Source organism: Ruegeria sp. YTSA064 (assembly GCF_059610325.1).
Map to the genome: position 1 here is coordinate 1 of NZ_JBXWNK010000017.1, position 54,266 is coordinate 54,266.

62 protein-coding genes, 1 tRNA gene and 3 pseudogenes (1 of these 66 running past the window's edge) are annotated in these 54,266 nt (G+C 52.5%); 24 read left to right on the forward strand and 42 right to left on the reverse strand.

The genetic code is table 11. From position 1 onward, the window contains the following. Positions 1–219 (reverse strand): annotated as a pseudogene (locus AC2FI7_RS20935) (permease); the annotation flags it as partial. An 85-nt stretch (positions 220–304) separates the two neighbouring features. Between AC2FI7_RS20935 and AC2FI7_RS20940 the strand changes: the two are divergent. Continuing rightward, entirely contained in the window at positions 305–1,162 is an 858-nt protein-coding gene (locus AC2FI7_RS20940; protein WP_496816894.1) for a LysR substrate-binding domain-containing protein, read from the forward strand. 89 nt (positions 1,163–1,251) lie between these two features. On the opposite strand, the gene AC2FI7_RS20945 is transcribed toward AC2FI7_RS20940, so the two are convergent. The 5 genes from AC2FI7_RS20945 to AC2FI7_RS20965 all read right to left on the reverse strand — a co-directional run bounded on the left by AC2FI7_RS20945 (position 1,252) and on the right by AC2FI7_RS20965 (position 6,915). Then, positions 1,252–2,085: a CE1 family esterase gene (locus tag AC2FI7_RS20945; RefSeq protein ID WP_496816895.1), complete on the reverse strand. Its 834-nt coding sequence runs from the start codon at positions 2,083–2,085 to the stop codon at positions 1,252–1,254. A 58-nt stretch (positions 2,086–2,143) separates the two neighbouring features. Next, positions 2,144–3,838, reverse strand: coding sequence for an adenylate/guanylate cyclase domain-containing protein (locus AC2FI7_RS20950; protein ID WP_496816896.1), 1,695 nt, complete (start codon positions 3,836–3,838; stop codon positions 2,144–2,146). Continuing rightward, on the reverse strand, positions 3,835–4,314 hold the full coding sequence (locus AC2FI7_RS20955) for a GFA family protein (protein ID WP_010443228.1): 480 nt from the start codon (positions 4,312–4,314) through the stop codon (positions 3,835–3,837). The genes AC2FI7_RS20950 and AC2FI7_RS20955 overlap by 4 nt, the downstream gene beginning before the upstream one ends. A gap of 308 nt (positions 4,315–4,622) precedes the next feature. After that, positions 4,623–5,768, reverse strand: coding sequence for a M24 family metallopeptidase (locus AC2FI7_RS20960; RefSeq protein ID WP_029622212.1), 1,146 nt, complete (start codon positions 5,766–5,768; stop codon positions 4,623–4,625). Between the two features lie 229 nt (positions 5,769–5,997). Continuing rightward, on the reverse strand, positions 5,998–6,915 hold the full coding sequence (locus AC2FI7_RS20965) for a homocysteine S-methyltransferase family protein (RefSeq protein WP_496816897.1): 918 nt from the start codon (positions 6,913–6,915) through the stop codon (positions 5,998–6,000). A gap of 267 nt (positions 6,916–7,182) precedes the next feature. Here AC2FI7_RS20965 and AC2FI7_RS20970 point away from each other — a divergent pair, with 267 nt between their 5' ends. Further along, positions 7,183–7,587: a GFA family protein gene (locus tag AC2FI7_RS20970; protein ID WP_010443225.1), complete on the forward strand. Its 405-nt coding sequence runs from the start codon at positions 7,183–7,185 to the stop codon at positions 7,585–7,587. On the opposite strand, the gene AC2FI7_RS20975 is transcribed toward AC2FI7_RS20970, so the two are convergent. Further along, positions 7,536–8,366, reverse strand: coding sequence for a methyltransferase domain-containing protein (locus AC2FI7_RS20975; protein ID WP_496816898.1), 831 nt, complete (start codon positions 8,364–8,366; stop codon positions 7,536–7,538). The genes AC2FI7_RS20970 and AC2FI7_RS20975 overlap by 52 nt on opposite strands. A gap of 250 nt (positions 8,367–8,616) precedes the next feature. On the opposite strand from AC2FI7_RS20975, the pseudogene AC2FI7_RS20980 reads away from it, so the two are divergent. Next, a pseudogene (locus AC2FI7_RS20980) lies at positions 8,617–9,093 on the forward strand (DUF6653 family protein). 245 nt (positions 9,094–9,338) lie between these two features. Here the strand turns inward: AC2FI7_RS20980 and AC2FI7_RS20985 are convergent. The 3 genes from AC2FI7_RS20985 to AC2FI7_RS20995 are packed head-to-tail and all read right to left on the reverse strand — an operon-like array spanning position 9,339 to position 14,155. Continuing rightward, positions 9,339–10,463: an ABC transporter permease gene (locus tag AC2FI7_RS20985; protein ID WP_010443222.1), complete on the reverse strand. Its 1,125-nt coding sequence runs from the start codon at positions 10,461–10,463 to the stop codon at positions 9,339–9,341. Continuing rightward, complete coding sequence (gene rbbA / locus AC2FI7_RS20990; protein ID WP_496816899.1) at positions 10,464–13,163, reverse strand: ribosome-associated ATPase/putative transporter RbbA; 2,700 nt, start codon at positions 13,161–13,163, stop codon at positions 10,464–10,466. Continuing rightward, positions 13,160–14,155, reverse strand: a complete 996-nt coding sequence (locus AC2FI7_RS20995) for an HlyD family secretion protein (RefSeq protein ID WP_010443220.1) — start codon at positions 14,153–14,155, stop codon at positions 13,160–13,162. The genes rbbA and AC2FI7_RS20995 overlap by 4 nt, the downstream gene beginning before the upstream one ends. 270 nt (positions 14,156–14,425) lie before the next feature. Between AC2FI7_RS20995 and AC2FI7_RS21000 the strand changes: the two genes are divergently transcribed. Further along, positions 14,426–14,923, forward strand: a complete 498-nt coding sequence (locus AC2FI7_RS21000; RefSeq protein ID WP_183085417.1) for an alkaline phosphatase family protein — start codon at positions 14,426–14,428, stop codon at positions 14,921–14,923. A 997-nt stretch (positions 14,924–15,920) separates the two neighbouring features. Here AC2FI7_RS21000 and AC2FI7_RS21005 read toward each other — a convergent pair. Both AC2FI7_RS21005 and AC2FI7_RS21010 read right to left on the reverse strand, forming a co-directional pair. Beyond that, a complete protein-coding gene (locus tag AC2FI7_RS21005; RefSeq protein WP_496816900.1) occupies positions 15,921–16,490 on the reverse strand; it encodes a chloramphenicol phosphotransferase CPT family protein in 570 nt (189 codons plus the stop codon). 36 nt (positions 16,491–16,526) lie between these two features. After that, complete coding sequence (locus AC2FI7_RS21010; RefSeq protein WP_496816901.1) at positions 16,527–17,252, reverse strand: TetR/AcrR family transcriptional regulator; 726 nt, start codon at positions 17,250–17,252, stop codon at positions 16,527–16,529. A gap of 453 nt (positions 17,253–17,705) precedes the next feature. On the opposite strand from AC2FI7_RS21010, the gene AC2FI7_RS21015 reads away from it, so the two are divergent. The 6 genes from AC2FI7_RS21015 to AC2FI7_RS21040 all read left to right on the forward strand — a co-directional run bounded on the left by AC2FI7_RS21015 (position 17,706) and on the right by AC2FI7_RS21040 (position 22,036). Beyond that, the gene (locus tag AC2FI7_RS21015; protein ID WP_496833602.1) at positions 17,706–18,848 is read left to right on the forward strand and encodes a quinone oxidoreductase family protein; all 1,143 of its coding nucleotides are present in this window, start codon (positions 17,706–17,708) and stop codon (positions 18,846–18,848) included. A gap of 110 nt (positions 18,849–18,958) precedes the next feature. Beyond that, positions 18,959–19,342: a hypothetical protein gene (locus tag AC2FI7_RS21020; protein WP_496833604.1), complete on the forward strand. Its 384-nt coding sequence runs from the start codon at positions 18,959–18,961 to the stop codon at positions 19,340–19,342. 143 nt (positions 19,343–19,485) lie between these two features. Further along, positions 19,486–19,989: an outer membrane protein gene (locus tag AC2FI7_RS21025; RefSeq protein ID WP_496816904.1), complete on the forward strand. Its 504-nt coding sequence runs from the start codon at positions 19,486–19,488 to the stop codon at positions 19,987–19,989. A gap of 187 nt (positions 19,990–20,176) precedes the next feature. Next, positions 20,177–20,689: a DUF6653 family protein gene (locus AC2FI7_RS21030; RefSeq protein ID WP_496816905.1), complete on the forward strand. Its 513-nt coding sequence runs from the start codon at positions 20,177–20,179 to the stop codon at positions 20,687–20,689. Positions 20,690–20,872: 183 nt separating this feature from the next. Next, positions 20,873–21,751, forward strand: a complete 879-nt coding sequence (locus AC2FI7_RS21035) for an adenylate/guanylate cyclase domain-containing protein (RefSeq protein ID WP_496816906.1) — start codon at positions 20,873–20,875, stop codon at positions 21,749–21,751. A 27-nt stretch (positions 21,752–21,778) separates the two neighbouring features. Further along, positions 21,779–22,036, forward strand: a complete 258-nt coding sequence (locus tag AC2FI7_RS21040; protein ID WP_496833606.1) for an adenylate/guanylate cyclase domain-containing protein — start codon at positions 21,779–21,781, stop codon at positions 22,034–22,036. Here AC2FI7_RS21040 and AC2FI7_RS21045 read toward each other — a convergent pair. From AC2FI7_RS21045 to AC2FI7_RS21080, 8 genes are all read right to left on the reverse strand, one after another. Continuing rightward, the gene (locus AC2FI7_RS21045; RefSeq protein WP_496816908.1) at positions 22,026–23,444 is read right to left on the reverse strand and encodes an adenylate/guanylate cyclase domain-containing protein; all 1,419 of its coding nucleotides are present in this window, start codon (positions 23,442–23,444) and stop codon (positions 22,026–22,028) included. The genes AC2FI7_RS21040 and AC2FI7_RS21045 overlap by 11 nt on opposite strands. A 142-nt stretch (positions 23,445–23,586) precedes the next feature. Next, entirely contained in the window at positions 23,587–23,970 is a 384-nt protein-coding gene (locus tag AC2FI7_RS21050; RefSeq protein WP_010443217.1) for a hypothetical protein, read from the reverse strand. Between the two features lie 244 nt (positions 23,971–24,214). After that, entirely contained in the window at positions 24,215–25,021 is an 807-nt protein-coding gene (locus AC2FI7_RS21055) for a class I SAM-dependent methyltransferase (protein ID WP_010443216.1), read from the reverse strand. Positions 25,022–25,026: 5 nt separating this feature from the next. After that, positions 25,027–25,320, reverse strand: coding sequence for a putative quinol monooxygenase (locus tag AC2FI7_RS21060; protein ID WP_010443215.1), 294 nt, complete (start codon positions 25,318–25,320; stop codon positions 25,027–25,029). Between the two features lie 232 nt (positions 25,321–25,552). Further along, a complete protein-coding gene (locus AC2FI7_RS21065; RefSeq protein ID WP_496816909.1) occupies positions 25,553–27,388 on the reverse strand; it encodes an adenylate/guanylate cyclase domain-containing protein in 1,836 nt (611 codons plus the stop codon). 40 nt (positions 27,389–27,428) lie between these two features. Then, on the reverse strand, positions 27,429–27,554 hold the full coding sequence (locus AC2FI7_RS21070) for a hypothetical protein (RefSeq protein ID WP_010443213.1): 126 nt from the start codon (positions 27,552–27,554) through the stop codon (positions 27,429–27,431). 12 nt (positions 27,555–27,566) lie between these two features. Next, positions 27,567–28,058, reverse strand: a complete 492-nt coding sequence (locus tag AC2FI7_RS21075) for an SRPBCC family protein (protein WP_010443212.1) — start codon at positions 28,056–28,058, stop codon at positions 27,567–27,569. Next, entirely contained in the window at positions 28,051–28,389 is a 339-nt protein-coding gene (locus AC2FI7_RS21080; RefSeq protein WP_010443211.1) for an ArsR/SmtB family transcription factor, read from the reverse strand. Before AC2FI7_RS21080 ends, AC2FI7_RS21075 begins: the two co-directional genes overlap by 8 nt. 339 nt (positions 28,390–28,728) lie before the next feature. Here AC2FI7_RS21080 and AC2FI7_RS21085 point away from each other — a divergent pair. Together AC2FI7_RS21085 and AC2FI7_RS21090 are read left to right on the forward strand one after the other, a co-directional pair. Then, positions 28,729–29,049, forward strand: a pseudogene (locus AC2FI7_RS21085) (prephenate dehydrogenase/arogenate dehydrogenase family protein); the annotation flags it as partial. 171 nt (positions 29,050–29,220) lie between these two features. Beyond that, the gene (locus AC2FI7_RS21090; protein ID WP_310793664.1) at positions 29,221–29,484 is read left to right on the forward strand and encodes a Rossmann-fold NAD(P)-binding domain-containing protein; all 264 of its coding nucleotides are present in this window, start codon (positions 29,221–29,223) and stop codon (positions 29,482–29,484) included. Positions 29,485–29,504: 20 nt separating this feature from the next. Here AC2FI7_RS21090 and AC2FI7_RS21095 read toward each other — a convergent pair whose 3' ends face one another. The 3 genes from AC2FI7_RS21095 to AC2FI7_RS21105 all read right to left on the reverse strand — a co-directional run bounded on the left by AC2FI7_RS21095 (position 29,505) and on the right by AC2FI7_RS21105 (position 30,847). Then, complete coding sequence (locus AC2FI7_RS21095) at positions 29,505–30,104, reverse strand: class I SAM-dependent methyltransferase (protein WP_238528838.1); 600 nt, start codon at positions 30,102–30,104, stop codon at positions 29,505–29,507. A 71-nt stretch (positions 30,105–30,175) separates the two neighbouring features. Continuing rightward, the gene (locus AC2FI7_RS21100; protein WP_010443208.1) at positions 30,176–30,394 is read right to left on the reverse strand and encodes a helix-turn-helix transcriptional regulator; all 219 of its coding nucleotides are present in this window, start codon (positions 30,392–30,394) and stop codon (positions 30,176–30,178) included. 3 nt (positions 30,395–30,397) lie between these two features. After that, positions 30,398–30,847, reverse strand: a complete 450-nt coding sequence (locus AC2FI7_RS21105) for a hypothetical protein (RefSeq protein WP_010443207.1) — start codon at positions 30,845–30,847, stop codon at positions 30,398–30,400. A 277-nt stretch (positions 30,848–31,124) separates the two neighbouring features. Between AC2FI7_RS21105 and AC2FI7_RS21110 the strand changes: the two genes are divergently transcribed. From AC2FI7_RS21110 to AC2FI7_RS21130, 5 genes are all read left to right on the forward strand, one after another. Then, positions 31,125–31,355, forward strand: a complete 231-nt coding sequence (locus AC2FI7_RS21110) for a DUF1192 family protein (RefSeq protein WP_010443206.1) — start codon at positions 31,125–31,127, stop codon at positions 31,353–31,355. Between the two features lie 212 nt (positions 31,356–31,567). After that, on the forward strand, positions 31,568–32,083 hold the full coding sequence (locus tag AC2FI7_RS21115) for a hypothetical protein (RefSeq protein WP_010443205.1): 516 nt from the start codon (positions 31,568–31,570) through the stop codon (positions 32,081–32,083). 1,660 nt (positions 32,084–33,743) lie between these two features. Next, entirely contained in the window at positions 33,744–33,881 is a 138-nt protein-coding gene (locus AC2FI7_RS21120; RefSeq protein ID WP_010443203.1) for a hypothetical protein, read from the forward strand. Next, a complete protein-coding gene (locus tag AC2FI7_RS21125) occupies positions 33,881–34,570 on the forward strand; it encodes a hypothetical protein (protein WP_139056631.1) in 690 nt (229 codons plus the stop codon). The genes AC2FI7_RS21120 and AC2FI7_RS21125 overlap by 1 nt, the downstream gene beginning before the upstream one ends. Before the next feature lie 74 nt (positions 34,571–34,644). Next, positions 34,645–34,893, forward strand: a complete 249-nt coding sequence (locus AC2FI7_RS21130; protein WP_010443201.1) for a ParB N-terminal domain-containing protein — start codon at positions 34,645–34,647, stop codon at positions 34,891–34,893. Here the strand turns inward: AC2FI7_RS21130 and AC2FI7_RS21135 are convergent. From AC2FI7_RS21135 to AC2FI7_RS21145, 3 genes are all read right to left on the reverse strand, one after another. Beyond that, complete coding sequence (locus AC2FI7_RS21135; protein ID WP_010443200.1) at positions 34,825–35,541, reverse strand: fatty acid desaturase; 717 nt, start codon at positions 35,539–35,541, stop codon at positions 34,825–34,827. The genes AC2FI7_RS21130 and AC2FI7_RS21135 overlap by 69 nt on opposite strands. Beyond that, on the reverse strand, positions 35,520–35,792 hold the full coding sequence (locus AC2FI7_RS21140; RefSeq protein ID WP_310793665.1) for a fatty acid desaturase: 273 nt from the start codon (positions 35,790–35,792) through the stop codon (positions 35,520–35,522). Before AC2FI7_RS21140 ends, AC2FI7_RS21135 begins: the two co-directional genes overlap by 22 nt. 177 nt (positions 35,793–35,969) lie before the next feature. Then, on the reverse strand, positions 35,970–36,176 hold the full coding sequence (locus AC2FI7_RS21145; protein ID WP_010443199.1) for a cold-shock protein: 207 nt from the start codon (positions 36,174–36,176) through the stop codon (positions 35,970–35,972). Positions 36,177–37,268: 1,092 nt separating this feature from the next. Here AC2FI7_RS21145 and AC2FI7_RS21150 point away from each other — a divergent pair. After that, the gene (locus AC2FI7_RS21150; RefSeq protein ID WP_010443198.1) at positions 37,269–37,496 is read left to right on the forward strand and encodes a hypothetical protein; all 228 of its coding nucleotides are present in this window, start codon (positions 37,269–37,271) and stop codon (positions 37,494–37,496) included. Here AC2FI7_RS21150 and AC2FI7_RS21155 read toward each other — a convergent pair. The 3 genes from AC2FI7_RS21155 to AC2FI7_RS21165 are packed head-to-tail and all read right to left on the reverse strand — an operon-like array spanning position 37,486 to position 40,119. After that, positions 37,486–38,397 (reverse strand): PhzF family phenazine biosynthesis protein, encoded by a 912-nt coding sequence (locus AC2FI7_RS21155; protein ID WP_010443197.1) that lies wholly within the window; start codon positions 38,395–38,397, stop codon positions 37,486–37,488. The genes AC2FI7_RS21150 and AC2FI7_RS21155 overlap by 11 nt on opposite strands. Positions 38,398–38,451: 54 nt before the next feature. Further along, positions 38,452–39,432 (reverse strand): alpha/beta fold hydrolase, encoded by a 981-nt coding sequence (locus AC2FI7_RS21160; protein ID WP_496816910.1) that lies wholly within the window; start codon positions 39,430–39,432, stop codon positions 38,452–38,454. Positions 39,433–39,492: 60 nt separating this feature from the next. Continuing rightward, positions 39,493–40,119, reverse strand: a complete 627-nt coding sequence (locus AC2FI7_RS21165) for a pyridoxamine 5'-phosphate oxidase family protein (protein WP_010443195.1) — start codon at positions 40,117–40,119, stop codon at positions 39,493–39,495. Positions 40,120–40,237: 118 nt separating this feature from the next. Between AC2FI7_RS21165 and AC2FI7_RS21170 the strand changes: the two genes are divergently transcribed. After that, positions 40,238–41,167 carry a LysR family transcriptional regulator gene (locus AC2FI7_RS21170; RefSeq protein WP_496816911.1) on the forward strand — a complete coding sequence of 310 codons (930 nt, stop codon included), beginning with the start codon at positions 40,238–40,240 and terminating at the stop codon, positions 41,165–41,167. Positions 41,168–41,186: 19 nt separating this feature from the next. Here AC2FI7_RS21170 and AC2FI7_RS21175 read toward each other — a convergent pair whose 3' ends face one another. From AC2FI7_RS21175 to AC2FI7_RS21190, 4 genes are all read right to left on the reverse strand, one after another. Then, complete coding sequence (locus AC2FI7_RS21175) at positions 41,187–41,756, reverse strand: carboxymuconolactone decarboxylase family protein (protein ID WP_010443193.1); 570 nt, start codon at positions 41,754–41,756, stop codon at positions 41,187–41,189. A gap of 137 nt (positions 41,757–41,893) precedes the next feature. Then, positions 41,894–42,379 carry a YHS domain-containing (seleno)protein gene (locus AC2FI7_RS21180; RefSeq protein WP_010443192.1) on the reverse strand — a complete coding sequence of 162 codons (486 nt, stop codon included), beginning with the start codon at positions 42,377–42,379 and terminating at the stop codon, positions 41,894–41,896. 48 nt (positions 42,380–42,427) lie between these two features. Next, entirely contained in the window at positions 42,428–43,294 is an 867-nt protein-coding gene (locus tag AC2FI7_RS21185) for a cysteine hydrolase family protein (protein ID WP_010443191.1), read from the reverse strand. 161 nt (positions 43,295–43,455) lie between these two features. Then, positions 43,456–44,466, reverse strand: a complete 1,011-nt coding sequence (locus AC2FI7_RS21190; protein WP_010443189.1) for an AraC family transcriptional regulator — start codon at positions 44,464–44,466, stop codon at positions 43,456–43,458. 194 nt (positions 44,467–44,660) lie between these two features. On the opposite strand from AC2FI7_RS21190, the gene AC2FI7_RS21195 reads away from it, so the two are divergent. Next, a complete protein-coding gene (locus AC2FI7_RS21195; protein WP_010443188.1) occupies positions 44,661–45,533 on the forward strand; it encodes a bile acid:sodium symporter family protein in 873 nt (290 codons plus the stop codon). Positions 45,534–46,053: 520 nt separating this feature from the next. Here the strand turns inward: AC2FI7_RS21195 and AC2FI7_RS21200 are convergent. Further along, positions 46,054–46,635, reverse strand: coding sequence for a TetR/AcrR family transcriptional regulator (locus tag AC2FI7_RS21200; protein ID WP_010443187.1), 582 nt, complete (start codon positions 46,633–46,635; stop codon positions 46,054–46,056). 124 nt (positions 46,636–46,759) lie between these two features. Between AC2FI7_RS21200 and AC2FI7_RS21205 the strand changes: the two genes are divergently transcribed. The 3 genes from AC2FI7_RS21205 to AC2FI7_RS21215 all read left to right on the forward strand — a co-directional run bounded on the left by AC2FI7_RS21205 (position 46,760) and on the right by AC2FI7_RS21215 (position 49,798). Next, entirely contained in the window at positions 46,760–47,350 is a 591-nt protein-coding gene (locus AC2FI7_RS21205) for a YceI family protein (protein WP_010443186.1), read from the forward strand. 65 nt (positions 47,351–47,415) lie between these two features. Next, a complete protein-coding gene (locus tag AC2FI7_RS21210; RefSeq protein WP_029622210.1) occupies positions 47,416–47,955 on the forward strand; it encodes a luciferase domain-containing protein in 540 nt (179 codons plus the stop codon). Positions 47,956–48,433: 478 nt separating this feature from the next. After that, a complete protein-coding gene (locus tag AC2FI7_RS21215) occupies positions 48,434–49,798 on the forward strand; it encodes an alpha/beta fold hydrolase (RefSeq protein ID WP_139056630.1) in 1,365 nt (454 codons plus the stop codon). A 361-nt stretch (positions 49,799–50,159) separates the two neighbouring features. On the opposite strand, the gene AC2FI7_RS21220 is transcribed toward AC2FI7_RS21215, so the two are convergent. The 8 genes from AC2FI7_RS21220 to AC2FI7_RS21255 all read right to left on the reverse strand — a co-directional run bounded on the left by AC2FI7_RS21220 (position 50,160) and on the right by AC2FI7_RS21255 (position 53,424). Further along, the gene (locus AC2FI7_RS21220; protein WP_496816912.1) at positions 50,160–50,756 is read right to left on the reverse strand and encodes a hypothetical protein; all 597 of its coding nucleotides are present in this window, start codon (positions 50,754–50,756) and stop codon (positions 50,160–50,162) included. Between the two features lie 4 nt (positions 50,757–50,760). After that, entirely contained in the window at positions 50,761–50,949 is a 189-nt protein-coding gene (locus tag AC2FI7_RS21225) for a hypothetical protein (RefSeq protein WP_037321980.1), read from the reverse strand. 2 nt (positions 50,950–50,951) lie between these two features. Then, positions 50,952–51,263, reverse strand: a complete 312-nt coding sequence (locus AC2FI7_RS21230) for a hypothetical protein (RefSeq protein ID WP_010443181.1) — start codon at positions 51,261–51,263, stop codon at positions 50,952–50,954. 144 nt (positions 51,264–51,407) lie between these two features. Continuing rightward, positions 51,408–51,572, reverse strand: coding sequence for a hypothetical protein (locus AC2FI7_RS21235; RefSeq protein WP_010443179.1), 165 nt, complete (start codon positions 51,570–51,572; stop codon positions 51,408–51,410). Further along, entirely contained in the window at positions 51,565–52,623 is a 1,059-nt protein-coding gene (locus AC2FI7_RS21240; protein ID WP_496816913.1) for a hypothetical protein, read from the reverse strand. Before AC2FI7_RS21240 ends, AC2FI7_RS21235 begins: the two co-directional genes overlap by 8 nt. 3 nt (positions 52,624–52,626) lie before the next feature. Then, positions 52,627–52,827 carry a hypothetical protein gene (locus AC2FI7_RS21245; RefSeq protein WP_496833609.1) on the reverse strand — a complete coding sequence of 67 codons (201 nt, stop codon included), beginning with the start codon at positions 52,825–52,827 and terminating at the stop codon, positions 52,627–52,629. Then, positions 52,820–53,311, reverse strand: coding sequence for a hypothetical protein (locus AC2FI7_RS21250; RefSeq protein ID WP_010443176.1), 492 nt, complete (start codon positions 53,309–53,311; stop codon positions 52,820–52,822). The genes AC2FI7_RS21245 and AC2FI7_RS21250 overlap by 8 nt, the downstream gene beginning before the upstream one ends. A gap of 19 nt (positions 53,312–53,330) precedes the next feature. Beyond that, a tRNA-OTHER gene (locus tag AC2FI7_RS21255) sits at positions 53,331–53,424 on the reverse strand. A 464-nt stretch (positions 53,425–53,888) separates the two neighbouring features. Between AC2FI7_RS21255 and AC2FI7_RS21260 the strand changes: the two genes are divergently transcribed. Beyond that, positions 53,889–54,266: the beginning of an adenylate/guanylate cyclase domain-containing protein gene (locus AC2FI7_RS21260; protein ID WP_010443175.1), read on the forward strand. 597 nt of this gene lie beyond the right edge of the window; only the first 378 of its 975 coding nucleotides appear in the window; the start codon lies at positions 53,889–53,891; the stop codon falls past the right edge of the window.

The following is a 54,266-nucleotide window of genomic DNA, read 5'->3' on the forward strand; positions in this document are numbered from 1 at the left end:
AATGTGGGTGTCTGCTCCGCTGGCGATGATCCAGGCCGCCAGAAGGATGCCCGGAATAACTATCGGGGCAACGACAACGAGGCCCCAGAGGACAAACCTAGTGGCATCCGCAATGTGTTCCGGCCAGGCGAAACCGATGCTGACCAACAGCAATAGGCACACGCCCCAGACCACATAAGTCTTACCTGATTGCCGGCGGACAATTGTCTGATCGGTCATAGGATACTCCTTTGATCTTGAAAAATAGGAATTGAACAAACATGTGTGAAACGAATAGTTTCAATCACTGATATTGGTAATTCAAATGGTAAATCTGGATAGCGATTTGTTGCGCACCTTTGTTGCTGTCGCCGAAGCAGGCAGCGTCACGGATGGCGCCGCACGTATCCATAGGTCCCAATCCGCCACAAGCCTTCAAATCAAACGCCTCGAATCCATCCTCGGCCAACCCGTATTTAAGCGGCACGGGCGCGGGGTCGTCCTAAGCGATGCAGGTCGTCTGCTGTTGCCCGTTGCACATGAAGTGACAACACGTCTGGACGTGGCATTGCAGGACATTTCCCAAACGGCCGTGATGGGCAAACTGCGCATTGGCGTTCCAGATGATCACGGTCGAGCCAAACTGGCTCAGATTATCGCAGCATTCACCCGCCACCACCCACAGGTCGAGTTGGAGGTGACCTGCGCTTTGAGCACCGGTTTCCCTGACGCCATCGACAAGGGATCGTTGGACCTTGCAGTTTATGAAGTTGAAAGCCCAGAGCCTCATGAAGAGCTGTTGTTTGAGGATCCAACATGTTGGGTCTCATCCGCACATCGGGAGTTTTCAGTCGATGAAACTTTGCCGGTGGCTGTATTCGATCACGCCTGTTGGTGGCGCGACGCGGCAATCGCTTCGCTAGAGCACCGCGCAAAACCATACCGCATTGTCTATTCCAGCCAGAGTGTCGCTGGTGTAATCGCGGCGGTCGAAGCAGGGATAGCGGTCGGCCTACTGGGGCGTTCCTCACTTCATGCCGATCTATCGATAGTGGGCGAGACCCTTGGTTTCAGCAGAACGTCCACCTCGAAGTTGGTGATGGCGGCAGCCGGTTCACAGGAAACCGGGCCATTGGGTGCCATGAAAACAGCTATCCGCTCTGCGTTTCTAACTAAAATCTAGAAGACGTGCCTTTTGGCCAGCCGACCGATCCACAAGCTCTTCTAAGTCTCACCGTAGCAAAACCAAATTTTTTTGAAATTGATGATGCGTCAGTTTCCCAGACTTTCAAACCAGTCAAGCGCTGTGGAGCTCCATCCTGTCGGGTAACCGTGCCCTCCGTTATGCAGAATGATTTCGAGACTACCGTATTCGCAGTTCCAGCGTTTGCGCCACAGACCCTCGGTCATTTCGTGATGTGCAGCATTGGGTGGGCATTTGTTTTCTTGCCGCCACACCGACAGGCCTTGCCAGATATCTGCCTGCGTGATGGTAACGTCAAACTCCTCGCTGTGTATTGCGCGACCTTCAAGCGGAACAACTTTGTCGGCAAACCCGTGGGTATGGAGCAAGTGTACCGGCTTTAGACAATCTTCGGTTGCCGGGAGCCAGAAACCACCGGAAGCCGGCGCGTAACCAAGCGCTATTTCCGGTGCAAGACAAGCAACTTCCCAGACCATTGATCCGCCTCTGGAAAATCCTGTCAGCAACACCCGGCCCGCATTCACGTTTGCACGAAGGGCAGCGTCAGCCAAAACCTCACGGAGAAATCTTACGTCTGAGCGAGGGTAGGTGTTCCAACCGTCTCGAACAGACCAGTCGGTGGGTTTACCATCCAACCATGGGAGCGCGGTTGGCGCGATAAATGCGTATCCCCGCTTGGTGAATTCTTCAACGAACGCCGAGTTCTCTACAATCTTCTCACCTGTATCGCCATAACCGTGCAGGTGCATCACAGCAGGTCCACCCTGCCAATCGTTCGGAAGAACGATATGATATTCTCCGGTTTCAATCTTGCACGAGTTTGTTTTGTCACCACAATCGAGGGCGATTGCCTGCCCTGAACTCACGAGTAAAACTAAAACGGCCAATACTTCGTTGTGCATAATGTCCCCCTCGGGGATTGATGTTAGCACACTTCAACACAGAATTTCCCGAGAGAGCTTACTCGGGCAGCCCCACCAAACGAAGTCCATCCAGGATTGCGTCCCAACGTGTTGGGTCCTGAAAATGGAACCTGCGCACGCCGCTAACTCGGAAGTCCGGATCTGACGCAATTAGGGCATCCCGCGCCCGTTCTCCTTCATCAGGTAGACCAGCCTGACCGGTTGCGCTGGCAAGGTACATTTGTGCGACCGGCAGCCCCGGCGAATTTTGTAGCGCTCGGTTGGCGTTGGCGATGGCATTCTCGAAGTCGCCCATAACCAGATAAGTCTGGGCCAACGCTTGTGGGACACGGTGATATATCCGGTTCTTGGCAAGAGAAAACGAGCCCTTTTTGATGGACTTCAGCGCTAACTCTGGTTGGCCCATCAGGTTCTGAATCCAGCCCAGTACCATATGCCCCTGGGCGAACTGCGGACTGATTTCGAACCCGCGTTCAACACACCGCACCGCCGCTTCCAAATCGCCGGTAATACCGTAGTGAAAAATTCCCCGGATCAGGTGCACGTAATCGCTTTGGTCATTCAACGAAACCGCCTTGCTCAGCCCTGCGTCAGCGGCTTCGATATCCTCCGGGCGTATCGGACGGTAACCCCATACCAATTCGCCAATCAACGTGTTCGCCTTCATCCCAACGGCCATGAAATTGCGTGGCTGGAGTGTCAGGATCCTGTCCAACAGACGGCCCGCAGCCTCCCATTCTTCAGGCTGCGATCCCATCATGTAATGCCCCGCGAGATTCAGCATTGCCTCGGGGTCGTTTGTCTCCGTTTCCGCTGCGCGCTCAGCAATTCGCTGCAGAATTCCGTATCGGATCGTTGTCGCGATTTCCCCTGACAACAGATCTTCTGCCACGAAAGGATCGGAAAGATCACCGTTCATCCGCTGGGTCAGGTAGGTTGCCGATGTACTCGTCTCACGCAGCTTGAGTGTCGCGCGGACCTGGTTTCCAGAGGCCTGAAACACCGCCGTAGCGATATGGTCCGGGCCCGCCTCGAGTGCGATCAGATCCAACCCTGTAAGATTGGCAAGCGCCGCCTCTACCGTGTGATTGCAAGCTTCGGCCAGCATCTTAGCATCGTCATTGTTGCCGAGGGCTTCGAATGCACTAAGGGCTACCGTGGGCTTCTTGGATGTCACCTCGATGGGCGGTGTGGTGGCAGTGTAAAGTGCTCCACCTTGGTCGGGAGGCCAGACAAAGGCGCGGATCGGGCGCGAAATGTTTTTCAGCGTCAATTCACCGACATCAGCGAACAGCTCGTCCATTACGCCAACGATCTGGTCACGGACGGCAGCGGAGATGCAAATCCCGCCCGTTGGGGCAGCAGCTTCTAAGCGAGCGGCAAGATTCACACCGTCGCCATAGATATCACCATCATCAACAACCACATCACCTATGTGAAGGCCCATGCGGTAACTGATCTGCCGATCTTGAGGCACGGACTCTTCCTCTGCGCGAACCGCTTCTTGCGCCGCTATCGCGAACCGCACCGCTTCCACAACGCTTGAAAATTCGGCCAGAAATCCATCGCCTGTCGACTTGATGATCTTACCCCCAGCCTGCTTGATCCCGGGGTCGAACACGGACAGGCGCAGTTCTTTCTGACGCGCCAGCGTGGCTTCCTCGGCAGCTTCCACAAGCCGCGAGAAGCCGACAATGTCGGCAGCCAAGATCGAGGTAAGTTTGCGCTTCACCCTTGGGCTCGCGTGTTCAAGGAAATCCAACCGGTTTTGTCTGGTTCGGGCATAGCGACACCATCCCCTCCGAACGATGTCGGAACCGTCTTCCACTTTGGCAGGCCATCGGCCATGTCAAAAACACGCTCGCCGTAGAAGATGTGAAAAGTCGGCTCGAAGCTCAACCCAGATTCATCCAGCGACATTGCGTAGACCGCGACGATGTCCTTTCCGGGTTTGATATTTACCAACGCCCCCCCGCATTTGCCGCAGGAAACACGATGGCTTTCATCATTCTTGTCCGATTGAACCGTCGGTCCTGACAACGAGACATTGTCTGCCGACCAGAGGCACCAAGCATTGACAGGCGCCGAATGCCATTTTCTGCAAGAGTGGCAATGACAATATGCCATGACCATCGGCTTACCGGCAGCAGAAACACTACATGCGCCACAATAGCAGATTCCTTGGTAGGTTTCAGAATCGCCGCTCATTTTCCCTCTACCCCCCAATCGAGCAATGGCTGTTAACGTTAGTTTTCCGCTACGCCTTCTTCTCCAATGCCCTGTCAGTTATACATTCCAATCGCCGGGTCCCAAAGTAACTTAATTCCCTCTGAAACTGCACTTTCAAAGGTGCCGATTGTCTTTCCAACTTCGCACACCCATTCGCGTTGCGGATGTCTAAAGATGCAACGTAATCGCGAGATCGTGGAGTGAAATTTTCAAAATGTTGAGGCCCGGCTCGCCATATCGACCATTCGCTGTGTAAGTGCATTCAAAAGACGGCGCTAGTTGGAAAGTCAAAGGATAACTGCATCCAAGGACTTTGGATGTTCTGTTATTGCTTCCCAGCCATCTTCGGTGATTATGAAACTGTCGCCGACCTGCGCACGAAATGTATCGACTGATACTGAACCATCAACAGCGAAAACCATCCCTGGCTGCAATACTGTCGTGTCGCCGGTGACCAACTGTGGCTTTTCCAAAAAGCTATAGCCAGTCGCGCGGCCACACCGGAACGGGTATTCAAACCCCGCCCGCTGGATAACCTCGGCATAGGCGGTATGCACACTTTCGGCGGTCACACCTGGGCGCAGCTCTGCCAGTGCGGCGGCCTGACTTGCTACGGCAACCTCATAGATATGCTCTTGTTGTTTGTCCGCCACCTCACCAATCCAAAAGGTGCGGTCAAAACCCAGTTTGAAGCGGTGAAAATTGGTCATGCCGCAAAAGCACAAAAACACCGGTTCGCTTCGTTTCATGATCCGGGTTGAGGCGCGATGATGGGTTTTGGTGATGGTGTCGCCCGACGCCATTATTTGCAGAAAATGAGTGTTGGGCGACATGTCCGAGTCATCGTAATGCGCCGTTAAAAGCTCCGCGGCCTTTCGTGTTCCGGCCTGGGACGTGGCAATCGCAACTTCGAACTCCGGTACTCCGTCTGCAATTGCGTCGCGTCCGGCGTCCATCATAGCGCTTGCAACTTGCCCGGCATGCCGGGCCATTTGAAGTTCCTGGGCGGATTTTATCATTCGCATTTCAGCCAATATCGGTGTGGCACTGAGCAGATTTTCCACCGGGACCAACATATCCAGGTATGCCCGCACAACTGGTGGCATGTGATCAAGCTCGATACCAACACGCTTTGCAGTCTTGACCGCTTTGGGTAACTCCGACCGCCACTCTTCGCCCATACCGTCATTCCAGGCCGAAATACGGTCAACATGAGCGGCCGAACGTGCGGCATTCAGGTCTATTGTCGGCGTGATCAACAGGCTTTCACCTGACTTGTGCACAACCAGGATGGTTGGACGCCCAAACTCCATATGCAGGTAGTCATAATAGCCCGTCAGATAATAAACGTTGTCGTCATCGGTGATGAGAGCAACGTCGATTCCGGCTTCTTTCATGTGAGTGCGAAAGCTTGTCATCCTCCCAGCAAACATCGTCAGTCTCCATCCTGAAGGTATCAGTTGAGCTTCTCAAATTGAGTTGCGTGATCGAGACCGTAGAACACGCTTGGTCCACGGTCTATAAAAGCAAAGTCAAGCACCTGTCTTGACGCTTCGCCTGCATTTCATCGGAATTGCTTCTCTGATCACTGCTTTTAACGTCAAAGCCCATCATCAAGCTTCACGCATTCGGTGATAAGCCTTCGTAAATAAAATAGCAGCGCTATCTGCCAACCACCTCCAGCGCCATTTGCCTTAGGTGCCGCATATCCGTACCGCAGCAACCGCCAAACACTCTGATAGACGGGTTTTCCCGCAGGACATCCGCAATTTCTTGGCCGAGCCGCGCGGGATCTCCTTCATCCAAGGTATCGGCCTCATCCAATTCTGCGTGCGAACAACTTGATGCATTGGCAACAACACCTTTGAGCCTTGGATGCGCGTTGAGCGCGTCGGCAAAGTGCGTCGGGTGTGCGCAGTTGACCATGTAGAACAGAGCCGCGCCGTCTGTTTCTGCTTCGATCTGGTCTATGGCATCAACAAGCTTTGTGCCGTCAGCCAAACAGCCATCGGTTTCGACGACCAATGACAAAATGATGGGTAAACCAATATCTCTTGCAGCCAGAACACAGCCAGCAGCCTCGCTTAGGCGGTTGAACGTGTACGCGGTCACCAGATCAACACTGGTTTCTTTCAGAACAGCGAGTTGCACACTGTGGTAACTGCGCGCCTGTTCAACTGTCATGGGTGGGATGTCAGCGTAAGGATCGTATCTTGGGCCAACGCAGGCGGAAACCAAAACGTCATCCCGGCCAGAAGCATTGCGCACCTCCTCCATCAGTGCGACACCATCCTTGTTTACCTCACGAAGACGTTCAGCATCGTAGCCCAAAGGTGCAGCACGGTCGGCATTGGCCATCCATGTCGGTGCGTCGAGAATGCACCCAACACCCATATCCCCGGCCAATTGCACGAGCGCTTGCATTTGTCCGGCCAGAACAGCCCGGGTGTCAGGCTTCTCCAGCAAGGGAAACGAAGCAAAACCCGGAAGCTCGATACCGTGGTTAAAGATCAGGTCCGTACCTGTACCTGCATAAACCAAAAATTTCTTGTCACCCTCGCCTGGAAATCTCCACGCCATTTTGCACCCCTCGAACACCGGCATTACTCCGCATCCACAATAGCAATGATCAGATCTTCTGCAAAACCGAGGTGTTTACTTGTCCGTTCGGACGCTTTCTGCATTTGCGGTATCGGCTAGGCATATTTAGGCGCGAACCGCCGGAGATTCTGAACAAGCGTGGCTGTACCGTTCTAACCTATAGCCGGTCCTTGTTACCTCGGAGCGGCAGGTTCAAGCTGACACAAAGGACCGGCCGTTCTATCCTTTCTAGGTGGAGGAGAAGACATGAGTGATAAGATCGAAGGCGGCTGCAAATGTGGGCTGGTGCGATATTCCGGAATTCGCTCTGACCTTCCGATGTTTCGATGTCACTGCCGAGATTGCCAGCAGCTCACCGGCTCGGGACATTCAGAGATGGTGCCACTTGTGGCCAAATCTGTTTCGATTGGTGATGCGCTCAAAACATTTGAAATGGCAGGAGGATCAGGGCTGTCGACCTTTAGCGGGTTTTGCCCGAACTGCGGCTCACCGCTGATCCGTAGAAGTGAACGGGTAAGTGACTGCATCTACGTCCATGCGGCATCAATGGACGATCCCTCCAAGTATCATCCGGCGAAATCGATCTACAGCGAAGCAGCTCAGGCTTGGGACGAAGCAGTGATAACAACTGAAGGGGCAGGCACAAAGTAACCTCGAATGTCTTTGTTTGCTTCCGCCTGAACGCGCGTTGCCAAATCCGCACGTATTGCATCACGCCGTTCTTTCGGCTGGCGCTTGAGGAGCGATGCCGCACGCACTGCGCCCCCATCAAAAACATCAAAAAGCACTTTAGGATCTGAAACGCACAATTCGCTTGCAACATTGATAAGCCGCACATTGTCGAAACCTGCATTTTCGACCATTGGTTTGGCAATTCCGCTGTCTACGAGCATGTGCGCATCCGGGCCCGCAGGCAGAGAGATGGATGGGTCGGCCAGGCGTTCAACAGCATCGAACAGCCAGCCAAACGCGCCATCTGATCCTTTGCCACGCCAAATCGAGAAGGCAACTCTACCGCCGGGTTTCAGCACTCTGTTTACTTCTCTCAGACCGCGTTCGGGGTCTGGAAAATGTGGGACGCCAAACCCGATTGTGACCGCATCAAAGGTGTGATCTGGAAACTCCATTGCCATTGCATCACCCTGAACGAACCGCGCCGTTGGAACAGCTGATTGGGCAAGCTCAATCATCGGTTCAGAGAAATCCAAGCCCGTTACATCCGAGCCGCGGGCCACAAGCTCTGCTGCCACGACACCGTGTCCGGTGCACAGATCAAGAGCTTTACAATTCGGCCCAGCAGCGACTTCGTCTGCAAGCTTTCTGGCAGCCAGGCGCGTCGCCATTTCAAAGCCGTCGGCATACCCTTTAGCAATAGACGGATCCGCCCATCCTTGGCGTTCCATTATCTCAAAGTCTGCTGTATCAGTCACTTCAACCCCCCAAAGCTCCAAAATGTGACAAGAATACACTCAAGCAAGGTTCGGGCCAGATATGTTTTTCAAGCCTTGTCAGGATCGATCCGGATATTCGCCATGCTATTGTGAGCGCCTGATCTTCACCATAGGACGAAACTTGAAAGCGGTTGTGATCAGTAGCGGATGGCTTCATTCTCAATAGTGGGTTTGCAGTTTCTGGAGTGACCCGATGGACATAGTTCGATTTTCCGAACGCCTCATGGGTATGAAAGACGAGGTATGGTTGCGGCATACAAACCCTTGGTCGGTCTGGACCCGCGTGCTGACACCGCTGCCCCTTTTGGCGCTGGCGATCTGGAGCCGGGCGTGGATTGGTGGTTGGGCATGGGTTACCGTCGGCGTGGTTTTGGTCTGGGTCTGGATCAATCCGCGTGCGTTCTCCCGACCCAAGACCTTCGAGAGCTAGTCAGCCCAAGGTGTATTGGGCGAGCGTGTCTGGCTACGACACCGAGACAAGGTTGCGGCTCATCATATTAGAATGGCCAAAGCACTTGCCTATGTCAGCGGATTGGGTTTGCTGCCGTTTGCATACGGTCTTTGGGCGTACGACTTAGGATTCACATTCCTTGGCATTGTTGTGATCTCGGGCGGCAAGATGTGGTTTGTGGATCGCATGGCGTGGATCTGGAGCGACTTTCTGCGTGATGGTGGGTCGTTGGAAGACCTGGCGGCTGGGACGTAGGCCCAGTCACTTATCTTTCTTCGCCAGCCGCCAAAGTCTTGCTGCCCGGGCAGGCTCCTACCTTACAGCAAAAGATTAACTGGAATCGTAGGTCAATTGGATCGCCTGAATCAAGGAAGCGTTTGGAACCATCGTGCAAGCAAGCTTTGGCGCATGCCGATTTCAGTTTGCTGTGTCATTAACATAATGGTGGACCAGTTTGGTTGGGGAGGCTCACAATCTATCACAGCCAAAAGATTAAAGCGCTAGCTGATCTGCGCAAGAGAACGCCGAAAAAGCCGTAGGCTCATTAGTAACAAAGCAATTCCTAACAACGTCATCCAAACGAATTCCGGCCAGACAGTCTCAATACCAGCGCCTTTGAAAACAATAGCCTGACTTGCTGACATGTAATGGCGTGACGGTAAAACCAAAGTACCTGCCTGCAACCACGCCGGCTGACCTTCAATTGGGGTCTCTCCACCTGACAGCATTAGCATTGGCAGCACAATCAACATGACCAGAAGCGCAAACTGCGCCATAGAGCGTGCAATGGTTGCCAGAAACACCCCAAGCGCCGTTGCAGTAAAAAGAAACAACGCCGTGCCAACCAAAAACAACATCTTGGATCCAGCGATACTAATGCCCAGAGAACCCTGCATCACAAAGGTTAGTGAAAGACCAGCCGCAACCAAAACCACTGCTGCATTCGCCCAAATTTTGGCAATGGCAATGTCAAAAGGAGAAAGCGGCATGGCAAGGAGATGTTCAATAGTCCCGTGCTCTCGTTCTCTGATCATCGCAGCTCCGGTCAAAATAGTTGTGAGCCACATGATCTGACCAATCAAAGCAACGATACCAGCAAAACGTACAGTATCTCTATTTGGGTTGAAGGCGCTTCTTAAAATGACACTGATTGAGGGAGCATCTACTAGATCGATACCAATTGCATAGCGATGTATTTCAGCGCTCAAGATACTGGTGATGTAATTTGCACCAATACCGGCCTGTTCCATAGCGGTTGCGTCAATAAGAACTTGAATCTCCGGACTGCGCCCAGCGCGCAGATCCTTTTCGAATCCGGGGGGCACGGCCACAACGAAAATAAAGCGCCCAGCATCCATGTACGCAGGTCCTTTTCCGGGTTCGATTTGGACAACCGGTTGGAACTCTGGTGGGAAAAACGCTGTGGCAAGTGCTCGAGAAAGTGGCGAGTCGTCTTCATCCGCAAACGCTATTGAGGCGTTGTTTACAGAACTTGCCACTCCCGTTGCTTCCATTATCGGGGCCAGCGTGAAAGACCAAACCAACAATGCCATCATCACCCAATCACGGCGCAGGCTCATCACTTCCTTCAAGCCTAGCCAGAATATGCAGTAGAAACGCTGCATTCACTTCTCCTGCGCCCGAAGACAAAGGGCTGCGATCAGTGTCAGAACTGGTCCGAAGCAGGCGAGGGCCAGAATGTCTGGCGCAAGGGCCTCCCAACCCAAACCTTTAGTGAAGGCACCAACGTTTAGGTGTAGGAAATATGAGGAAGGCCAAAGAGAACCCACCACTTGTGCACCTCCTTCAAGCGTTGAAACAGGTTGCAACAGACCTGAGAACTGGATTGTTGGGACAACTGAGGCGATGGCAGTTGCAAATGTGGCGGCCACCTGACTGGATGTCATTGTAGCGATCAACAGCCCGTAGGATGTCGTTGCCCAAACGTAAAGAAGGGCACCAACAGCCAAAGGGAAAGGATTTCCTTTTAACGGCACCCCGAAAAGAAAAACGGTCATTCCGGCCAAAAGCAGAAAGTTTGCGTAGGCGATCAAAATGTACGGAATTTGTTTGCCGACTAGAAATTCAAGCCGCGTGGTTGGTGTCACGTAGAAATTGACAACTGACCCCAGCTCTCGTTCCCTTGCCACGCTTACAGCAGTCAAAACAGCTGGCAACATAATCAGTAAGATAGCAGGCATTGCCGGAGCCATCGCGGCGATGCTTTCAAAGCTCTGATTGTAGCGAAACCGGGGTTCGATCCTGGCGATATCTATCTGGCTTTTGCCATTGTTAAGGGCATATTCCGAGAGAAATGATTGGTGCAATCCGGAAACATAACCTTCAACCGTCTCACCCTTAAATGGGATAGCACCGTCTACAGTTGCAAGTATCTGGGTCGGTTCACCCGTATTCATCTTTCGGTCAAAGTTAGGTGGTAACTCAACAACCAGAGAGACCTCACCTGCCACTAGACGGTTGCGCCCTTCGCTGGCGCTTTGCAGCGGCGATGTGGCTTTAAAGTAGGACGATCCGGCGAATTCAGCCGAATAGGCACGACTCTCCGGCCCCTGAGAAAGGTCAAGTACAGCGAATTCAAGCTCATCGATATCCAGCGAAATACCAAAGCAAAAAACTACCATTAGAATAGCAGAACCCAGAAACGCGAAAGCCAGACGCACCGGGTCGCGAGCTACTTCAACGGTTTCGCGCCGCGCACATGCCAATATACGAGAAAACGCTCCTCCCCCGGCGTGGGATTTGGTTCTAAAACCCACCTTTGGCGCGACAACAGAGACTGGTTTTTCTGCTGTTTCCAATATCGAAATGAAGGCGTCTTCAAGGTTTTCCGCCCCTTCAACAGCGATTAGTTCAACCGGAGTACCTTCGGCTAGAACTCTACCAGCATGCATAAAAGAGACGCGATCACAGCGTTCCGCCTCACCCATGAAATGAGTGGAAACAAAGATCGTAACCGACTCATTTCGAGAGAGCTCAATCAGCAATTCCCAGAAGGAATCGCGCGCCTCTGGATCCACACCGGATGTTGGTTCGTCGAGTATTAGCACCCGCGGACGGTGGATAACTGCTACAGCTAGCGACAGTCGCTGTTTGATCCCCAGGGGCAGTGCCGTCGCCAACGTATGACGGTGCTCCTCGAGCCCAAAGCGCTCAGTGAGTTCCGAAACACGTTGTTCTCGGTCGGCAATTGCAAATATCCGCGCATGCAATTGTAGGTTCTGATGGACCGACAACTCGCCATACAAGGAAAAGGCCTGGCTCATGTAGCCTATTTCACGCCTCATTTTTCGGTCATATGCATCGACAGGGTTGCCAAACAGCAGTGCTTCACCTGAGCTGGAAGGTAACAAGCCAGTCAGCACCTTCATTGTCGTGGATTTGCCGCAACCGTTTGATCCTAGAAACCCGAATATCTCTCCGCGATTGATTGTGAAGTCGACGTTGTCTACGGCCGTGAAATCACCAAAGCGTCGTGTCAGTCCACGCGCAACTATCACTGGGCTTGTTTCGATCTGCCCATTCGTTTTGTTTTTCCCCGCCGGTTCGACAGGCAACTCCCGTGCTCTCAGACGCCGATATGCAATTTCGAGGTCGACATCACTCCCTTTCAATTCGGTGGGCTTCCCATGAAAGATGACTTGACCCGCGTCCATCGCGACAATCCGGTCAAAACCCTCGGCTTCTTCCATGTACGCCGTTGAAACCAATACCGACAGTTCAGGGCTTTTTGCTCGGATTGCATCAATCAAAGCCCAGAACTGCCGACGAGACAACGGGTCGACCCCGGTCGTTGGCTCATCCAAAACCAAAAGTTTGGGGTCATGGATTAACGCACAGCAAAGACCTAGTTTTTGCTTCATCCCACCCGAGAGCTTGCCCATCAGACGGTCTTCAAACTGCGCAAGCCCTGTCGCAGCCAATAGCGCTGCGATACGTTCGTCCCGCTCTGAATGCCCTTGAGCAAAGAGACCTGAGAAGAACTCGAGGTTCTCGCGCACAGATAGCTCCGGATACAGGTTTCGACCCAGCCCTTGCGGCATGAAAGCGATGGCTGGGCAAATGCTGTGTCGATGGCCAGAATTGCCAATCGGGCCGCCTAAAACGTCGATATTGCCGGATTGCAGTTTCTTTGCGCCGGTGATCAAACCAAGCAGTGTGGACTTTCCCACCCCATCCGGCCCGATAAAGCCAACCAGCTGGCCGCCTGGCAGTTCCAACGAAACAGAATCCAATGCGACATGCTTGCGATAGCGGTGCGTAACACCTGAAATTCGAATATCGTAGGTTCCGTCCTCTACTCTCATTCGAACAGCTCTGCTGGGATGCGTTGTTCAAGCGCCTCAGGCCAAGCAACGGATGGGTTAAGCCGGATCACCGCGACACCGCGCAGACCAGTTTTGACGTGCTCAATCCGACTTTCAACCAAGTCTATTGGGATACGGACGCGAACGCGAAAAACCAGTTGCTCTCGCTCATCCAGGGTCTCGACCTGTTTGGGGGTGAATTGTGCCTCCGGAGAAACAAAGCTGACATATGCTGGTATTGCATATTCTGGCAAAGCGTCGAGCACGATGCGAGCCTCAGCTCCAATGGGCAAAAGTCCGGCTTCACGCGCCGGAAGAAAAACTTCCATGTAAACATTCTCAAGGCCAAGAATAGTCAGGATTGGTTCGCCCGCGCCAACCACCTCTCCGGGTTCTGCAAGCCGGTAAAGCACGCGTCCGGGCAAAGGTGCCACTAGAGCGCTGTCTTCAATCTGTGCCTCAATCCTGCGCACTTCCGCCTCAGCGGCAGCAATACGGCTTTCCGCGGTTGCAACTCGGGCTTTGGCGGCGCCTAATACTGCTGTAGCGACCTTATGAGTGGTATCGCGATCTTCAAAAATAGTTTTGGAGATGTTTTGTCCTGCCAGCAACGCCGTGGCACGATCAAGCTCTTGCTCGGCCCTGCGCTGTTCGCTTTCGCGTTGCACAACGAGCGCTTCTGCTTCAGCCCTTGTCTGATTTGCCAAGGCTACTTCGGCTCTAGCCCGATCCAGGGCCGCAGATAGCTCGTCTATGTCCATTTCGGCCAGGATTTGACCGGCTGCAACCATACTGCCCTCTGTTGCCGTTACCTTCGCAACCCGGCCTGCATTAGTTGGTGCTATTTCGACTTGTTCCGCTTCAACCCGCCCGTTTCCTTGCACAAATCCAACCGGCAATTCATCGCCATCCTCGGCAACAACGACATACAGCAACGCACCAGCAATTACTAAACCAGCCAAAATAAGAAAAACCGATAGGTTTTTTGTCATAACGTTTCACCTGAAACTGGGTTTCTGGCGCAGAGTTTAGTGTCTCAAAAGACTCAAAGCCTTGTTTTGGATCAAAACCGATCTGGACACCTCAGTTCCAAGCAATTGTTTGTATGAACACCGTTTTGGGTGTTGCAGGCTCTTTCGCGATAGGTCGGAAGAAGTAGACTCGAAGCGTTTTTGTTATCAGTTTGGTATTGAAACGGGTTGTTCTAGCGCGCAATTGCGGTCGCCGCCAACCTGCTGCGCAATACAGCGAAAGGAAACACTGTGCCCAAAACACTGAGAGCTTGTTTGTCTTTATGGTTGGTCGCAGTCGCTCCTGCGTACGCACAAGAACCTCCTCGTCTCGTTTTGCAGTTAACCGTCGACGCGTTTCGGGGCGATCTGCCGACACGCTACTTTGAGAATCTTGGGGAGGGTGGCCTTAAGTATTTACTGGAAAACGGTGTACACTATCTGGACGCCCATCATTGCCATGCCAATACAGAGACGGTTGTCGGACACGCCCCATTGGCGACCGGGGCAACTCCGGCAGTACACGGGATGATCGGAAACATCTGGTTCGACAGAACCTTGGACCGCGTTGTCTACAACGTTGAAGACAGCACCGCTCCGCTTCTTGGAGATGGCGCTGGCGTCAATGACGATATTGAAATTGACCCAACACAGGCGGTGTCCGTCGTCAGACATGTCCCGTCGAACGTCGGCGAAACTCTCCCACACGCCTTGATTGAACACAATACGCGAGAATCTGCTTTAGAGTAGCCGCGCAATAGTGCCATTCATTTGAGAGGACCACTGTGGGCTTATTCATTGAACTTTGCAAAGCCTGCTTTTGTTGCGTATGGCCGAAAATTGGGTTGGCTGTGGTATGACAGACCTGGTCCTCCAGTTCGTGAATGAGCACCTTCAATAGCCCGGTTTCTACGGTTTATGCCGGGAACGACTGCCTCCAATCCAACTACCTAATTTAGACAAAAAAAATCAATTCCAGAAAAGTCCGTAGGCTTCCGGGTTCTATTGACCGAATCCGCGAAAACTGCATGACCCATAGTCAGACTACCTTTTGACGGCTGTTCCTAAAATTTGGTTCGACTTATGGTTGGGTTTGAAGCATCGTATCTCAATCAAAAGTGAATTCTGGCGGTTAAATTCAACCTCTAATTGGAAGACGATGCTAATTTGCCTGGCAGTGGCAGGTCCTCTTCCAATATATTGCGGCGCGGCCCACCCCATCATTACCTCCAGTGCCATTTACTTCAAAAGACGCATGTCCGTACCGCAGCACCCGCTAATGGCATACCGAAAAACAACCTCATCAGCCATTAATCCCCCTTTACAAACCGACCGACGGTCTACATATACAGACCATCGGTCTGTTTCTTGCTGGAATCAGACCCTCACAAAGACCTGACTGCGTTCTCACCTTGTGAGTCACCCGAAACAAAATTCCGTCTGCTTCACGAAGTCAGCTTCGTGGACGCAGTACATGTGTCTGAAATGAAAGCTTGAAACATGTACAACGAAACGATCCGCACCCCGCGCAGCCTAATTAAATTTTGCGCTCGACAACTGCTTCGACTCTGGCATCAGTCAGATGATGTTCAAAAGGGCAGGAGCTCAGTAGGAAGCTCAAATAATGCGACACCTGTGTCTGACCACATGCGCCGCGATATTGGGTTGGTTGAACGCGGACCCGATGATCGCGCGCACTGGTGGAAATACTGACGTAGTCGGCGCTACAGTTGCCAACCTACAAATATCACAAGCCCAAGTGGGCCTTTATCAACTCAGCGCATGCGAGTGGGGACTTACTTTCAGTGTTGACCGACAGATCATAAGTCATCCCCTCGTGGACACGCTTGTATTGCCATCTGGATAGCCCGATGTTTCGGTCTCCGCGCCTTCGTTCCCTTTCCTCCAGTACTTCGAGGGATGCAAAGACACCGACCATGTGAAACTTGTACGGCTCCAATAAGGTCTGATACTCAGATACAGCGCTCGCTGACCCAGATTCCGTGTTTCCAAATAGCACCTCGTCGACGATCAGGTTGTTCCCAGCGCCAGCCATCGCGGCGACCGACCGCCGCATTCCGGACAACGCGCGTTTCGCAATGGGTCCGGTTCTCGCAAAGGTGGTCACGTTCCCGTCCTCAATGCGCTCTTCAAAGCTCAGCCCGTCCGGGTGGCCTTCAAGCCGCTCTGGAAACATTGCCAGGAATGCATCCATTTCAATGTGCAAGAACGGTTGCGTGGATATGTCCTGAAGTGCTTTTGCAATGGAGCTTTTTCCAACACTCCCAACACCATTCAGAAGAATAACTGTTGCCATGGTTCTCGTGCCTGTCTGCTCGAATTCCGAACCGCATTAATTGGTCGAAGGAAGCGGCGGAAGTTCAGTTGCCATCGTTACGTCTACGGCTTCCGGCCAACCGAAATCCGTTGTCCCATCCGGCAATCCCAAAATGCGGTCGATTGTTAAGTACTGCATGTCGATTGCGGCTTGCAACTTACCAGCAGCATGGTCCGCCGTCTCGGCTCCTCGCGCTTCAATCGCGCGCAACAGGGCAAGGTCCATAAAAGTGCTCAGGAACAAAATGAGCTCTGCGGCCGTATCAATATCCGCGACTGCAAACGTGCCCTCATCACAGCCTTTCTGGATGATCCTGGTCAGGACGGGCATGGCTCCGGTTCTGACCCTGCGCTTGAACTGCTCAAGCAGGATCAGATTTTTGTCCTGGCTCATGACTCTGAAGAATTCGACCTGACCAGGATAGTCATGTTCGCGCAGGTAGTTTGCCCGCAAGTGGGTAAAGCTGCGCAACAAATCAAGCGCAGAGGACGTCTCGTCAGAGGCGACAACGGCCATCTGTGAGAAGACGCCCTCTGCCATTCCATCCAATACACCGAACAGCAACTCGTCCTTGGATTTGAAATGATGATAAAATCCACCTTTCGAAACACCGGCCAGATCCAGTACATCTTGTACGGTCGTATCTTCGAACCCTTTGGAAAAGAACAATATTTGCGCGCATCCCAATAATTGAGAGCGACGTTCCTCGGGCTGCATGTTCTTCCGCTTCTTAGATTTCATTCATTTTCCCCTTGAAAACCGACCAGCGGTTTGTAAATACAGACCCATGGTCGGTTTATACTCCGACTCACTTTGCAGGACAATGTAAATTACCTGCCAACCCGAATTAAACGATGCGTTTACGCAGCCCAAATCCACAAGCCATGACTCTTCGCGGACCCGGTTGAGTTGCGCGCCCTGCACAGGATTGAATGCCATGAATGCTCTTGTCTGTGGATACATTCCACCATCCGAGTTGCGTAGAACGTCGCGTTTGACGGGTATTCGCGAATTGCTCGGGATTCTGATCACGGATTGTCTGCATCTATGTGACGTTCCGCGAGCTTCAGCTCGAATGCGCTGGAATGAGACGTTCGCAAAACAGCTCTCCACCAATTGATCTAAAATCCTCTAGAGAGAAAAATGTTGGGTTGCACACGCGCTCTTTCCGCGATTTATCGGTCAGCTAATCGCATGACTGCAATCGCCATTACGGGCACGCCGGACATCGGTGGCGTCGCGGATGTATTGCAGCTGGTAACTGTGCCAGTGCCAAGGCCGTCGCGCCACCAAGTTGCCATTCAGCTGGTCGCGTCCTCAATGCACGTGGATGAGATTTATGCAGCTCAGGGCACGGCCCTAGGTCGGTTCTTTGGACCCAAGGATGTATCCGCTTCTTCCCCCTACCTCATGGGGTCCTCGGCATCGGGCGTGGTTGTTGCGATAGGTCAGGAGGTGACTCGATTTAATGTCGGAGACGAAGTCATCATCATTCCCAATGAGCTTGGCGAAGCCGGGTCATGGGCAACCTACAGATGCATGGCGCAACACTACGTGATGCTCAAACCACATGCCTTGTCTCACGTCGAGGCGGCGGCGTCGATGCTTTCCGGATGCGTGGCCTGGGGGGCAATCAAAACCGCACGAATAGAAGCGGGTGATCACTGTCTGGTCGTGGGAGCATCTGGTGCCATTGGATCGCTGATGGTCCAGTTTCTTAAATCCAAGGGCGCATATGTCACCGGCGTTTGCAGTGGTGCCAATGTTGGTCTGGTGAACGCTTTGGGTGCGGATGACACAATCGACTACAAGCAGACAGACTTTGGCGCACAAGGCAGGAGCACCTATGACAAGGTCTTTGATCTGGTAGGTGGCCGAGAGGTTGAAACCGCCGCCTACCGCACGCTGAAACGTAAGGGCCGGTTCGTCACAATCGTTGGCCCGGTTCGTCACATTGGTGAACGCAAGCTGTCCTGGATCGAGTTTCTCCTGGGCGTTGGGTACATTGTCCGGCGAAGCATGGCCACTCGGTTCCGCGGCCCTCGGTATCATTTTGTCGCATCCCTACCTCGGCATAACGCCTATGCAGCCATGCTGAGCATCGCAAAACACAAAATCCGATCACCTATCGAGGCGGAAATCCCATTCGATCTGCCGCAAATCCAGGCCGCGATCAGAACGTTGACGTCGCATCGGACAAGAGGCCGAATTGTCATCAACTTCGAGGCTGACAAGCAAACAAACCAATCAGCAACCCGTTCCAGTCCGGAAGTACATCGGGGTGGGATGTTGGGCCGCAGCAAAACGCAACTCAATCAGAATATGGAAAGACTATGAGAAGACGACATAAATCGCTGGGATCGGAGAACCCGATCTCTTCCAAATCAAGCCGAAATCGAAGTTTACGGGCTCAGTACATCGCCACCATCAAGCAATTTGTGCGGCCAATGTTCGTCGTGCTTATCTGTGGTGTCACACTGAGCGGATGTGCTGCCAACATGGCGGCGACCGGCAGTGATGGCCCTGACCTGAGCGTCGTTAGCCAGGAGGCCACCCGATTCAATGTTGAACGCCAATTGGGCTCACCTGATAAACTACAGCAACAAGCCAATGGGGATTGGGTGGCTGTCTATGATGTTGAGCCTAGGACAAAACCAAATTTGGCCCGTGCGGCAGGCCACGGAACACTGGACCTCTTTACCTTCGGACTCTGGGAGGTTGTAGGCGGCCCATTGGAGGTGGCACATGCGCGTCGGGTGCTGGTCACCGCTCGATATGACCAATCTGGTAAGTTGCTTCAAATGACCAGCAAACCCAAACCCATCCTCTAATCACGCCTTTGGATCACCGCTGAACTGAAACCGGAAAGCGGAGACCTCAATGCCCCACTAACAGACGGTCACTCCCGCTGGTGCATCAAGCATGGCCAGCGACCAGATGACTTATCCAAACGAACAACAGAATGGATCTTAAAATGAAAACGATCACAATGATCACACTGGCTGCCATGATGCCAACTCTGTCCTTGGCAGATGAAAGCTGGACCGGCTTCAATGCAGGTTTGCAGCTCTCAACAATCGATGTCTCCGAGGGCAACAAAGACAATGGGAATGCAACTCTGGGCCTTCATGCTGGTTATCTTCACGATTTTGACGGCTACGTAATCGGCGGTGAACTTACTTATGACGCGGGCGCTGAGGTTGAGGCAGGAGGAAAAGCTGAAAAAGTCGATACTTTGCGCCTAAAGTTTAAAGGTGGGCACGTATTTGGCCGGACATATCTGTACGGTGTGGTTGGCTATGCAAACATCGATGGCGGGTCGAAGAGCGAGGATGGCTATTCTGCCGGTGTTGGTCTGACCTATCGAGCGACGGACAAGATTTTGATTGGTCTTGAATATCTGCGAGACACATATGACACGTCGGGTGATGACATCACGGCGGACTCCGTCGCGCTTCGAGTGTCCTACAAGTTCTAGTTGAAGCCGGTCGAGAATTCCAAAATGGTGGGGGCCGCTGACTGCTACGCACCCCCACCTAAAGAAATCCAGCGTGTAGTGAGTTTTTTGAGACGCATTCGATAAGATAGGTTCGTATCCCGGCCAAAGTCTGCTTTGTACAGCAAAACCTCCCTCAGTCAGAGTGGTGGGTCCTGGAGTTGAACAGATGGACATAGCGCGATTTTCCGAACACCTCATGGGCATGAAGGACGAGGTTTGGCTGCGGCATACAAACCCTTGGTCTGCCTGGACCCGCGTGCTGACACCTTTGCCGCTTATGGCGTTGGCGATCTGGAGTCGGGCGTGGATTGGTGGTTGGGCATGGGTTGCCGTCGGCGTGGTTTTGGTCTGGGTCTGGATCAATCCGCGCGCGTTTTCCCGACCTAAGACCTTCGAGAGCTGGTCAGCCCAAGGTGTATTGGGCGAGCGTGTCTGGCTGCGACACCGAGACAAGATTGCGGCTCATCATATACGAGTGGCCAAAGCACTGGCCTATATCAGCGGATTAGGTCTTCTGCCGTTTGCATACGGCCTTTGGCTATTCGACTTGGGGTTCACATGCCTCGGCATAGTTGTGATCTCAGGTGGAAAGATGTGGTTTGTTGACCGAATGGCGTGGATCTGGAACGATTTTCTGCGTGATGGTGGGTCTATAGATGACTTAACGAGCAGGAACTGAGATCCGATTTCCTGACGAAAACTAGCTTCTCTCACAATAGCGATAAGGCCAGTTAAAGGAATTGGACCATCACAATATCAGATACGATATCATCAGTTTTCGACTGTGGCATACACGGGATTGCTTCAGGCCCTTCAGGTCAAGAGGCTTTGCTCTGAATCCTTTGGAAACTATTCTGCCACGATGGAACATATTGCTCAGCTTGCCGACTGGATGATGGATGAGGGACGCCGCTCGAACGATCCGGTTCGGATCGTATCGCATTTCTGCACTTCACTAATCGAGGCAGGTGTACCGCTATGGCGTGTCAACATTGGCCAGCGGTTCGCCAACCCCTTGCTTTTTGCGTGGGGTGTTGTTTGGACACCTGAAGAAACTGAAAGCTACGATGTAACCCATGCTCGTATGCTCACAGATGGCTATGTTGGCAGCTCATTCGAGTACATTCTGGAGCACAGGCGGCCCTTGCACAAAAGTCTGCGCGGTCTTGAACCGGAAACGGACCACGTATCTTACCTTGAGTTCGCTGAACTTGGCGGCACGGATTATTATGCGACACTGCTTTACTACGGGGACAGTTCCCTGCACGGATGTACATTCGTCACTCGGTCCAAGGATGGGTTTTCGCCCCGACATCTGGAGATGATCGAGGCTGCGTTGCCAGCACTGTCTTCGGCCATGGAACCGATCACCATGCGCAAGTCGTCCAGGAGCCTGTTGCGCACATATCTTGGAAATGGACCGTCCGAAGCCATCTACAACGGGACGATCAAACGCGGTGAGCGCACCTCCCTGGAAGCTGTCGTGATGTTCTCTGACCTTCGTGGTTTTACTGCGCTGACGGATACCGCAGATGAGGAGGACGTCTTCGATGCGCTGGATGGCTATTTCGACCTGGTCGTTCAGGCTGTTGAGGATAACGGAGGGGACGTTCTCAAGTTCATGGGCGATGGAGTTTTGTCAGTTTTTACGATTGCTGCACCCGGAGATCGCAAACACCAATGCCGTCGGTCTGTGCGTGCTGCGCAAGACGCACTCGCCGGTCTTGCCGCGTTAGATTAAAGGCGCATTGAGCAGGGAAAACCGCCGTTGGACATTGGTATTGGCATCAACGTAGGGCAGGTTAGCTACGGCAATATTGGCAGCCCCGGGAGGCTCGATTTCACAGTGTTGGGTAGCGCGGTCAACGTTGCGAGTAGGATTGAAGGCCTAACCAAATCATTGGGACATAGAGTGCTGACGACAACCGCCGTCGCAGAAGCGGCGCCGGAACTGTTTTCTGTGTGCGGTGGCCATAATATTCGCGGCGTTACCGGTGCAATCGAATTGTTCCATCTTATAGAATAAGGTCGGCCACTCGACGTCGTGACTTTGGCGGATAGGCCCAGACACTTATCTTTCCACGCCTACCCCTCAAGGCATGCTCCCCGGCAGGCTCCAACCTTTCAGCCAATGATTTACCAGGATCATCGGTCGGATGTATCGCCTGAATCACGGAAGCGCTGGCCACCAATGAGCATTCAAGCGTTCTCGTAAGTTGCTCAAGCCTGCTTGCGACATTCACTGTGTCACCTATTACACTGTATTCGAGGCGACGTTGATTTCCAATGTCGCCGGAGACAACAGGCCCGAAGTGGATACCAATCCCGATACGCACCTGAGGAAGCCTCGCGGCTTTTCTTTCACGGTTCCAACCATCTAACGAATCTAGCATGTCAAATGCGCACTGAAGCGCGTTTCTGGTATCTTGCCTACCAGGTTCCGGCGTACCGAAAGTCGCCATAAGCCCGTCGCCGAGATACTTATCAAGTGTCCCGCCGTTCTCAAAAACTGCCATACCCAGACGATCATGATAACTCCGAAGGAAAGAAACGACCTCTCCAGGTGTGTCGTTCTCGCACATCGTCGTAAACCCGATGATGTCGACGAACATGACTGCGACTTCTTGTTCGCGTGCCTCTCCCAAATTATCTTCGGAATTCGCGAGACGATCCACGACGTTTGGCGAGAAATAGCGAGCAAGATTGGTGCGCGATCTTTCCGAGCGAATTCGGCTTTCGACGAGCCAACGAGACCGGCGTACCAATGCTGCAAGGCCTGCGGTTACCAGCAAGCATACGAGTATCTCTTGCACCCAAAACCCAAGAAAAATGAAGTTGGGATCAGAACGAGCCAGCAACAAATCTTCAATCGTTCGCTCATTTAAATCAAGGTTTGTGAAGGCGTTCGGCTGGTTCACGAACCAAACCAGCATTCCTGTGCGCGCAGCAACAATACATAGACCACACCAGAGAACCAGACTTGGACGAAAGCTGAATGCAGCCTGCATCAGGAACAAATAGAAATAGGTGAATTGGCTTCCATTCAACAGGATCGCAGGTGGTAAGTCGTGCTCGGTAAAAGGGTTCTGAATACTGGAGATGAGGGCCAGCAAAGCACAGTCAACCGCCACGAAGGCATAATTCAGTACCCTGGCATGCGCGCTATACTTCGCGAAAAAGAATTGCAAGATGCCAAGAAGCGCGAACACAGCAACTTGGGAAACATCATAGAGAAAGCTAATCCCGCGGCTTTGTGTGTCGACCGCCACCCAGACCAATACGATACATAGCGCGAAGGTTCGAACCTTCGCGGCGAGCATGAGGCCGTTTCGCTCAGCTTCGTCAAAACTGTCCTCACCGCGGCGGGCAAGTCTGTCGGCGAGCCGTTCTTCAAATGAATGATCAACCGTTTCGGATTTCAAAAGGCGCGCCAAACCCGTTTCCTCCAATTGCGAATAGCTTAACGGTCTTTGGTGGGGACTAGAAGCTACAGAGCATCATCACATTGGCCCATGTTTTTGACATCACAAGGTAAGCAGACATCACCATAGAAACGTGCGCATTCAGCAGGATGGTTCATGTGTCTCGGGCAAGCGTGAATGCTATCGCTAGCCAAAAGCCCGAGCGTAAGATCATTGCTCCAATAGTTCGCCACTCGAATGGTGTTCCACCAAGCGCCATTGTAATCAAAACTAAGAACACCAGAGCTGTACAAATGCCGATTGCCCAGGCAATTGGCCGCGCCCAAACCGTGTATCTAAAAAGTGCAACCGCGCCAATGATATAAGCAAACCCCGCTAGAAAATTGAACCAAAGTACTATTGGAACGGCATCTCCGGCAGCGGACTTTGCCGCAGAACTGCCGAACAACACCATCCCACCAGAAAAAATTGTCAGCAGACCAAACAGCGCAGCGATTATTGCGACCGGGCGAATCCATAGGGGAGGCTTATCCATCATTCCATACTCAGGAGTTCGGTTGAATATCGTGACGCAACCAGCCTACTTCATCGGACAGGTTACGGCTTGATCAATGTCAACATGGTCACTCAGCCATTTGGTTGTGTCCGGATGAAAATGATCTCTCATGCCCCTTTCAACCACACTCTGAATTCATTTGTGGGTCGATTTTTCGAGACGGAGAAGAACTAAACCTGCGGGATCGTCAGGTATGGACCAAATTCCAACAGATCACATATGTCGCCTATTCCGGTTTTTGGGCGGTCATGATGTAGGCAGTCGTCGGGAAAGCCGCCTTACCGGATGGCGTGGCATATTTCGAAAGACTCACATCGGATAGGGTCAACACGTCTGCGATTTTTTCTTCGCTGAGATGCATATCAAACAGCGGCAGCCACCCCCGCAGCTCAACTTCCACCATCGTCCGGGTACTGGGGAAGGTTGCCTGCTCGCTTTTAGTTTCAAAGGCAATGTCGTCAAAGCCCGCTTGCGACAAGATGGTCGCGACTTCGTCGGGATCGCCTAAACTAAAAGGCAATCTCACTGAATTTGCGGCCTCTGGCGATACATATTCCTCCAACACGGCGACGATATCCCGATATGCAGGGTTCTGGTCGATAGTATGCCAGATCGCTACCGCCAACCTGCCGCCCGGCTTGGTCACCCGGTACATTTCCCGTGCGGCTTGGTGAAGGTCCTGAAAAAACATCATTCCAAACTGCGAGATCACGAACTCAAACGAGCCGTTTGCGAAGGGAAGATCTTCGGCGCTGCCCAGAACCCATTCGACATCGGGTTCAACTTCTTTTGCCGTTGCAATCATACCGGGTGCGGGATCAAGTCCGACCACACGACCACTATGCCCAGAACACGCGTGTGCTGCTCTCGTCAACACCCCCGTTCCACAGGCAATATCCAAAACATGCGCCCCTTCGACTATTCCCGCACCACCAATTATGTGGTCGCACCATGGCGCAAATAGCGCTGGCACAAAAAAAGCCTCATATCCACGACCTGCCTGAAGTTCGTCTTGTGTTGCGTCGACCACCATTTGCGTTACTCCACAAAATCGTAATGTTTGATCGATCTGGATTCGACCAATTCGGCTTCCGAAGGATCCACATGCGCCGATTGGTAATCATCGCCAACAAACGCCTTGAGAGAGGCAAGGTCTTTCCAGATCATAACGAAACTGAATTCTCTTGGACTATCAGCCCGCGCCGCACCCGGAAGAACCTGCACGATCCCTTCGGTTCCTCGCATCAATGGTATCGCCGTGTTGTGGAAGAAGTCACCGAACTCCTCCTCTTTGCCTTCTTTTGCTGTGACTTGAAATATCCGCATGATCATGAAGCGCCCCACCCTTTGGTAAGGTTGCTGCCTGCATGATGACCTCAGGAATACCTCATATCACATCGCAGGCCCATTGTCGCTTTGGCCATTGCAAACTGTCATTTCTGCACTGCATTACTGGCGGACCTTTTCCTGAACCAGACCTAAGGTTCAAGAGGCTTGGACGGAAGCTACGTGATATGACGGAAACTCGCCCCAGGAGGTCAACGGATCAAACCTAAGGCGGGGCTCAAACGTCCAGACCTGAAAGCTTGAGCCCTTTACGTAGTTTATCGATCAGGTCTTCCGGCATGTCGCGAGCGCGGAAGGGGGCGAGTGGGTCTTTGGCTGCATCAGGAAACTCTTTGCTTAGTTTATCGGCCAGCCTTCTTGCTGCCTCCAGCTCACCATTTAGGGCCAAAGCTGCGGCGGTGGATGCCATGTTCATGGGGCGACGCGCACCACCCATGCCGGCTATTACGGCCAAAGCCTCGTCGTAATCCCCCCGCACGATTGCATGCAGGTGAAAAGCATTGCCATAACCAGGATGAAGCTGGGGGTTGAGTTCCCGTGCCCGGGTGATCCAGGCTTCACCAGCTTCCCATTCTCCTGAATATGCCAGAAAGATCCCCAAATCGGCGAGAATCCAGGAGTCGTTTGGATTGAGCTCGATTGCGCGTTGCGCGTAATTTCGAAAGATATCTGTGCTCTCCCCGACCATACGACTGTGGATCGCCAACGCGTAATACGCATCCGGGTTTTCCCGGTCGGCGTCGAGAGCATTGTTGGCGGCGCGGAGCGCCTGCTCAGACCAATCAGGCAGCGTATCCATTTGGCGCTTCTTTGACTCCAGATAATTGTAGGCAATCCGCGACCAGGCCAGAGAATAATCAGGTTCCGCCTCAACTGTACGGAGCAGGCAGTCCCGCGCAATTCGATGATCCTCAATGGTGAATGTTTGATAGAACCAAAACGACAAGAACACGCATTCATATGCATCAAGGCTGTCTGGCGCCTTTTTCCTGATCTCCTGTGCAATGGCTGATTTGAACAGCGGTGCATCGCTGGACCCAATGGCCGACGCAACCTTGCGGGCAATGTCGAGCTGGACTTCAAGCAATCGTTTCGCATTCAAATCGACATCGAAGGGTCCAGGTGATGTTAGCTGACGGCAGCTTTTTGCATCGGTCAATGTGGTCGTGACCCGAAGCTGATCAGTCGAGCGCTGCACCGTGCCTCGCAAGATAAAGTCTACGCCAAGCTTTTCGCGCAGATTTTCGCAACCTGTGTCGTCACGGAAGGCCAACATAGCTTCGGGCGCGATGACAAAAAGGTTGGAAAACCTGGCAAGCAACGCATTGATATCCCGGCTCAGCCCATCGCTGAAATATGTGTCACCGGGCTCAGCGCTGAGATTTTTGAAAGGCACCAGCGCGATCCGAGCAACTGTCGGAAGCTTCGAAGCGCTTGGCAATGTATGGCTATACCAAAACGCCGCAATCGCAAGTGTTGCACCCAAGGCAATTGCAGCTGCCCAGCGGACGTAATTCGGCTGCGTTCGAATGGACCGGGCAGCTCTAGCCGGCCAAACAAAAACCTCTAGTGGTGTAGGAATGTTTTTCAGACCTTTCAGCCCCGCACTGGCGAAACCTTCATCCAGCTTTCCAGCGACTTGCTCGGCCACTTGGCGGGAAATGCAAATACCGCCAGGAGGCGCCAACGCTTCGAGCCGAGAGGCGACGTTCACGCCGTCGCCGAGAAGGTTGTCTCCATCGCTGACCACATCGCCCAGATTAACTCCAATCCGGTAGACCATTCGTGAGTTTTCAGACACTTCCGCGTTCTGAGTGGTCAGGCGGCGCTGAATATCCAACGCGGTGCGGACGGCAGCAACGGAACTTTGAAACTCTGCCAATACGCTGTCGCCAGCGCTGCCAAATATTCGCCCGCCCGCCCTTTCGATACAACCGTCGATGATCGTCCTACAGGTGGCGAGCGTCGCGAGCGTGCCTTCCTCATCATCACACATCATCCCAGAATAGCCGACGACGTCCGCCGCAAGTATGGCTACCAGTTTCCGTTCCATACAGCGCCCCTTTAGGAGCCGACCTTAGCATCGTTTGCAATTATCCGACAAATGGCGCTGCCCATCCACCGTGATCAAATCCTTCCGGCCGATCTTCTGCTGGCATACTGGCGGATTGCATCACGCCATCGAGCGTCACGAATGTCAGAACGGCAAGCTGTCGCATGTTTCCGACCTGTCAGCCAGATTCTCTTGATGCAAGATACTCACCAAGCTTGTCAAAGGTCTGGTTCCAGCCGCCCGCGCCAGCTGTGCCCTCTTCGACGCCGACATGAACCATGGTCATTAGTGTTTTCCCGTTCGCTTCAGAGAGTTCAACAATGATCTCGGTGATGTCGGGAAAGTTATCCGGCATTCCCATCGCCTGAGGCGTGATAAGGGTGCCATCCTCATCACACATACTCTCGGTATAGACGAGACGATGCGGTCGGGAGACTTCTTTGTACACGCCTGTGAACCACATTTTCATGGGTCGCTCAGCCGACTTCATTTCCATGCAAACCTTACGCGTGCCACCAACAACCACGTCCATTTCGGCTACTGGAACCGACATGCCACGGGGTCCGTACCATGCACTAAACAGGTCCTGGTCAGTCCACATGTCCCAGATGGTGCCAATCGGGGCTTCAAATTCTCGCTCGATCTTTACCCATTTCTTCTCGTCATTCATCTGGTGTTTCCTTCATTCCATTCAGAATTCTGTCCATGGCGTCGAACCGAGCTTCCCAGATGAAACGGTATTGGTCGGTCCAGTTTGAAACGGCCTCCAGCGGTTTTGCGTCTAATGCACAGGGGCGGAACTGGGCGTCCTTTCCACGTGTGACCAAACCAGCAGCCTCCAACACCCGGATATGTTTGGAAATCGCGGGTAAGGTCGCGTCGAAGGGTTCTGCAAGCTCGTTCACGGTCGCTGTGCCTTTGGCCAATCGGGCGAGAATTGCGCGCCTGGTAGGGTGGGCCAGTGCTGAAAAAGCTGCATCAAGTTGTTCATCACCTGTCATGATGACATATTATACCATTTAGTTAATTAATCAACATGTATAATATGGTTCTGCAAGTACGTGTTCGCATTCGCCGCTTTTGTGCGGCTTAGGCGAGCGGAAGTTCGATACACAGTCGGCAGACACCATCGGCTTTGGAATGCTCCCGGACAAATGGTTGACTTCAACCTGTATGGTGAACTAATTCGATACACATGATGAAAGCGTTCGACATTTCCAAAGGTTATTACCCTCAGCTTGCATAGCTGCGGACGCTTCACTGTGAATTTTCCGCTGCCCTGACAGCGGTCTTAGCGTGAAATGATCTCCTGTCGGGCGGCAGTTTTTTGAGGTCATGAGATGAAAAACTCTAGAGTTGAAAAAGCCGCGACATCTGTCGGGATCATCGGTTTCGGCGCATTTGGGCAACTGATTGCAAGGCACCTGAACCAGCAATTCAAGCTGATTGCATATGATCCATCACCAAACCTAAGAAAAGACGCGTCGAAGCTCGGCGTGTCATTTGCTTCTCTTGGTCAAGTTGCAAAGTGCGACGTTATTGTAATCGCTTCACCTGTTTCAAGCTTTGAGAGTGTAGCGAAATCCATTGCTGCAATCTGCCGGCCAGGTGCGATCATAGTTGATGTTGGCTCGGTAAAAGTTCAACCCTCTGAAATTATGGACAGGCTACTCCCAGATTACGTCAGTATCGTCGCAACCCATCCACTATTCGGCCCGCAAAGCGCTCGCAATGGTATCAGGGGCCTGAAGATTGCTGTTTGTCCAATACGCGGACATCACCATACCCATGTTGCGGCTTTTCTACGAAAACACCTGGGCCTTCACGTCATAATGACGACACCAGACCAGCACGACAGGGACGCAGCAACTGTTCAAGGCATTACCCACTTGATTGCCAAAGTGTTGCTGCGCATGGGGCCATTACCGTCTCGCATGACGACCAAAAGCTTTGACCTGATCTCAGAAGCAATCTCGATGGTACAGCATGACGCGCCCGAGGTTTTTGAGGCGATTGAAAACGCGAACCCCTACACAAGAGAGGTCACAAAGGTTCTTTGGTTTGGCGTTCGAACTGAGTTCCATTTTGGAAGATAGCGAGAAGCACGATTGAGCAGCTACCTAAGCCTAGCCCCGTTCTTCGCAACGATGAATGCGGCCGAACCATTCTCCGGACGCCATTTGTGTTCGATGCTGAACCCGAACGCCTGCATTCTCTCGACAAGGACTTCTTGGGTAAGAACGCGGATCTTGGGCAATAAACCGATGGCCCCAAGGGCTGGTATAACGTACTTCTCCACTCCCTCCAGGCAGACTGTCGAGCTGAAGAGCAGGCCACCCTCTTTCAGTGAGTTGCTAACACGATCCAAAGTTGCGTCAAGATCCAGAACCAGGTGCAGTATCGACATTGCCAATACCGCATCATACTTCTGATCCTTTACCGGAATGGGCCAGCAATCGAACGCACTTACTTCGAAGTTCACGTTCCCAACACCCTGTTCTTTGACTTTCTCCCGAGCAATTGAGATCATTTCTGAAGAGTAATCGATGGCGTCGATATGAGCGACATTTGGAGCGTGAATGAGTGCCGTCGTTCCCGTGCCGCAACCGATTTCCAGGAGGCGATCCTGAGGAGATAGATGTCTCGCAGTAAAGTCGAGCTTATATTCGTAGGCGGCTTGGTTTCCGACGGGGCGGCGCGCATATGAACGCGCCATCATGTTCCAAAATCGTGGTGGATGGATGAGCATATCTGTTCCTTGGAATAATAAGTTGCAGTCGTGAAGACTTAACTGGCGTCTTGGATGTCGAAGACTTTTTCGAGGGGCTTGTCGAAGACGCGGGAAATCAGGATCGCCAATTCAAGCGTTGGTGAATATTTTGCATTCTCGATGGCAACGATTGTTTGCCGGGTGACACCAACTCTTTCGGCGAGCTCTTTCTGGGTCATTTCGTCGGCGTCAAACCTTAGACGTCTGATGTTGTTGGTGATCTTGAGCTTTCCCATGGCTCAATACCCGCGCCGATAGCTGATGAATTTGACGATATCTGCCGTAAAAGACCCGAATGCCATGCCGAAATAGATAATGTTAAACCCAATCAAAGCTGATGCGTTGAAGGCCAGGGCCAGGACGGCAGAGACAAAGCCTGCTCCTGCGAATACAATGATGGCGAGACTACCGCGGCGTTCGAACATTTTGTCACGTTCATCGACGACGAAACTGGGTTTGGGTTCGCGTGTGACAATTGCAAAACCGATATTGAACAAAATTGTGCCAATTATGGTAGCGACGATGCCCAACGGGATTAGCCAGATGACCATACGGGCCCAATTGTTGACGGCATCAGGGCCATCGAACATCCCAGAGGCATTCATGTCCAGAAGCCGAAAAACGACGAAGGCACTGACAGCAAGATTCACAAAGATCGAGACGACAGTATTGCGATCCTGGTAGGTCATTTCTGAAGTCTCCATAGTGCAATATGCAATTGGTTCATGTCCAATTTTTTTGACACTATGTATGCTTTACTATACTCAATGTCAAGTAACATTGCCACACCACATTAGCGAGTTGCTGGAATTCGCGTTGGTCACTGACATCTATTGGGTTACCAACCTAGGCGATTACGAGCCCATACCTCGCTGCTGAAGTTTTTCGGAGCACCAACGCCTGGCTGAAGCTTTGGCAACAACACTGGCTTCGTTCTGCTATCATCAGACAACAAAGGTGGATTCGATGACAAAAACTGAAACTGAACAGTACGAGCACCTCCAGTTCCGGATTCCGAAGGCGAAACTGGATGAGTTTAATACGATGGTCTACGAGCGCTATGGCATGAAGCATGGCGGCAAGACCAAGATGTTTCTCGATCTGATTACGGAACATCAGACATCTCAGAGGATTGCGCTGTTGAAAGCCGAGATAGAACGGTTGGAACAGCAAAGGCAGATAAAGCACGCGCTCTAGGAAAATGATCCACCGCGGAGCCGATAGTTCCTGTGGTCATGGGTAGCGAGAAGCAGTTGCAAATCCAGCACAAAGAAACGCGACTTTCCTGTAGTAATAGATACTACAACTTGCAGTTGACGCCCCAAGCAAAGACCGTTGTCCCGCCAAAGTGTTGCCGGAACCCAATCGGAGCTGACCCTCCTACCGGCGGGATTCCAGGAGGGCGCGTAATGTCTGAAGCTGAAGCCACCATCAATGTGGTCGACTACGACAACATTCAGAAAAGCGTTGAGCTCGAATTGGGTGAGACCCCACTGGGCTGGTCGGGGATCGTGACCGAGCTCTTTGAGCACATCAAAGTACGCAGTGACGAGCTTGGGATCGAATATCCAAAGGTACTCCAAATCAAGGAGAAATTTGGCGAACTCCGGATCTACTTCAGCAAAGTATCTGAGGATGAACGCATCCGCGGATGGGTCGCAGCTACTATCAATCGAGCAAACCAAAGTTGCGAGCAATGCGGGAACGCGGCACGCCCTCAGAATTTAGGGAGCTGGATCATGACGTTATGCTGTTGGTGCGCGCATGAGGAAGCGGCCAGGCGGTTCAATGAGCACAAACGCCGCTATTTCCGCCGGACGGACGCACCCGAGCACCTCGTCTGTGCGGTCTGTGGCTACGTTGGACATATCGACCGTTCAGATGACAGGCGGAGGTGCCCCAGTTGCGTGAAAAAAGGCTGGTGAGATCCGAGCAGGTTCCACTCAGATCACGATACACATCATCTTGTGTGGAGCGACTTCAGAGCCGATCTCCCGCGGTGCCGGAGAAGACACGGAAGCTGCAAACCAGTTCACGCCGACTAAGCAACCGGGCGTTCTGGCGCTCATTGTGAAACCAGAATCACCTCCCGATTCTCACCTTGTGTGGGGAAATATTCGTGCCTGATACGGTCGAGAGGCGGCAAATTACACAACCCATGATAGAAAGTTCCCGGAACTACGCGGTAAATTACATCGTTTGTCATACTTCATGTTGACACGACAACCCATGCTGGTTCAGCTTCGCCACATGACCAACACACGCATCCTCTGCCAGCGAATATCGACCTGAGTCGATACCCCACGCGAAACTCGTGGGAGGCAGCATTGGCATGCGGGCGGGGCTTATCTGTGACCGGTCGCAGCCCGAAGCGGACATTAAAAACAATACTTTGCAATTCCGGCTTCGCGGACGAAGCCGCCTTTAGATTTTCCTCTATCAGTGTTCGGCTTCGTTGCGCGGCCGTTTCGTGACGAGTGTGCGTCCTTGACTCTTAACAGGCTAGGAACCACAAGTGTGTATTGGTAAGTTTTATTCGTCGTCGCGATGCTGCCGGCTTCGATAATCCAATGGCCTTCAGACTAATTGTAGCATGTGCCCCAGCATAGGAACGGGTTTCGCTGGGGTCTTCGCTATGAGCTCGTTCCTCGCAAGCATTCGCAATTGTCACCTGACATGCATCAGTCATTGCGTGACCCATGAAAGAAGGCGCCGTATGAACAGCACATGGCTCATAAATTGCGTGCCTAATGACCGATAGATCAGGTCTCAGGCTCCGTTTCAATCAGTCTTTCATCGTGTTTACGCGCCGCATTCTTTGTTTGATCCCAACACTTTTGGTGTTGCTCTCAGGAACGCAGCTTCCTGCTCAAACCGCAGGTAATACCGACGGATTAGTTTGTGACGAAGGTTTTGAAAACAAGAATGGATCGTGTCAAAGAACTGACATACCCGAAAACGCGTATTTGACGGGCAGTTCCTATGGCAGAGACTGGGAATGCAATCATGGATTCAAGCATGTTGGGGAGTTTTGCGATGAAATCTATGTTCCTGAGAATGCCTATCTTGCATCGACCGGAGATCGATGGAAGTGCAATCGCTTGTTCCAACGTGTCGAAGATAGATGTGAAGAAGTGTTTGTGCCTGAAAACGGGTTCGTCGAAACACGATTTGGTGCTCAGGAAGCACATTGCCACTGGGGTTTTCGCAAAGAGGGCCGGGAGTGCGTTACAATAGATGTTCCCGAGAACGGGCGCTTATCTGACAGGCGAAGCGCTGATGGCTGGGTGTGTCTGAGAGGGTTCAAAGCGACGGAAGGTGGCTGTGACTTTGTGATCGTTCCCGATCACGCGTACCTCGCGTCTGACACATATTCTGGATGGAAGTGTGAGCGTGGTTTTCGCGCGAACCAGGACAGGTGTGTCGCGATCTTTGTCCCTTTCAACGCTCACTTAAATCGAAGAGGTGACGGTTGGGAATGTAATCGGCCGTTCACGAGACAGAATGACAAGTGCGCCGAAAATGTGCCGCGACAATAGGTTGGTGGAAATCAATACCGCCTGAAATATCCGGAAGGACCAAGCCGTGAACCATAACTCGATTGACGAAAATCTGGGCAAAAGGCTCAAGGCGGAAAGGGCGCATCGCTGGTCCTACAATGTAAAGATGTTTATCGCGATAGCGGTATTTGTCACGGCGGTAATTGTTGTGGTGTTTTTCTGATGCGCAAAAATGCCCCTCAAGTAACCCTTCCGGACTACAATATGTCAGCTCGTGGTTTGGAACAAAGAGCATTTCAGGACCGCAGTGTTCGTAAGTCGCGGAACGCTGACGTATCAGGAGTGATTGAAGTAGAATTTGGAAAGTACTTGATTAAGGCTGGCGTTCTGAGCGGTAATAGTGTTGCACGAGCATTTCCCATGCCACCAGCTAAAACGCAGGCAATGATTGCCGATGCTGTTGGCGAAACGCCGGCATTAGCCATTGAAGCCTTAAAAGAAGTTCTCGAAGAACGAGACAGGAAGCGTAGCAGTCAACGCCGTTTGGAGGGAAACTCCGGCACCCTCGTTCCCAGTGAAAGAGAATATTCCGAGGCATTGCGCCAGATCAGGCTCACCCCTGCGCAGGTCACAATGCTCAAAGCACTTACAATCGCAGGCAAGGACGGTCTGACCATTGGTCACTTGTCTCAGGCAGCCGGTTACAAATCGCGCGAGGCATCCATAAAGGTCTTCAAAAAAATCGGACTATTGATTGCAGAATATCTGGAACTCGAACTTCCCGAAGCCGGATCGGTACAAAATGATGGCGCTGCGCAGGTCTTGGCGTTTTCTCACATCGAAAGTGACGATGAGCCCGCGACTTGGATTATGCATCAGGAACTGCGTGATGCTGTTCGTTCAGTCCTATGACGTACGTTCCAGCGCCTGCTTTTGAAGCGAACACCGAACCGGGACAAATGCACGAAAGGTTGCACACGTAGCTTATGTTGGGAAAAAGACCATATCCGCTTGAATTGATCTATGTACCTATAAAACGTGCAAAAACACTTGATCAGCAAAAAGTCCTGACGCTGGCCGATGATATCCTGAAGAACGGCCAGAAGACGCCTATTCAGATACGCGCGGATAACAAGAGGTTCGTGCTGATTGAAGGCCTTCACCGATTAGAGGCCATTCGCGCCTTGGGCGGTGATACGGTCGAAGCCTATCTGGTACGCGCTAGGTTGCACTAAATGCCTATTGGAATTGGCGTTAGACAAAGCCTCGGAAAATGTCAGCAGACGTTGACTTTTTTCATCCCAAAGATGCAATCGAGCACAATGAAAGCTCTCATACAGAGTAATACGCTGGCAGTTTTCTAACTCAGAATGGTCACGCAAAACCTCGTTTAGCCGATAAAAAGGTATTCGGCTGGCGAGGTGGTGAACATGATGCACGCCTATATTAGCAGAGAACCAACGCAGGATGTCAGGCAGGGCATAGTGAGAACTTCCATAGAATGCGGCGTTCTGAAGATTCCAGCTCTCTTCCCGATCCCAGGTCGTGTGTTCAAACTGGTGTTGAATGTAAAAATGCCAAATACCAAGTGACGATGCGACAATCATGGTTGGAAGGAAAACATACGCCAACACATCAAAGCCTCCGGCCCAAAAAACCAGTGCCAATAACCCTGCAATCGCGACGTTTGTTCCCATTGCACTGGCCCAGTACAGCCAGCCTGACCGCATGAAACCAAGAGGTAAACGATTTTGAATGAAGAATGTATAGATCTGCGCAACACCGAACAGGAAGATGGAATTCCGGGTCAGACGATAAGCGGCACGCCCGAACCACTTCCGCTTCAAGTATTCTTCAGTGGTCAATGTAGGGATGTCACCCATACCGCGCGATCAAGGTTACCGGTTGAGGCGTGGTGAATCGCATGGCTTTGCCGCCAAACGTCATAGGGTGTCAGGGCAAGAACACCAAGAACCCGGCCTGTCCAATTGCAAACAGTGCGGTTTCTAAAGAATGATCCATGACCGCAATCATGCATAATGATGAAGATACGGAACAGAAATGCGGCATTCAGGATGGTCAGTAATATTGCGATCCAGACGCTAAAAGATGAAGCCGTCCACGCTAGGGCCAATAGTGCGAATAAGGGGACAACAGTGATCGCAATTTCTTAAATACTGCGCTTCGCATCAGGCACACGGTATTGCGCGAGCGCCCGCGTCCAGACTTTTGTTTGCAACTTACTTGTTCTCCAACAGCTTATAGTAGCCCAGTGTGCAAACGGGCACCCAGAAAGGGTGCCCGAAAAAGGTCAGGCGAGTGCCAGATTGGCAGCGTTGTCGCGTCCGTCACGGCCTGCTTCAATGTCGAAGGTAACCTTCTGGCCATCCTTCAATTCACTGATGCCGGAACGTTCAAGTGCCGAGATATGCACGAATACGTCGCGCTTGCCATCTTCAGGCTCGATAAAGCCAAATCCTTTGGTCGAGTTGAACCATTTTACTGTGCCATTTGCCATGGTGGAGCTCTCCTAATACTTGCCGCCCGCATCATTGCGGCGACTCGGCGTGGTCGGTCTGAATCGAAAGACTGAACGCCGAATTGGGGAGACAGCAGGTCGAAAAAGAAAAACGTAAGCCTTGTGTATCTGGACTTCGAGTACACACGATACAAGCCTTGATGTTTTGGCGGACAACAGAGAATTTGAGCCTGTCTGGCTTAGAATTTGGCAAGTGCAGGTGAATCCGTTGCTCTTCGATCCAAACTTGAAGGTGGCTTGGGTCAGTAGCACAGAAGACTAACGACCGTTTTTAAGGAAATTGTCCTGCTGCATTCGAGATAGCGACAAGAGTCAGTTTTGGTGCCTTAACGAGACTTTGCAAAGTCCGCTTCCTGCGCATTGCTGACCTCAGTGCGCAGAGAAGCTCTTAAACCATTGGGCTCATGGCTGGCGCTGACGGCATATTTTCGACTGACCGTTTTTCGGGTGCGGCGGGTGGTTGACTGACCAAGGTGCAAACGCTCCAAACGCAACTTATGTTAAATCTAGAACCCTCTATGGATCGGGGGGAAAAATCCGCAATTCTATACGTGAGATTAAGTTCGACCCGCGATGGTTGCCCGGTAGTCTACAATAGGATTTGACATGAAAAAACTTGCAACCATCGACCTACCCAAAACAAACGCAAACGCCTTTGAAGTACTTGCGCGCTGACAGACCGCTGCCGAAAGCGCCGGAGTCGAGCAAGCCAAAATTCAGACTTTTCTGGAGGACGCCGTCCAAGGTGACTTTGAGCACTTGTTGCGTGTGGTGAAAACCCACTTCAAGGTCTCTAGCGCCCGGACTTGATTAGTGAGGGCCTGGTAGGCCCCCAGGTGTAGGTGTGCGCATAACACTTCGCACACCTACACTAGATGTAGGTGCGCCCAAAGCTTTGCATTTCGCCTAAAGATTTGCATCTTTGGCCCAAAACATTGTGCGCAAAAGCCACGCACAGAATTTAGAATGCAAAGCTAATTGCGCACAGCGCAAATTTTGGTTGGTCCCATGCCATAGACGTGGCCTCCGTGAAGCTTGAAGTTTGCCGCTTCCAACCCAAAGTGGACAAGAATGATCTACGTCAAGAGCGGAATGCGGACTTCCGCCGTAGTTTTCTCAGATGGCGGCTGTAGGCTACATGACAAGCGGGTGCTATTGCTTAAGGTCAGCGATGCGCAGGAATCCGGACTTTGCAAAATTCAGCGGACGGCCCAATTCGGACGTGGCCCGATGGGCGTCGTTGCTGCGGTGCAGCCCGCCAAGCCAGCCATTCGCCGCGAGCGCAACGCTAGAAACTAATTCGACGCGAGCACATGACCTTGCCGAAACCACCTGCCAAGAGGCCGGAGATTGTTCCATTGTCGATTTCCAGATCGACTTTTATCAGGCTCGGACTCGCCGGGTTCATAAACACCCCTTGTTCGATTTGAAATGATCGTTGAGATGATACGACAAAGTCGTGCAATACACATGCTAAGGGCCCCGCAGCCATCCCCGTCGCGGCTTCTTCCTCAATCGCGTATCGGGGCGCAAACATGCGGGTTGTAGCGTCTCGGTCGGTCGCCGATGGGTCTCTTGTGAAGACGTAGTAGCCGATCAAATCCAGTCGTTCGCTGATTTGCGTGATTTTGGCAAAATCTGGTTTCACATTGGCAAGACCATCGGCATCAGCGAGGCCGATGACAATGAAACTGTTACCGGTATTGACTAAAACCGGTGGTATTTCCTGATCAAGATGATGTCTGTTGATCCCAAGGGAGTTCAGTACATCGTCGATGCTTACACCTTTTTCCACCCATTCCTCTGGTATCGCGTATTTTGGGGCCAGCTGTTCCATATAGGCGGCACCCTCTTTCATTAGTATGCGCCTTGGCCCATCAACTGTCTCCTTCGAGGTGTTGGGATTGGGAATCCGGCCCAGCGCGTCAAGGTGAGAGAAGGCGGCAATTGTTGCATGACCGCAATGAGCGATGCGCCTGTTCGGTGTGAAGAAATCCAGTTTGAAGCCCTCTGTCTTGGACTGCGACACAAAGGCCGTTTCGGACAATCCAACCCTTGCCGCGACGGTTTGCATATCCTGTTCGCCCAATTCATCAGCTTCCAGGACGACGCCTGCGGGATTTCCACCGGCGCCACCGTCGACAAAGCCGTGTACGATTTCAACCGTTACCTGTCTGACAGTATTTGCTTGCGTATTCATTGGTTTTCTCCATGCGTCGGCCGCACCTTTGAGCATGGTGCGGCCAGTTTTACGTCAGTTGCTGGCGGCGGTGATGCGGTTCAGAAAGGCGGTCATTTGCGCCGCAATCTCGGGCCCATATTCTTCCAGCGCGAAGTGACCCGTATCGAGCAGATGAAACTCGAGATCATTCAGATCGCGTTCATAGGGATAGGCGCCTTCGACCGGAAAGATGTGATCATTCTTACCCCACATCAGTAGCGCCGGGGGTTGATGCTTCCGAAACAGCGCTTGCCATTTTGGGTACTCGGCAACATTGGTGCCGTAGTCTAGGAAGAGTTCAAGTTGCACCTCTTGATTACCTTCGCGGTCGAGCAGGTATTGGACATGCCAATAATTGTCGGGACTGATCAGTTCCGGTTTTTTAACGCCGTGGGTGAACTGCCATTTGGTTGCATCCAGAGTGAGGAATCCACGAAGCTGGTCGCCGTTCTCTTGCGATGGCTCGGCCCAATAGGCTTTGATTGGATCCCAGAACTCGCGCAGCCCTTCCTCGTAAGCATTCCCGTTTTGAATGATGAAGCCGGTTACCCGCTCGGGCTGTTCCGCAAACATTCGGAAACCAACCGGGGCACCATAGTCCATCAAATAGACCGAGTACTGTTCGACTCCCTTCCGGTCGAGCAGCGATGTCATCATTTCGGAGATATTCGCGAAGGAATACTCGAAGCCTTCGGCCTTTGGCATCTCCGACGCTCCAAATCCGGGAAAATCGGGTGCGATCACGTGGTAGTGCTTGGCCAGTTCAGGGATAAGGTTGCGGAACATATGTGATGAGGTCGGAAAGCCGTGAAGCAGCAGGACAGTAGGTCTGTTTGGATCTCCTGCTTCACGATAGGCGATAGCGATGTCGCCGATTTCTTCCGTGCGGAAGCTGACAGCCTGCGTAACTTCAATTCCAGTCTCTGCGGCGATTGCTGGCGACGGTGTAAATGGCGCAGCAATGGAAAGTGCGAGAATGCTGGCGCTCAGGACGGATTTCAGATTGCGCGACATGGATGTTTCCTTTCTTCAGGTTACGGCGTGCGTGGTTGAACGCGCGGGGCTTGATATCGGTCAGTTTTGCTTACCCAGTGCCTCTTCGAGCCTTGCGTTTCGAGCTTTCAGTGCTTCCAGCTCAGTGCGAAGCGGGACGAGGTAATCTTCAAATTCTTCAAGGGTCAGGCGTTGGGGGATGTGCTGCGGGCAGTTCCAGTCCATCGCCTCAAGCTTGATCACAATCGCCCGCTCAGGATGAGCGCGATAGCCCGGCTCACTCAGGCGTTGCATCAGCGCCGGATCGGCATTGGCATCAATGAGTTTCGCCCGACCCCAGATCTTGAGGCGTCGCTGATTGGGATAATCCATCAGGATCAGCGAGATTCGGTCATTGCCCAGCAGATTCCCAGTGCTGAGATATTGCCGGTTGCCGCGGAGATCGGCGTAGGCAAGTGTCCGTTCATCCAACACTTTCAGAAAACCCGCTGGTCCGCCGCGAAATTGTACATAGGGCCAGCCGGTTTCCGAGACTGTTGCCTGATAGAAGCCGTCTCTTTGCCCGATGAACCTGGCCTCGACCGGGCTGATTGAGTCCTCCTGACGCGTGCCGTCCAGAAACTTCGCGTAGCCGTTAGCTGACCCGTTTTTGGCCTGCGTTTCGCGAACGGAGGGCGTGAAGCTGATCTCTGCAAAGGGTCGTGCCATTGAATTCTCCATCTCGGCCTGGGCGATGCCCTGGGACTGAGGTGAAGTTAATTGGAGCTTTCAAGTTGCGTAATTTGGATACTTGGCAATATATTATTCAAAAATATGGAATAATACCTTGGACAGATTTCACGCGTTAAAAGTCTTTGTGAAGGTCGCCGAACTAAAAGGTTTCGCTGCTGCGGCCCGCGACCTCAACATGTCACCACCGACAGTGACCCGAATGGTTTCTATGCTTGAGGACAGCCTCGGGCTACGTCTTTTTGTACGCACAACGCGCTCAGTGATGCTGACTGATAGCGGGCAAAGGTTTTTTGAGGATGCCAGACGTATTCTGGCTGACCTTGAAGAGGCCGAGCGCGCCGCTGTCGGTTCCCATACCGAACCGACCGGGGAAATTAGTGTTACTGCATCAGTCCTGTTTGGCCGTATGTTCGTCACTCCAATTTTGGGCGAATTTCTGGATCTGTATCCAAAGCTCTCAGCGCGCACGCTCTATGTGGACCGAGTGGTCAATCTGATTGATGAGGGTCTCGACGTCGGGATCAGAATTGGCAACCTCGCTGATTCCAGTTTGATGGCTGTCAGGTGTGGTACGGTGAGGCAGGTCGCGTTTGCTTCCCGTAAATATCTTGACCAATATGGCGAACCAGATACGCCCGATGATTTATCCTGCCATGCAATCATTAATTCAACTGCCTTGAATGCATCGGCCCAATGGCATTTTCAACGGGGCAGAAAGACTGTCACCAAACGCATGAGCCCACGCATCAGCATGAACACAAATGACGCTGTGATCGAGTTGGCCTTGCAAGGTCATGGTGTCGGGCGGCTTCTGTCCTATCAAGTCGCACCCTACATTGCAGATGGGCGGCTCAAGACTGTTCTAAAGTCGTATGAACCACCCGAAGTCCCCATCCATCTTGTGCATCAAGAGGGACGAACCGTGTCTGCGAAGGTGCGCACCTTTGTTGACTTTGCTGTCGGACGTCTAAAATCAGATCCCCTTCTTGTCGGGAATAAAACACAGGTCCAAAAGCAAGATTAACAAATGGGCGGGCGTCGCGCTATTCAGCCACTGCCGCGACCGAGGCGATCCATGCATTTGGCACAAAGGCATCATCCAACGCGGTGTCCGCCACATGGTTCGTATAGTTCGACAGGGTTTTCAACGCTGTGCCGAGGATGACTTCCAGCATAGATTGGCGTGTGTAACCAGCCGTCAGAAACGCCTCGACCTGTGCGTCGCTGGGCCAGCCTCGGCTTTCGTTGATCACGATGGCGAATTTGCGCAGTGCTTCCAATTTGGGGTCGGCGATAGGGCTGCCACCGCGTAACGCTGCGATCACGTCTTCGGGGATACCAGCCATCTGTGAAAGAGTGGTATGGGCGGCCATGCAGTACTTGCACCCGTTCAACCGGTTGTTAGTCATAAGGATGATCTGGCGCTCAGTCTCTGACAGGCTGGTCTTTCCAAAGATGTTGGCAAGTGTCGTATAGCCTTCCAAAATCGCGGGCGCTTCGGCCATGGCCGCGTAAAGGTTGGGCACAAAACCATATCCTTTCAGCGATGCTTCCAGAATTGGTTTCGCGGCATCAGGGGCTGAGGCGATTGTATATGTCTCAAAATCAGTCATGTCTGGTTTCCTTTGGGAAGAGTTTTCGACACACGCGAATTGTCATTGCGGACAGGGCGTCTTGGAGAAATGCCGGCCTTTTGGGGAGGGGAGAGGCAGCGGCGGCTCCGACCGGCAAAAGCCACCAAATTCCTCGATCAAAGGCTGCCGACAGGCGTGTGGTGGATGTCTGCCCACTTGGCATGGGCGCCTTGGATCACGGTCTCTTTGTCCTCAAGGTACTTCTTGAAGATTTCCTCATTCACAAAGAGATAGAGCTTGTCGTCCACGATATCGGCATACCGAACATCGCCATCAAGCTTCTTGCCTACATAGACGCCAAAGGCGCAGAACCCGCCGAATTGAGGCAGATGTGCCGTCGGATCCGCCTCGAATGTGGCTTTCGCTGCCTGCGACGCAAAATAGTAGTCCACTCCATCATGGGCCGATGTAAAAGTGGCGTTGCCCATTTCGGGTTTTTCGGCTTCAAACATCGATACAGGATCGACGCCATGCATGCCGAGGGGCTGCCCGGTCAAGGTAAGACTGTTCGAAACGTTGTATTCATCGTCAGCCAATGCCGCCGCCGCCAGGGCGAGAGTCAACGCTGTTGTAAGCGCGGGAAATGTAAAGATGCGTGTCATGATATGTCCTTTCAGGATGTCAGGATCAAATTTGAAGATCGATTTGGGTCAGGCCGATTGGCCAATGCGCTCAACCGCGTCGTCGGTCCACCAGACGCCGTTGGCGACCATACGGAAGTTGATGATGGCGGCGAGATACCCGTCACCTTCAGGCACCTTAGCCCCGGCTGTGGCATCGCGAACGACAGCGACTTCGTAGCCTAGCTCCAGCAGCTCGTAGAGATGCGCCTGCGTACAAAGGTTCGCCGACATCCCCGCGAGGATAACCTTGTCGATCTTGCGTTTACGCAATTGCAGGTTCAGGTCATTCTGAGCAGGGCTGTAAACCTTGTGTGGCGAGCAAATGATGGTTTCGCCATCCTCGATGTACTTCTTGTATTGCGGCATCCAATCGGCACCTGAGCCCTCGAAGTTGTCCAAATTGAGCGGTCCCAGGCGGTCAAACATGCCGATGCTGTGCATCGTGGCTTCCAGAGTGCCCTCGAACTCCCACTTGTGGTCATGTGGGTAGTAATAGTGGGGCGAGATGAAGACCGGCATCCCCGCAGCCTTGGCGGCAATGAAAAGCCGTTCGATATTGTCGACCGTGCCCTGTTCGGTCACGCTTTCGCCAACGACACCCCACGTCACACCGTCCTCTGACAAAAAATCAATCTGGGGGTCGGTCACCACAAGCGCAGTACGCCCCGGCTCGATGGTCATGTCGATTTGGGGAAGGCCTGGATTTTCCGGGTCAGCATAGTAGGCGCGTGCTTCGTCGGTCGCGGCATGGGCCTGCCCGCCAGCCACTATTGTTGTACCTGCCGCGGCCGCACCGGCGGCTTGTTGCAAGAGTCGCCGGCGCGCCATATCAACGCGTTCGGGCGTGACGTCGCAAGCGCAGCTTGCTCCATGTTTGTGGTCATGATTGCTCATTGCAAATTTCCTTTGTCTGAGAGGGGCAAATGGGTTTGCTTTACTCGGCAGCGCCCCAGGTGGATCTGACAAAGAAGAAGTTATGCACCACATCGATTGAGGTATCGGCCCGCCCTGCCAAGGTTTTGGCCGAACCTGCCATGTGGTCTTGAGGTGTGTGCCTAGTCGGAGGTCGCTTGCTGCCTGAATCGTGCCGGAGCCTGGCCAACCCAGCGCTTGAAGGCGCGGCTGAACGTGCTCTGTTCCGAAAACCCGGTCATAAAGGCGATCTCGGCTATGGAAGCCTTACCGTCACGGAGCAGGTCACGGGCAAGTGCAACTTGCGCCTGACCAAGAACGTCGCGATAGGTCAGCCCTTCTTCGGCCAACCTGCGGTAAAGCGTGCGCTCGCTCATTCCCATCTCTTGTGCGACATGCGCTGCTTGCGGCGCGCCGTTACTCAAGGCCGGTGTAAGCCGGTGGACAATTGCTTGGCTCAGTGAGGTGTCTTCATCGCGAGAGTTGAACTCCTCATCCAGGTGCTTCGTCATGAAATCTGACAAGCCCGGATCGCCAAGACGATTTTCGCTTTCCAGCATAGCAGGGCGCATAGCAATGGCGTTGTGGGCGCTCCCAAATCGAACCGGGCACCCGAAATATTCGGCGTAACGCTCTGGTTCTTGTCTGCATGGATGCTGAAACGTGACATATGCAAGCGACAACCCATCACCCACAAACCGATGCATGTTCCTCGCAAAGGCCGCAAGCGCGCATTCGTTGCGCAGCTCCAAGGCAGCGCGATGTGATGTTTGTCCCTCAAAAATCCAAAGGACCGGATCGCCGGTTTCATCAAGTCTGTAAACTGCGGTGTCCGTTACGAGACGAAAATAACGCTCGATCCGTTGCAAAGATTGCCGCAAGGTCGGAGCTGTCTTTACGGCTAGGCCAAGGACGCCGAGATCATCGGTCGCAATCGCGTTCGCATAGGCCTCAACCAACGCGGCCTCGTCCGCTTGTTGCGCACGAATCCAATCGATCAGATCGAAATACGCATCATCCGCCAATTGGCCGTCTTGAGCTTCTGGTAGACGCAGCACGACAGCGCCATTCGAAATCAGGGCGCCATCGTCGTTTAGCGTCATCCCGGCGGCGTTGGCCATCGCGCGGGCGAATGCGTAAGTTACACTTGCCATACAGTGAGATTAGCACTGGAAAGCTCTTTCACGCCAGATCGTCCAACCCTGTGATAGGTATAATAAATAGAGACAGCCTCGATCTTCGGGCGCTTGAGGATAAATGCGCCAAACTGATAACACTCGTCATCAGGTTTTCTGAACGGTATCGTCCGAAAGCGTGCGGAAGCATGCAGCCATAGAGGTCATGGTAGATGGGCGAAATTTTCATATCTGTTCTGCTGCCGCTCGCAGTTGTTGTCATCATGTTCTGCCTTGGCCTCGGACTCACAGCGGCTGACTTTCAACGTATCGGACGACGTCCACGGGCCTTTTGCGTCGGCGCTCTCAACCAGATCATTTTGCTGCCTTGCATCGCTTTGATGGTGACTTTTATCTTTGGAATTTCCGCTGAGGCAGCCGTTGGCATCATGATTTTAGCGGCCTGTCCGGGCGGGGCGATCAGTAACATCGTGACCAAGCTTTCGAATTGGGATGTCGCTTTGTCCGTTACTCTTACAGCAGTCTTCAGTCTGACTTGTGTCGTTACCGTACCGCTCATCCTGGGGTTTTCGATGCAGATGTTCATGGGGGCAACTGCGCCCGCTATCGACATTTCTTCGACGGCTTTAGCAATGTTTTTTTTAACAGCTTCACCGATCCTAGCCGGGGTGATCGCGCGATCCTTGGCGCCGCGAATTGTAGCTGCGGTCGAACCAATCTTTAGCAAGGTCTCTATGCTACTTTTTGCGATGGTCATCGGAGGCGCTATCATTTCAAACTGGGTGGTGGTCGCGGATAACTACCTTAGGCTTGGACCCGCACTTTTTGTTGTAGGTGCGTCACTCACGTTTATTGGCATCATGAGTTCAGGGATGCTCGGATGCACAGACATCGAGGCGAAGACGATTTCAATTGAGACCGGCGTTCAAAACGGAGCTTTGGGAATCGCAATTGCCACTTTGCTGTTGCCTAACACCAATGGGTTAAGCGAATATGCCATACCATCCGCAATTTATAGCGTGGTCTGGATCGTAACAATGTTGCCTGTCTTCGCCCTGCTTGCGCGAAGAAGCCCAATTTCATGATCCTGACGCCTATTCGCTAGCTTTGGTTATGCGCTGAGCCAAGCCCCTTTGTTTCCATGCCAGAGCGCCGTCTGGTCAAAGAGCGATCAAGGAGCTCCAAAGCCCGTTGTGGAACGGCCGCTTTGGCGATTTTCCCTGTTGAAGGGAAGAGCTGTTGCTGCCAGTGCGGTGGATCCTGCGTCAGCGAAGGTGTAGACGCCAAGGTCAGTTTTGTCCGCAAGTCGGAATTGCAAAGTCTTGGATTAAGTGTCCGGATTGGGCTGGACCTGCCAAACATGCAAGCCGTGGAGAATGGCCGCATCGAGCCCACTTTGGCCGATGCCGCGCGTTGCCCGAATTACAGAAATGCGCAGAACGCGGACTTTGCAAAATTCGAAGAACGATCATTGCGAGTCTTTGCCGAGACCTTTTGGAGCAACCGCTATTGGGAACTAGCTGGATATGCTCTTGATCTAATCTGCTGCTCTGCCGAAATCTCGCGCCTGTTGCAGGTCGCTTTGATTGCAAAGTCAGGCGATGGTCACTGTCCCGAATTGGTTTTCGCGATACTGCAAAGCAGATCAACATGTCGATCCAACCAATCCTCGTCCAGTGCTTCGTGACGTATGAGCTTGCGGAAATAAGGTGCCGCGACTGCTAGTTCTATAAGCTGTTCAACCGGAACATTCGTGGCGATCTCACCGCGGTCTATTGCGGCTGCAAATACTGCTTCAACGCTTGCGAACCTGTCTTTCATGAATTCAGTGATCACCAACCGCGCTTCTTCGTCGGTGGACGCAGCAGCGACCACCTGAGGCGCGATTTGGCCCCATGGTGTGTCATTCAAGGCTCCCATCAGTACGCCGAGTAACCAGCGCAGGTCAGATCGCAGCGGGCCATCGGTTTTGGGTGGTATGTTCGGCGGTGTTGCGATGCGCCTGAACGCTGCATCACGCAGACAGCGCGCATCTGGCCAGTGCCTGTAAAGTGTACTGCGCGAAATGCCAGTTGCCTTCGAAACTGCGCCATGAGTTACGTGCAACACGCCCTCATCCCTCAGTATCCTTTGCGCCGCATCAATCGCAGTCTGTCGTGTGGCGATCAGCCTAGGATCTTCTTTCAATCGCCCCTCCTGTAGAACACTTTGTTGCGCTATAGAACATTTTGTTCTATAAGTGTGATTAGCTAAAAACTAAAGCTCAATACTCAATTCCGCAAACAAGTCTTGTCAAAATGGGAGCGTATCAATGTTCAAAGTGGCAGCAACCCCGCTGGCGGTACTCTTATCGATGGGTGCGACAACCGCATTGTCCGAGAGTGGCACCTACGAGCTGGATCCTGGACACAGCCAGGTATTGTTCAGCTACGACCACATCGGGTTCTCAGAAACATTTGGAATGTTTTCAGGTTTTAGCGGCGAGATAGAGTTCAACGAAGATGATCCGTCTGCGTCGTCTGTCACAGTGTCTATGCCTGTAAAATCCATGATCACGGGCTGGGATGCCCGTTTGCAACACTTCATGTCCGATGACTTTTTCAGCGCGAGCGACGGTGACGTGGTCACATTCGCCTCAACCAGCATTGAAGTGACCGGGGACAATTCCGCGGATATTTCTGGCAACTTGACCATGAATGGCGTCACCAAGCCTGTTGTTCTGGAAACAACGCTTAACAAGTCAGCGCCATACCCGTTTGGCCCAAAAGAGGGCACGCCGACCTTGGGGCTGGCTGCCACGGCGACTATCGTGCGGTCTGAATTCGGACTTGGGGCCTTTGCACCTGCGGTGAGCGACGAGATAGAGCTCTTGATCAATATCGAAGCGTTAAAAGCTGAATGATGCGTGCAGGGGCACCGATACGGCGCTGAGCACTCAATCTTTGATTTTGGCGGATGGTCAACACGATGAATGTACACCTGAGAACATTGGCGGTTGCTGTGACGGTAGTGACATTGATGTGCTCGATGGCGTCCGCGCAAGAGCGCTCCTTGCCGGAGCGCATCTCGCCCCGTCCTGAAACAACAAGCGGCGTGCCGCACACTCAGATTGGTGTCGAAATTAATGCCGATTTGGCCCAGCTATTGCTGGAGCGAGTTGCGCAATTCCCGGGGGTCATACTTGGCCCCACACGCATATCATTACCTGGCGCGATTGGCTTTCAGCTTGATCCCGATATGTTGTTGTCCCAACCGAACTCTATCGTCGGTGGGTTTGAGTTTGCGCACATGCATCCTGATGGCAGCTTGCACGCCTCGCTCGACCCAGAAATGGCGCGAAGGGCAATTGAGGCTGGCTGGGCCGTAGCTCACCCTTGGGCCAAGCAACGTCCTGGGTGGAGCGGCTTTGTCATGATCTATACTCCAACCACACCCGAAGAGCTGGATGTCGTCATCGAACTGGTTGAAAGCTCGTACACCTTCATCACCGGAAACACCTTGGGCTAAGCTCGAATTGCGCGAAAGTGTGCAGGGACGCCTGTTTTCTGTCAGAGAGCAGTTTCAGCCACCTTGTTTCTCGCAGTCATTTTTTTCTTAAATTGTCGCCGTGGCGAATGCTCGATACCTTCAAGCCATTCACACTAATGGTAGCTGCCGTCCGCTTGTTAGATTTTGCAAAGCTCGGAGTGGAAGTTCCGCTTCGGGCTGCCATCGGTCACAGATGAGAAGAACTACGGACTGATACCATTAGATTGGATATTTCGAAGTGAACCTTCGTTAGCGACGTGAAATGCGTTAATCATTCACCTTAATTCTAGGTTTCGGCAGCCAATAAGACGTTTTGCTCGGCTGTGTGTTTCAGCGCAAGTTTGGGAACTTGCAGGCTTAGCAAAATGCCCAGGCACAAGTTTTGGTCACAAAAATCTATTCGTCTGTTAATTTTGGTTCAGAGGAATTGGTTTGGCTAAAAGGATCACATCGACTGATGAAGCGGAAAATTGCAGCGATCCTAAGCCTCGATGTCGTCGATTATACCAAGCGCATGTCAGAGGATGCTGAGACCACGCTGAACACTCTACAACGCATTTTGGACGATGTGATCAGACCGTTGGTCCATGAAAACAAAGGACGAATATTCAAGCTGATGGGAGATGGTGCTTTGGTTGAGTTTGTTGCAGCCACAGACGCAATTAATGCTGCCAGCCAGATTTTCAATCAGATGAGAGATGAAGACGTAACACTTCGAGGAGGTCTCCACGTTGGCGACGTAATGCCAAATGGCACAGACTTGTTCGGAGAGGCCGTGAATGTTGCGTCGCGCCTTGAGTCCAGCGCGCATATTGGAAGTTGTCTCGTCAGCAAGACAGCTGCTGAAGTTGCGGGAACTTCGCTGGCGGTTGCTTTGCGACCAGAAAGCTCGATACGGTTGAAGGGAATTCCAAATCCAGTTGAAGCCTACTCTATTGATTTAGATGGTGACAAAAGACGCGCAAAGAACAAGCTGCTGGCTAGCTCTCAAGACGTCCGCTTTGCAAAATCAAAAGACGGTACAACGCTTGCCTGGACATCCACTGGAAGTGGTAGAAAGTTACTGGTCACACCAAACTGGCTTAGGCATCTGGAATACGATTGGACGATGAACACCATCGCCGGGTGGTTGCCGCTGCTTTCTGAAAATCACTGCCTTTATCGGTTTGATGGTAGAAACAATGGTTTGTCCCAGAGGGGCGTGCAGGATGTATCTCTAAATCGCATCGTCGAAGATGTTGAGGCCGTACTGGACGCAGCTGGGATCGAAAAAGTGCCATTGTTTGGCATTTCTTTTGGGGCAACCATTGCCGCGGCTTTTGCCGCACACAATCCTGACCGTGTTTCGGGGTTGGTTCTACTTGGCGGATTCGCACAAGGACTTGCGGTTCGTTCACAGCCCGGCATTGCCGCGCTTGGGCAAGCTATGATGGATATGAGCCTCGAAGGCTGGAACGATGAATATCCTTCTGCAAGAGACTTGATGGCCCAGTCATTTGCTCCAACTGCAAGCCCGCATGACCAGCGCGCTTATGCAGAGTTTATGAAAGTGGCAATGGACCATCAGGATTGGCTCAAGATTGGACCGCTGGTCGCTGAAGTCGACGTAACCGACCTGCTTCCGCAGATCACCTGCCCAGCTTTAGTCATGCACGCTAATCGAGACAGGATGCACAGTGTTGAACAAGGTAGGATATTCGCCTCCGGCATCGAGAATGCACGCTTCATTGGCATTGAGACGGCAAACAACACAATGCCAGAGTATGATCCTGCTTGGCCTAAAACCCTGGTGGAAATAGAGCGTTTTTTGAATTCAATTTGAGCAGTGTACGTTGTTCTTCGCCAAAACTTTATTGTTCGAAGGTAAGAGGATGCCGTGCGCCCTTCGATTTTCGATACTGGAATTTAAAAACTCTAGGCTTCTCGTCATCGACCGCTTTGTCCTGATCTCGGAAATTGCAAAGTCTTGTTGCGAATGTCCGGTTTGGGCTGGTTGCGGTCAACCATGCTCATAGTAGAGACCGGTGGTACATAGTTTCGCAGAGCAGTGCTGGGGAAATGCTTATCCGGGGCGCTTTGGTTCCTAGCAGGAGAGGCGCTTAGAAGAAGCACGCACTACTACAATGACAGTCGCCATAGACTTCTTATGTCAAATATTGGTTAAAGGCGGCAGGTACGCTGTACTAGCGGTCTGGGTCTGTATCGAGTTTGCCCCAGAGATCATCAACCATATCTGAGAAGCCATCATTCGAGGCCTCCTTGGGCAGTAGACCAGCTCTTCGCCGGCGTTCGACCTCGTCCATTAGTTCTTCCTCTGTGGCTGTCTCAACCACATCACATCGAAGAGCTTCAATCTCGTCCGCTGTCCACGACTCAAATTTGTCAGCGTAGAAGCCCAGGGAAAAAGGCTCGTCATCAGAAATCTGCTTGATCACAGCATTCCAATCTTCGCTTTGGTTCGTTTCCTTTTCGACCCTCTCATCTAGTTCGCGGATTGACTTGCGGATCATCGGCAGCAGCTCTGCCTCAACGCTTTCTTCGCCCGCGCCGGTCCCCGCAAGCCAAAGGTCTGCGATCTTGCGGACGAGCCTCCAGACCGTCTGATTTCGAGGGTGGCCTTTAATCCGGCCGCTGAGACCTTTTTCTTGAATGCCAAACCGCTCGGCAGCACGTTCGTTCATCCGGATATTGTAATCGGACACGTCCGCGAGTTCTGAATCGTTCTCAGCCACAGCTCGGGCGACCTCTTGATCACCAACATAGACAACCACCTTCAACATCCCGCTACCCCTTCCTTCGCCGGTTCATCACTCGGTCCAGGTGGCTGTAGTCCAGATCTCGCATGATCCTTTGCACTCGCTCTGGATCGACTTCGCGATCTTTTCCAGCGGTGTAGACGATGTGTCTGACGTAGATCGCCAACGCGACAATGATCACAGCGGATAAGATCAAGCTGAAATGCTCGTCCCCCATCACTAAGTCTTCTTCCTTGGGTCTTCGATCCCGAGGTCGTCGAACACGTTGCCGCTGCCATCAGTGATCTCGACATCATCGTCGTCAGTCACTAGATTCCAGTTGTTCTCTTTGACCCATTCATCCCGCCATTTGGGCGCATCGGTCGGACGCTGTGCAAAATCGGCGATTTGCTTGAAAATCATTTTGCGCAATGCAAGCCAGACCTCCGGACCCTCTCTGCGACGAGCTTGCAACTCTGCGATCAAGTCATCCAGAGGAACATCCTGTAACGGGCGCTCGAAGATCTCTTCTTCTGAAAAATCATCTGTCATCACTCAACATCCTCGACACTGGTCGTCAAGACTAAGATCTTGTTTGGTTTTACAGTGATCTCCTTTCCTTCAATCTCTCGAAGTTTGCCGTTCACCAAAGTCTCGCAGATTACGAAAATGGGGCTTTCCTCTTCTGTAGTCTCGTTACTCATCTGCCTTACCCTTCGGCTCAGCAATCTTGCGTGCCCGGATCTCATCTGCGCTGATCGGCTTGGTTAGTTTTGCTCGACCGGCCGCGATTTCAGCTTCCAATAGCTTCAGCAAACGCATCGTCTCTTCGTCCACCTCAACGTCGTCGTCATCACCCATCAGACTTCTCCCGAGTACAGTAACAGTGAGAACAAAGCGCTTGAGACCTGTCGGTTGTCCGAACGACGTCACCAACGTGGCCACACTCTTCACACGTCACACCGCATCGAAATTCCATCCAGTCAGCGTACTCCTGAATGAGATCGTGGTATCGACTGAAACCGATGGAAATCTTGCCATCTTGGCCTTTCTTAATATCTGAGATCTGAATAGTTCCAGGGTCCAGTGCCCTGAAATCCTGACTGAAGGAAAGCTTGTGGAGTGCTTGCGAAATCATGACGAGCCAGCCCTTTCCGACAGCAGGAACAAGAGATGCGCAATCCGGAGAAACGAGGTCTGGATAGTTTTCCACAATGTCCAGCCTCAGGCTGTTGGGCCAGGATTCTTCGGCGCCCTCAAATCGCCGCCGCAGAGCATCATTGTAGCACCAGCTGCAAAGCGTCGTCACAAACCCAAGGATGCTCTGGCGTTGGGCAGAATTAGAACAACCTTCACAGGTTTGCTCAATCTGATCGACACGCCATTGAATCTCTTCACTCGTAGCCTGGTTGCAGCCCGGGCCCTCATAGACGCGCAAGCCTCCCCATTTCTGTTTGATCTGAACGATGGACGGGTGCTCATCACCAAACAGGTCGGGCTGCTCGTCGATCAACCTCTTCACTTTCTCAAGTGCAAGCGTAAGCTGCTCCGCCCACCCGGCACGATACTCACCAAGCTGCTTGAAGACGCTTCCATGAATATCATTCCAGTCGACAACACTGCCCATCACTGACCTCCGGGCCCGCGCCTCTTTGAGATCGTGTGAAACCTCCGCCATAGCAGTCATCATACGGTCGACCACTTCGCGGTCATCACACTCGACATGCAGACCCTCGGTCGACCATGTAACGTCAGAGACGTGCGGAGCTAGGTAGTTGTGTGCCATCACCAAACGCATCTCTTCGGCGTACCAGGCGTCAAATGAGCGGAGATCATCTTGAGCTCCATGGTCCTCGATCACACCTCGAACCTTTTCCCGGAATTCCTTCCAGCTCTTTTCGACATCATCCATCAGTCACATTCTCCATAACTTGGGCTGGTTGAGATGGAAGACCCCTCCCGGGATCAGGCAAAGGGCAATCGGAGGGACATGACCTGTGGCCAGCGAGCCCGTTTCCATGAGCTTCCGGGCGTAGTCCTCATCATCGTAGGCTTCCATAATCTTATTGAAGATCACTTGTTGTTCGGCGGTCATCACCAGTCCTTCTTCACGCACGCGGTGCACAGATTACGGTCATCCGTTCGGTCAATCTGGCGGTAATATTCGCAACACCGCAGGCCATTCGATCTCGAACACGTTTTTTTTGACCGCCCCAAAGCCTCTTCCTTTCAGGGTGGCGCTTGCTCGCGACATCATTCGCGCACCAACAACACAGGGTCGTGTACCAGCCGTCCAACAGCTGGGTCTCAGCAGCGTTTGAGCATCGCTCAAAGGTACGATTTGCTCGTGCAATCGTGGCGGTGATCATCGACTGGATGTGTCGATCATCACACCTGTGGTAGATGCGGAGCTCTCCCAGCTTCTCCTTGATCTGGAGGATGAAGGGGTAGGTGGCATCCTTCTGATCACAGTGTTCTTTGATCTCTGTGAAGAGCGTCGTGACCAAGTAGGACCAGCCTTCGGGTGCGCGTCCGAGGCTCTCCTCGACCGATTGCTTGATGTCGTTGAAATCAATTGCGTTCGTAACTTCGTCCGCCATGTCGGACACCTCCTGAGGATGGTAGGAGGCGTCGGAATCGAACCGACTCGTGCACTCTAATCTGGAGCAATTACAAGGATATAAGCCTCGCCCGCATACCAATGCTGCCTCCCACGGATTTCGCGTGGGTTATCGACCTCAGGCCGATATTCGTTGGCAGTGGATGCGTGTGTACGTCATGAGCAGAAGCTGAACCAGATCGTATCGCTATGTCAAGACGGAGTGTGCTGCACTTCGAAATTCACCGCGTAGTTCTGGGAACCTTCTAGCTTAACGTGTGCCAAAAAGACTGAAGCATCCTTTTTTGCGGGTCAGTGCAGCGCCGAGTAGCTCTCCGACAGCGAAACGATTCGATACCCTGTGATCCGGACTCGAACTCAGAAACTCCGTCGATAGTTCGCTCTGAACCGACGTGCGTCTTTTGATCTGCGTCTTATGCGCTCCGTTTTGGAGAAATACAAAAGTCTTGATCTGACCAAACCTCAGCGGCAGCATTGACCTGCATCTTTCGAAAATGGAGATCCCGGTTGCAAGACCTTGTAAGTCTCATTCCATTTAGCGTCTCGAGTCATTTGTGATGATACGTTCCTCACCTGAACTGCTGGCAGTTTCGAGGCGTTGGTATGAAATACTCAGAACCAAAAAGAATACTGACGAGTTGCAGGATTTTCTGTCGAAGGCAGATGAACTACGGTTTGTTGGGACAGGCGAAGGAGAGTTTTGGAGCGGGCAAGCAGTTCGCGATGGGGTTAGCGGCTTTTTCGCGGAGATCCCCGCTCCCGTCGTTTTCGAAGAAGTTGAAGCTGAGGCCTTCGAAAACGGAGAGACGGGATGGTCATCCTTCGTCCACAAGATTCAGTTTGTCGGCTTTGATGAAGCCGTCTTTTACCGCACCGTTCTGATTTTTGTCCTGGAGGGAGCAGCCTGGAAGATCATCAATCGCCACGCTTCAGTG

What these genes read in the sequence shown, in the direction of transcription:
- AC2FI7_RS21250 (WP_010443176.1), bottom strand. Translation starts at nt 53,311, where the DNA reads ATGGCGGACGAAGTTACGAACGCAATTGATTTCAACGACATCAAGCAA.
- AC2FI7_RS21205 (WP_010443186.1), top strand. Translation starts at nt 46,760, where the DNA reads ATGTTCAAAGTGGCAGCAACCCCGCTGGCGGTACTCTTATCGATGGGT.
- AC2FI7_RS21060 (WP_010443215.1), bottom strand. Translation starts at nt 25,320, where the DNA reads ATGATCATGCGGATATTTCAAGTCACAGCAAAAGAAGGCAAAGAGGAG.
- AC2FI7_RS21185 (WP_010443191.1), bottom strand. Translation starts at nt 43,294, where the DNA reads ATGAGCAATCATGACCACAAACATGGAGCAAGCTGCGCTTGCGACGTC.
- AC2FI7_RS21135 (WP_010443200.1), bottom strand. Translation starts at nt 35,541, where the DNA reads ATGGGTGACATCCCTACATTGACCACTGAAGAATACTTGAAGCGGAAG.
- AC2FI7_RS20965 (WP_496816897.1), bottom strand. Translation starts at nt 6,915, where the DNA reads ATGGCGTGGAGATTTCCAGGCGAGGGTGACAAGAAATTTTTGGTTTAT.
- AC2FI7_RS21020 (WP_496833604.1), top strand. Translation starts at nt 18,959, where the DNA reads ATGTTCGTCGTGCTTATCTGTGGTGTCACACTGAGCGGATGTGCTGCC.
- AC2FI7_RS21240 (WP_496816913.1), bottom strand. Translation starts at nt 52,623, where the DNA reads ATGGATGATGTCGAAAAGAGCTGGAAGGAATTCCGGGAAAAGGTTCGA.
- AC2FI7_RS21220 (WP_496816912.1), bottom strand. Translation starts at nt 50,756, where the DNA reads ATGTTGAAGGTGGTTGTCTATGTTGGTGATCAAGAGGTCGCCCGAGCT.
- AC2FI7_RS21025 (WP_496816904.1), top strand. Translation starts at nt 19,486, where the DNA reads ATGAAAACGATCACAATGATCACACTGGCTGCCATGATGCCAACTCTG.
- AC2FI7_RS21005 (WP_496816900.1), bottom strand. Translation starts at nt 16,490, where the DNA reads ATGGCAACAGTTATTCTTCTGAATGGTGTTGGGAGTGTTGGAAAAAGC.
- AC2FI7_RS21235 (WP_010443179.1), bottom strand. Translation starts at nt 51,572, where the DNA reads ATGGGTGATGACGACGACGTTGAGGTGGACGAAGAGACGATGCGTTTG.
- AC2FI7_RS21175 (WP_010443193.1), bottom strand. Translation starts at nt 41,756, where the DNA reads ATGACTGATTTTGAGACATATACAATCGCCTCAGCCCCTGATGCCGCG.
- AC2FI7_RS21050 (WP_010443217.1), bottom strand. Translation starts at nt 23,970, where the DNA reads ATGATGGATAAGCCTCCCCTATGGATTCGCCCGGTCGCAATAATCGCT.
- AC2FI7_RS21075 (WP_010443212.1), bottom strand. Translation starts at nt 28,058, where the DNA reads ATGAATGACGAGAAGAAATGGGTAAAGATCGAGCGAGAATTTGAAGCC.
- AC2FI7_RS21030 (WP_496816905.1), top strand. Translation starts at nt 20,177, where the DNA reads ATGGACATAGCGCGATTTTCCGAACACCTCATGGGCATGAAGGACGAG.
- AC2FI7_RS21055 (WP_010443216.1), bottom strand. Translation starts at nt 25,021, where the DNA reads ATGGTGGTCGACGCAACACAAGACGAACTTCAGGCAGGTCGTGGATAT.
- AC2FI7_RS21065 (WP_496816909.1), bottom strand. Translation starts at nt 27,388, where the DNA reads ATGGAACGGAAACTGGTAGCCATACTTGCGGCGGACGTCGTCGGCTAT.
- AC2FI7_RS21225 (WP_037321980.1), bottom strand. Translation starts at nt 50,949, where the DNA reads ATGGGGGACGAGCATTTCAGCTTGATCTTATCCGCTGTGATCATTGTC.
- AC2FI7_RS20960 (WP_029622212.1), bottom strand. Translation starts at nt 5,768, where the DNA reads ATGTTTGCTGGGAGGATGACAAGCTTTCGCACTCACATGAAAGAAGCC.
- AC2FI7_RS21155 (WP_010443197.1), bottom strand. Translation starts at nt 38,397, where the DNA reads ATGAATACGCAAGCAAATACTGTCAGACAGGTAACGGTTGAAATCGTA.
- AC2FI7_RS21115 (WP_010443205.1), top strand. Translation starts at nt 31,568, where the DNA reads ATGTCTGAAGCTGAAGCCACCATCAATGTGGTCGACTACGACAACATT.
- AC2FI7_RS20985 (WP_010443222.1), bottom strand. Translation starts at nt 10,463, where the DNA reads ATGCAGCGTTTCTACTGCATATTCTGGCTAGGCTTGAAGGAAGTGATG.
- AC2FI7_RS21195 (WP_010443188.1), top strand. Translation starts at nt 44,661, where the DNA reads ATGGGCGAAATTTTCATATCTGTTCTGCTGCCGCTCGCAGTTGTTGTC.
- AC2FI7_RS21190 (WP_010443189.1), bottom strand. Translation starts at nt 44,466, where the DNA reads ATGGCAAGTGTAACTTACGCATTCGCCCGCGCGATGGCCAACGCCGCC.
- AC2FI7_RS21105 (WP_010443207.1), bottom strand. Translation starts at nt 30,847, where the DNA reads ATGACCTACCAGGATCGCAATACTGTCGTCTCGATCTTTGTGAATCTT.
- AC2FI7_RS21035 (WP_496816906.1), top strand. Translation starts at nt 20,873, where the DNA reads ATGGAACATATTGCTCAGCTTGCCGACTGGATGATGGATGAGGGACGC.
- AC2FI7_RS21110 (WP_010443206.1), top strand. Translation starts at nt 31,125, where the DNA reads ATGACAAAAACTGAAACTGAACAGTACGAGCACCTCCAGTTCCGGATT.
- AC2FI7_RS20955 (WP_010443228.1), bottom strand. Translation starts at nt 4,314, where the DNA reads ATGAGCGGCGATTCTGAAACCTACCAAGGAATCTGCTATTGTGGCGCA.
- AC2FI7_RS20995 (WP_010443220.1), bottom strand. Translation starts at nt 14,155, where the DNA reads ATGACAAAAAACCTATCGGTTTTTCTTATTTTGGCTGGTTTAGTAATT.
- AC2FI7_RS21100 (WP_010443208.1), bottom strand. Translation starts at nt 30,394, where the DNA reads ATGGGAAAGCTCAAGATCACCAACAACATCAGACGTCTAAGGTTTGAC.
- AC2FI7_RS21210 (WP_029622210.1), top strand. Translation starts at nt 47,416, where the DNA reads ATGAATGTACACCTGAGAACATTGGCGGTTGCTGTGACGGTAGTGACA.
- AC2FI7_RS20970 (WP_010443225.1), top strand. Translation starts at nt 7,183, where the DNA reads ATGAGTGATAAGATCGAAGGCGGCTGCAAATGTGGGCTGGTGCGATAT.
- AC2FI7_RS21090 (WP_310793664.1), top strand. Translation starts at nt 29,221, where the DNA reads ATGACGACACCAGACCAGCACGACAGGGACGCAGCAACTGTTCAAGGC.
- AC2FI7_RS21180 (WP_010443192.1), bottom strand. Translation starts at nt 42,379, where the DNA reads ATGACACGCATCTTTACATTTCCCGCGCTTACAACAGCGTTGACTCTC.
- AC2FI7_RS21095 (WP_238528838.1), bottom strand. Translation starts at nt 30,104, where the DNA reads ATGGCGCGTTCATATGCGCGCCGCCCCGTCGGAAACCAAGCCGCCTAC.
- AC2FI7_RS21150 (WP_010443198.1), top strand. Translation starts at nt 37,269, where the DNA reads ATGATCTACGTCAAGAGCGGAATGCGGACTTCCGCCGTAGTTTTCTCA.
- AC2FI7_RS21145 (WP_010443199.1), bottom strand. Translation starts at nt 36,176, where the DNA reads ATGGCAAATGGCACAGTAAAATGGTTCAACTCGACCAAAGGATTTGGC.
- AC2FI7_RS21015 (WP_496833602.1), top strand. Translation starts at nt 17,706, where the DNA reads ATGACTGCAATCGCCATTACGGGCACGCCGGACATCGGTGGCGTCGCG.
- AC2FI7_RS21165 (WP_010443195.1), bottom strand. Translation starts at nt 40,119, where the DNA reads ATGGCACGACCCTTTGCAGAGATCAGCTTCACGCCCTCCGTTCGCGAA.
- rbbA (WP_496816899.1), bottom strand. Translation starts at nt 13,163, where the DNA reads ATGAGAGTAGAGGACGGAACCTACGATATTCGAATTTCAGGTGTTACG.
- AC2FI7_RS21010 (WP_496816901.1), bottom strand. Translation starts at nt 17,252, where the DNA reads ATGAAATCTAAGAAGCGGAAGAACATGCAGCCCGAGGAACGTCGCTCT.
- AC2FI7_RS21070 (WP_010443213.1), bottom strand. Translation starts at nt 27,554, where the DNA reads ATGCGACAGCTTGCCGTTCTGACATTCGTGACGCTCGATGGCGTGATG.
- AC2FI7_RS21080 (WP_010443211.1), bottom strand. Translation starts at nt 28,389, where the DNA reads ATGACAGGTGATGAACAACTTGATGCAGCTTTTTCAGCACTGGCCCAC.
- AC2FI7_RS20945 (WP_496816895.1), bottom strand. Translation starts at nt 2,085, where the DNA reads ATGCACAACGAAGTATTGGCCGTTTTAGTTTTACTCGTGAGTTCAGGG.
- AC2FI7_RS21125 (WP_139056631.1), top strand. Translation starts at nt 33,881, where the DNA reads ATGCGCAAAAATGCCCCTCAAGTAACCCTTCCGGACTACAATATGTCA.
- AC2FI7_RS21130 (WP_010443201.1), top strand. Translation starts at nt 34,645, where the DNA reads ATGTTGGGAAAAAGACCATATCCGCTTGAATTGATCTATGTACCTATA.
- AC2FI7_RS21230 (WP_010443181.1), bottom strand. Translation starts at nt 51,263, where the DNA reads ATGACAGATGATTTTTCAGAAGAAGAGATCTTCGAGCGCCCGTTACAG.
- AC2FI7_RS20940 (WP_496816894.1), top strand. Translation starts at nt 305, where the DNA reads ATGGTAAATCTGGATAGCGATTTGTTGCGCACCTTTGTTGCTGTCGCC.
- AC2FI7_RS21160 (WP_496816910.1), bottom strand. Translation starts at nt 39,432, where the DNA reads ATGTCGCGCAATCTGAAATCCGTCCTGAGCGCCAGCATTCTCGCACTT.
- AC2FI7_RS21215 (WP_139056630.1), top strand. Translation starts at nt 48,434, where the DNA reads ATGAAGCGGAAAATTGCAGCGATCCTAAGCCTCGATGTCGTCGATTAT.